Source organism: Paenibacillus sp. FSL W7-1088, from assembly GCF_037969855.1.
Classification (GTDB): Bacteria; Bacillota; Bacilli; order Paenibacillales; family Paenibacillaceae; genus Paenibacillus.
Genome location: NZ_CP150216.1, coordinates 980,412 through 1,038,082 on the forward strand (window position 1 = coordinate 980,412; position 57,671 = coordinate 1,038,082).

51 protein-coding genes, 3 rRNA genes and 2 riboswitches (2 of these 56 cut by a window edge) are annotated in these 57,671 nt (G+C 46.8%); of the genes, 28 read left to right on the forward strand and 26 right to left on the reverse strand.

What is annotated here, in order from left to right; genetic code table 11:
* Together MKY42_RS04480 and MKY42_RS04485 are read left to right on the forward strand one after the other, a co-directional pair.
* Window positions 1–472 carry the 3' portion of a SprT family zinc-dependent metalloprotease gene (locus MKY42_RS04480; protein ID WP_339848950.1) on the forward strand. It extends 191 nt beyond the left edge of the window, so only the last 472 of its 663 coding nucleotides appear in the window; its start codon lies beyond the left edge, outside the window; its stop codon occupies window positions 470–472.
* Window positions 473–515: 43 nt separating this feature from the next.
* Complete coding sequence (locus MKY42_RS04485; RefSeq protein WP_090904794.1) at window positions 516–902, forward strand: DUF1801 domain-containing protein; 387 nt, start codon at window positions 516–518, stop codon at window positions 900–902.
* 235 nt (window positions 903–1,137) lie between these two features.
* Here MKY42_RS04485 and MKY42_RS04490 read toward each other — a convergent pair whose 3' ends face one another.
* Window positions 1,138–1,407, reverse strand: a complete 270-nt coding sequence (locus tag MKY42_RS04490) for a hypothetical protein (RefSeq protein WP_339848953.1) — start codon at window positions 1,405–1,407, stop codon at window positions 1,138–1,140.
* A 194-nt stretch (window positions 1,408–1,601) separates the two neighbouring features.
* Here MKY42_RS04490 and MKY42_RS04495 point away from each other — a divergent pair, with 194 nt between their 5' ends.
* The gene (locus MKY42_RS04495) at window positions 1,602–3,248 is read left to right on the forward strand and encodes an RNA polymerase sigma factor (RefSeq protein ID WP_339848956.1); all 1,647 of its coding nucleotides are present in this window, start codon (window positions 1,602–1,604) and stop codon (window positions 3,246–3,248) included.
* A gap of 358 nt (window positions 3,249–3,606) precedes the next feature.
* Here the strand turns inward: MKY42_RS04495 and MKY42_RS04500 are convergent.
* Window positions 3,607–4,967, reverse strand: a protein-coding gene (locus MKY42_RS04500; RefSeq protein ID WP_339843497.1) for an IS3 family transposase whose coding sequence is annotated in 2 segments (ribosomal slippage) — window positions 3,607–4,511 and window positions 4,511–4,967 — 1,362 coding nt in all. Because the reading frame shifts where the segments join, the coding sequence is not laid out codon by codon here.
* Window positions 4,968–5,087: 120 nt separating this feature from the next.
* A complete protein-coding gene (locus MKY42_RS04505; RefSeq protein WP_339848959.1) occupies window positions 5,088–5,663 on the reverse strand; it encodes a dihydrofolate reductase family protein in 576 nt (191 codons plus the stop codon).
* Between the two features lie 246 nt (window positions 5,664–5,909).
* Here MKY42_RS04505 and MKY42_RS04510 point away from each other — a divergent pair, with 246 nt between their 5' ends.
* The 5 genes from MKY42_RS04510 to MKY42_RS04530 all read left to right on the forward strand — a co-directional run bounded on the left by MKY42_RS04510 (window position 5,910) and on the right by MKY42_RS04530 (window position 10,494).
* Window positions 5,910–7,493 carry a glycosyltransferase family 39 protein gene (locus MKY42_RS04510; RefSeq protein ID WP_339848962.1) on the forward strand — a complete coding sequence of 528 codons (1,584 nt, stop codon included), beginning with the start codon at window positions 5,910–5,912 and terminating at the stop codon, window positions 7,491–7,493.
* Window positions 7,494–7,498: 5 nt separating this feature from the next.
* The gene (locus MKY42_RS04515) at window positions 7,499–8,086 is read left to right on the forward strand and encodes a hypothetical protein (protein ID WP_179261543.1); all 588 of its coding nucleotides are present in this window, start codon (window positions 7,499–7,501) and stop codon (window positions 8,084–8,086) included.
* Window positions 8,087–8,474: 388 nt separating this feature from the next.
* Window positions 8,475–9,479 carry a phosphotransferase gene (locus tag MKY42_RS04520; protein ID WP_179261541.1) on the forward strand — a complete coding sequence of 335 codons (1,005 nt, stop codon included), beginning with the start codon at window positions 8,475–8,477 and terminating at the stop codon, window positions 9,477–9,479.
* Window positions 9,480–9,689: 210 nt separating this feature from the next.
* Complete coding sequence (locus MKY42_RS04525; protein WP_339848971.1) at window positions 9,690–10,220, forward strand: HAD family hydrolase; 531 nt, start codon at window positions 9,690–9,692, stop codon at window positions 10,218–10,220.
* 100 nt (window positions 10,221–10,320) lie between these two features.
* Window positions 10,321–10,494 (forward strand): hypothetical protein, encoded by a 174-nt coding sequence (locus MKY42_RS04530; protein WP_339848974.1) that lies wholly within the window; start codon window positions 10,321–10,323, stop codon window positions 10,492–10,494.
* 30 nt (window positions 10,495–10,524) lie between these two features.
* Here MKY42_RS04530 and MKY42_RS04535 read toward each other — a convergent pair whose 3' ends face one another.
* Both MKY42_RS04535 and MKY42_RS04540 read right to left on the reverse strand, forming a co-directional pair.
* The gene (locus MKY42_RS04535) at window positions 10,525–10,737 is read right to left on the reverse strand and encodes a DUF6366 family protein (protein ID WP_339848977.1); all 213 of its coding nucleotides are present in this window, start codon (window positions 10,735–10,737) and stop codon (window positions 10,525–10,527) included.
* 120 nt (window positions 10,738–10,857) lie between these two features.
* Window positions 10,858–11,427, reverse strand: coding sequence for a hypothetical protein (locus tag MKY42_RS04540; RefSeq protein ID WP_339848980.1), 570 nt, complete (start codon window positions 11,425–11,427; stop codon window positions 10,858–10,860).
* Between the two features lie 293 nt (window positions 11,428–11,720).
* Between MKY42_RS04540 and MKY42_RS04545 the strand changes: the two genes are divergently transcribed.
* The 3 genes from MKY42_RS04545 to MKY42_RS04555 all read left to right on the forward strand — a co-directional run bounded on the left by MKY42_RS04545 (window position 11,721) and on the right by MKY42_RS04555 (window position 13,432).
* Window positions 11,721–12,200: a GyrI-like domain-containing protein gene (locus MKY42_RS04545; RefSeq protein WP_339848983.1), complete on the forward strand. Its 480-nt coding sequence runs from the start codon at window positions 11,721–11,723 to the stop codon at window positions 12,198–12,200.
* Window positions 12,201–12,539: 339 nt separating this feature from the next.
* Window positions 12,540–12,989, forward strand: coding sequence for a hypothetical protein (locus MKY42_RS04550; RefSeq protein ID WP_090904784.1), 450 nt, complete (start codon window positions 12,540–12,542; stop codon window positions 12,987–12,989).
* Window positions 12,986–13,432, forward strand: coding sequence for a hypothetical protein (locus tag MKY42_RS04555; RefSeq protein ID WP_339848986.1), 447 nt, complete (start codon window positions 12,986–12,988; stop codon window positions 13,430–13,432). Before MKY42_RS04550 ends, MKY42_RS04555 begins: the two co-directional genes overlap by 4 nt.
* 254 nt (window positions 13,433–13,686) lie before the next feature.
* Here MKY42_RS04555 and MKY42_RS04560 read toward each other — a convergent pair whose 3' ends face one another.
* The 5 genes from MKY42_RS04560 to MKY42_RS04580 all read right to left on the reverse strand — a co-directional run bounded on the left by MKY42_RS04560 (window position 13,687) and on the right by MKY42_RS04580 (window position 20,718).
* On the reverse strand, window positions 13,687–14,898 hold the full coding sequence (locus MKY42_RS04560; protein WP_090904781.1) for a hypothetical protein: 1,212 nt from the start codon (window positions 14,896–14,898) through the stop codon (window positions 13,687–13,689).
* A gap of 39 nt (window positions 14,899–14,937) precedes the next feature.
* Complete coding sequence (locus MKY42_RS04565; protein WP_339848989.1) at window positions 14,938–16,359, reverse strand: MBOAT family protein; 1,422 nt, start codon at window positions 16,357–16,359, stop codon at window positions 14,938–14,940.
* A 117-nt stretch (window positions 16,360–16,476) separates the two neighbouring features.
* Window positions 16,477–17,628, reverse strand: a complete 1,152-nt coding sequence (locus MKY42_RS04570; RefSeq protein ID WP_339848991.1) for a hypothetical protein — start codon at window positions 17,626–17,628, stop codon at window positions 16,477–16,479.
* A gap of 17 nt (window positions 17,629–17,645) precedes the next feature.
* The gene (locus MKY42_RS04575) at window positions 17,646–19,925 is read right to left on the reverse strand and encodes a glycosyltransferase family 2 protein (protein ID WP_339848994.1); all 2,280 of its coding nucleotides are present in this window, start codon (window positions 19,923–19,925) and stop codon (window positions 17,646–17,648) included.
* Between the two features lie 388 nt (window positions 19,926–20,313).
* On the reverse strand, window positions 20,314–20,718 hold the full coding sequence (locus MKY42_RS04580) for a CBS domain-containing protein (RefSeq protein ID WP_024631266.1): 405 nt from the start codon (window positions 20,716–20,718) through the stop codon (window positions 20,314–20,316).
* A 147-nt stretch (window positions 20,719–20,865) separates the two neighbouring features.
* Between MKY42_RS04580 and MKY42_RS04585 the strand changes: the two genes are divergently transcribed.
* A complete protein-coding gene (locus tag MKY42_RS04585; protein ID WP_339848997.1) occupies window positions 20,866–22,950 on the forward strand; it encodes a penicillin-binding transpeptidase domain-containing protein in 2,085 nt (694 codons plus the stop codon).
* A 108-nt stretch (window positions 22,951–23,058) separates the two neighbouring features.
* On the opposite strand, the gene MKY42_RS04590 is transcribed toward MKY42_RS04585, so the two are convergent.
* Window positions 23,059–23,814, reverse strand: a complete 756-nt coding sequence (locus MKY42_RS04590; protein WP_090904775.1) for a class I SAM-dependent methyltransferase — start codon at window positions 23,812–23,814, stop codon at window positions 23,059–23,061.
* A 305-nt stretch (window positions 23,815–24,119) separates the two neighbouring features.
* On the opposite strand from MKY42_RS04590, the gene MKY42_RS04595 reads away from it, so the two are divergent.
* The 7 genes from MKY42_RS04595 to MKY42_RS04625 all read left to right on the forward strand — a co-directional run bounded on the left by MKY42_RS04595 (window position 24,120) and on the right by MKY42_RS04625 (window position 30,668).
* Complete coding sequence (locus MKY42_RS04595; protein ID WP_339849000.1) at window positions 24,120–25,364, forward strand: FxLYD domain-containing protein; 1,245 nt, start codon at window positions 24,120–24,122, stop codon at window positions 25,362–25,364.
* 14 nt (window positions 25,365–25,378) lie between these two features.
* Window positions 25,379–26,533 carry a trypsin-like peptidase domain-containing protein gene (locus tag MKY42_RS04600; RefSeq protein WP_339849003.1) on the forward strand — a complete coding sequence of 385 codons (1,155 nt, stop codon included), beginning with the start codon at window positions 25,379–25,381 and terminating at the stop codon, window positions 26,531–26,533.
* A gap of 120 nt (window positions 26,534–26,653) precedes the next feature.
* The gene (locus MKY42_RS04605) at window positions 26,654–27,253 is read left to right on the forward strand and encodes a TetR/AcrR family transcriptional regulator (protein ID WP_090904923.1); all 600 of its coding nucleotides are present in this window, start codon (window positions 26,654–26,656) and stop codon (window positions 27,251–27,253) included.
* Window positions 27,247–28,506 carry an MFS transporter gene (locus tag MKY42_RS04610; protein WP_339852717.1) on the forward strand — a complete coding sequence of 420 codons (1,260 nt, stop codon included), beginning with the start codon at window positions 27,247–27,249 and terminating at the stop codon, window positions 28,504–28,506. Before MKY42_RS04605 ends, MKY42_RS04610 begins: the two co-directional genes overlap by 7 nt.
* Window positions 28,507–28,649: 143 nt before the next feature.
* Window positions 28,650–28,817, forward strand: a complete 168-nt coding sequence (locus MKY42_RS04615; protein ID WP_090904771.1) for a DUF3934 family protein — start codon at window positions 28,650–28,652, stop codon at window positions 28,815–28,817.
* A 166-nt stretch (window positions 28,818–28,983) separates the two neighbouring features.
* Complete coding sequence (locus MKY42_RS04620) at window positions 28,984–29,415, forward strand: MarR family transcriptional regulator (RefSeq protein ID WP_177185918.1); 432 nt, start codon at window positions 28,984–28,986, stop codon at window positions 29,413–29,415.
* 80 nt (window positions 29,416–29,495) lie between these two features.
* Window positions 29,496–30,668 (forward strand): ABC transporter permease, encoded by a 1,173-nt coding sequence (locus MKY42_RS04625; protein ID WP_090904769.1) that lies wholly within the window; start codon window positions 29,496–29,498, stop codon window positions 30,666–30,668.
* A gap of 173 nt (window positions 30,669–30,841) precedes the next feature.
* Here the strand turns inward: MKY42_RS04625 and MKY42_RS04630 are convergent, their stop codons facing one another.
* Complete coding sequence (locus MKY42_RS04630; protein ID WP_090904768.1) at window positions 30,842–32,608, reverse strand: HAMP domain-containing methyl-accepting chemotaxis protein; 1,767 nt, start codon at window positions 32,606–32,608, stop codon at window positions 30,842–30,844.
* Window positions 32,609–33,636: 1,028 nt separating this feature from the next.
* Between MKY42_RS04630 and MKY42_RS04635 the strand changes: the two genes are divergently transcribed.
* The 5 genes from MKY42_RS04635 to MKY42_RS04655 all read left to right on the forward strand — a co-directional run bounded on the left by MKY42_RS04635 (window position 33,637) and on the right by MKY42_RS04655 (window position 40,107).
* Window positions 33,637–35,188: ribosomal RNA gene (locus MKY42_RS04635) — 16S ribosomal RNA — on the forward strand.
* Between the two features lie 309 nt (window positions 35,189–35,497).
* Window positions 35,498–38,422, forward strand: a 23S ribosomal RNA gene (locus MKY42_RS04640).
* Window positions 38,423–38,504: 82 nt separating this feature from the next.
* A 5S ribosomal RNA gene (gene rrf, locus MKY42_RS04645) occupies window positions 38,505–38,621 on the forward strand.
* The 16S, 23S and 5S rRNA genes sit together here, the layout of an rRNA operon.
* A 224-nt stretch (window positions 38,622–38,845) precedes the next feature.
* Entirely contained in the window at window positions 38,846–39,469 is a 624-nt protein-coding gene (locus tag MKY42_RS04650; protein ID WP_339849012.1) for a deoxynucleoside kinase, read from the forward strand.
* The gene (locus MKY42_RS04655) at window positions 39,466–40,107 is read left to right on the forward strand and encodes a deoxynucleoside kinase (protein WP_339849015.1); all 642 of its coding nucleotides are present in this window, start codon (window positions 39,466–39,468) and stop codon (window positions 40,105–40,107) included. Before MKY42_RS04650 ends, MKY42_RS04655 begins: the two co-directional genes overlap by 4 nt.
* 103 nt (window positions 40,108–40,210) lie before the next feature.
* Here the strand turns inward: MKY42_RS04655 and MKY42_RS04660 are convergent, their stop codons facing one another.
* The 13 genes from MKY42_RS04660 to MKY42_RS04720 form a co-directional block, all read right to left on the reverse strand.
* On the reverse strand, window positions 40,211–40,672 hold the full coding sequence (locus MKY42_RS04660; protein ID WP_179261525.1) for a ferritin-like domain-containing protein: 462 nt from the start codon (window positions 40,670–40,672) through the stop codon (window positions 40,211–40,213).
* A gap of 221 nt (window positions 40,673–40,893) precedes the next feature.
* Window positions 40,894–41,637 carry a MerR family transcriptional regulator gene (locus tag MKY42_RS04665; RefSeq protein WP_339849020.1) on the reverse strand — a complete coding sequence of 248 codons (744 nt, stop codon included), beginning with the start codon at window positions 41,635–41,637 and terminating at the stop codon, window positions 40,894–40,896.
* A gap of 157 nt (window positions 41,638–41,794) precedes the next feature.
* Window positions 41,795–42,460: a thiamine phosphate synthase gene (thiE, locus tag MKY42_RS04670; RefSeq protein ID WP_090893476.1), complete on the reverse strand. Its 666-nt coding sequence runs from the start codon at window positions 42,458–42,460 to the stop codon at window positions 41,795–41,797.
* Window positions 42,460–43,272: a bifunctional hydroxymethylpyrimidine kinase/phosphomethylpyrimidine kinase gene (gene thiD, locus MKY42_RS04675; protein ID WP_339849029.1), complete on the reverse strand. Its 813-nt coding sequence runs from the start codon at window positions 43,270–43,272 to the stop codon at window positions 42,460–42,462. Before thiD ends, thiE begins: the two co-directional genes overlap by 1 nt.
* Window positions 43,269–44,081 carry a hydroxyethylthiazole kinase gene (gene thiM / locus MKY42_RS04680; protein WP_339849033.1) on the reverse strand — a complete coding sequence of 271 codons (813 nt, stop codon included), beginning with the start codon at window positions 44,079–44,081 and terminating at the stop codon, window positions 43,269–43,271. Before thiM ends, thiD begins: the two co-directional genes overlap by 4 nt.
* 279 nt (window positions 44,082–44,360) lie before the next feature.
* Entirely contained in the window at window positions 44,361–45,428 is a 1,068-nt protein-coding gene (locus MKY42_RS04685; RefSeq protein ID WP_339849036.1) for an ABC transporter substrate-binding protein, read from the reverse strand.
* Between the two features lie 117 nt (window positions 45,429–45,545).
* On the reverse strand, window positions 45,546–46,391 hold the full coding sequence (locus tag MKY42_RS04690) for an ABC transporter permease (RefSeq protein ID WP_339849039.1): 846 nt from the start codon (window positions 46,389–46,391) through the stop codon (window positions 45,546–45,548).
* On the reverse strand, window positions 46,378–47,145 hold the full coding sequence (locus tag MKY42_RS04695; RefSeq protein ID WP_179261513.1) for an ABC transporter ATP-binding protein: 768 nt from the start codon (window positions 47,143–47,145) through the stop codon (window positions 46,378–46,380). The genes MKY42_RS04690 and MKY42_RS04695 overlap by 14 nt, the downstream gene beginning before the upstream one ends.
* A gap of 169 nt (window positions 47,146–47,314) precedes the next feature.
* A riboswitch (TPP riboswitch) is annotated at window positions 47,315–47,417 on the reverse strand.
* 105 nt (window positions 47,418–47,522) lie between these two features.
* On the reverse strand, window positions 47,523–48,644 hold the full coding sequence (hisC, locus tag MKY42_RS04700; RefSeq protein WP_179261511.1) for a histidinol-phosphate transaminase: 1,122 nt from the start codon (window positions 48,642–48,644) through the stop codon (window positions 47,523–47,525).
* Between the two features lie 24 nt (window positions 48,645–48,668).
* The gene (locus MKY42_RS04705; RefSeq protein ID WP_090893482.1) at window positions 48,669–49,445 is read right to left on the reverse strand and encodes an ATP-binding cassette domain-containing protein; all 777 of its coding nucleotides are present in this window, start codon (window positions 49,443–49,445) and stop codon (window positions 48,669–48,671) included.
* A 23-nt stretch (window positions 49,446–49,468) separates the two neighbouring features.
* Window positions 49,469–50,254: an ABC transporter permease subunit gene (locus tag MKY42_RS04710; RefSeq protein WP_339849043.1), complete on the reverse strand. Its 786-nt coding sequence runs from the start codon at window positions 50,252–50,254 to the stop codon at window positions 49,469–49,471.
* Window positions 50,255–50,281: 27 nt separating this feature from the next.
* Window positions 50,282–51,337, reverse strand: coding sequence for an ABC transporter substrate-binding protein (locus MKY42_RS04715; protein ID WP_339849045.1), 1,056 nt, complete (start codon window positions 51,335–51,337; stop codon window positions 50,282–50,284).
* Window positions 51,334–52,524 carry an iron-containing alcohol dehydrogenase family protein gene (locus tag MKY42_RS04720; RefSeq protein WP_339849048.1) on the reverse strand — a complete coding sequence of 397 codons (1,191 nt, stop codon included), beginning with the start codon at window positions 52,522–52,524 and terminating at the stop codon, window positions 51,334–51,336. Before MKY42_RS04720 ends, MKY42_RS04715 begins: the two co-directional genes overlap by 4 nt.
* 278 nt (window positions 52,525–52,802) lie before the next feature.
* Here MKY42_RS04720 and MKY42_RS04725 point away from each other — a divergent pair, with 278 nt between their 5' ends.
* The 3 genes from MKY42_RS04725 to MKY42_RS04735 all read left to right on the forward strand — a co-directional run bounded on the left by MKY42_RS04725 (window position 52,803) and on the right by MKY42_RS04735 (window position 55,543).
* On the forward strand, window positions 52,803–53,495 hold the full coding sequence (locus MKY42_RS04725) for an aspartate/glutamate racemase family protein (protein ID WP_339849051.1): 693 nt from the start codon (window positions 52,803–52,805) through the stop codon (window positions 53,493–53,495).
* A gap of 136 nt (window positions 53,496–53,631) precedes the next feature.
* Entirely contained in the window at window positions 53,632–54,507 is an 876-nt protein-coding gene (locus tag MKY42_RS04730; protein WP_064640556.1) for a radical SAM/SPASM domain-containing protein, read from the forward strand.
* 367 nt (window positions 54,508–54,874) lie between these two features.
* Entirely contained in the window at window positions 54,875–55,543 is a 669-nt protein-coding gene (locus MKY42_RS04735) for a pectate lyase (RefSeq protein ID WP_090893487.1), read from the forward strand.
* A gap of 172 nt (window positions 55,544–55,715) precedes the next feature.
* On the opposite strand, the gene MKY42_RS04740 is transcribed toward MKY42_RS04735, so the two are convergent.
* Entirely contained in the window at window positions 55,716–56,669 is a 954-nt protein-coding gene (locus MKY42_RS04740; RefSeq protein ID WP_339849057.1) for a copper amine oxidase N-terminal domain-containing protein, read from the reverse strand.
* A gap of 163 nt (window positions 56,670–56,832) precedes the next feature.
* Window positions 56,833–56,943: riboswitch (TPP riboswitch) on the forward strand.
* Window positions 56,944–57,181: 238 nt separating this feature from the next.
* Here MKY42_RS04740 and MKY42_RS04745 point away from each other — a divergent pair.
* A protein-coding gene (locus tag MKY42_RS04745) for an ECF transporter S component (RefSeq protein ID WP_053784146.1) crosses the window boundary here: on the forward strand, window positions 57,182–57,671 show its 5' portion. 104 nt of this gene lie beyond the right edge of the window; the window shows 490 of its 594 coding nt (coding positions 1–490); the start codon lies at window positions 57,182–57,184; the stop codon falls past the right edge of the window.

The following is a 57,671-nucleotide window of genomic DNA, read 5'->3' on the forward strand; positions in this document are numbered from 1 at the left end:
GCAGCAGGCGTTGGATGGTCCTCAAGCGAAAGAATATGAAGAGGAGGGCAAAGGGAAGTTTCTGCTCTTTGGCAAAGAACATGCGCTGCATGAGTTAATTGACGTAGAGGGACGTTCGGAAGAGGATTTGCGTGCGAATCTGAAGAAGTTTTATTTTGCGGAGTGTAAAAGAATGATCGGTGAGCGTATCGGCCGTTACCAGCAGGAGTTGAAGGTGAAGCCGAAGTCTGTGGATATCGTGGAATCGGCGACCAAGTGGGGAAGCTGTAGTTGGGATAAAAAGCTGACGTTTAACTACCGCTTGGCGATGGCTCCACTAGAGGTGATTGATTACGTGATCATTCATGAGTTATGCCATATCCATCATATGAATCATGATCGTTCGTTCTGGCGCCGTGTGGGCAGTATTATGCCTGATTACAAAGCCAAAGAGGATTATCTGATGCGAAATGGCCGAGCCATGACGTTGTGAAAAATGCTCATACCACGAATGGACGTGGTGGAAGGAGTTCAAGATGTCAGAGAGTACCTCTTTTGATGTGCTAGTAGATGAATATATCTCGCAATTTCCTTCGGATGTACAGGTCAAATTACAAGCATTAAGACAGATTATTCGCGATTCCGCTCCCAATGCCGTGGAGAAGATCAGTTACAAGATGCCAACATATGCAGAGCACGGAAACTTGGTTCATTTTGCAGCGTACTCTAAGCATATCGGATTTTACCCGGGTGCCAGTGGGATCGAAGCGTTTAAGGAAGAACTCTCACGGTATAAAGGAGCCAAAGGATCAGTGCAGTTTCCGTTGGATCAACCATTGCCAGAAGAATTGATCCGCCGGATCGTGGAATTTCGGGTGCAGGAAAATGTGAAGAAGGCTCAGGAAAAGAAGCAAAAGAAGTAGTTAATGGTACCGTAAATATATGCATGAATATAAGAGAATGTACGATGATTAACACGGTTTATATGTGACTTCAAAGATTTGAGTATGGTATAATTAGAGCAGATTAGACGTAAAATGCAAAGAGAGCCGTGCTGGTAACACGACTCTTTGAGCAATAGCCGCTTTTAAGGGCGGTGGGCTTCGCTTAGAAAGATGATCATAAATAGACCGCAACCTTTTGCGAGAGGGGGGCGGTCTATTTGCGTTTATCGGACAGAATAGCAACGATGAGCAATGCTGTTAAAGGTTTTTGTCCAGAATCATTTGGTATCCCTATAATTTCCACAGTTAGATTTATAGAGTCAGGCAGATTAACTTGATCTATATTCTCAAATCCGACAAAGTAATAATGCTGTTCGTCTAATTCTATTAAGCCTTCATCTGTCGAGCCAGAAGATGAAATTAAATTTCCGTCATTATAAAGCTTACAAGAAACATTATACTCTTTCAAACTGAATCCATTCACTTCATACCCGACCTTTATGTGTCCTTCCGTGTATTCAGCATTTCGTAAATTAATAGTGCCTCTGATGTTTGTAATTATACATGTATGAAGGAATCCGGTAGGACGCCCAAATTTTTTGAAATAATCCCAACCTTTATTTCGCCTGGCACACTATATAATTGTCAGGAATTACAGATGCAACTATGGAGGCAAAAATGGATCCAATTAGTAAAAACGGAAAAGAAGCGGCGGAAGCGATTCGGAGCTATGTCAAACCGATTTTCGGTTTTGCGTTAAACCGGGTCAAGCAGCGGGCCGAGGCGGAGGATCTGGCTCAGGAGATTATGCTGCAGTTGTTGAAATCCTTCTCCGGGGTGCGGGACATTAGAAGCCTTGACGCTTACGTCTGGACGGTTGCCCGATACACTTGGGTGAATTGGTTGAAAAAGAGGGCGCACGCTCCCCAAGCGATCGAAATCAACGGCATGTCCGAACTGTCTGCCGCCCCTTCCCGGGAGCCGCTTGACCGGCTGCTGGTAACCGAAGCTTACCGCGAGCTGCGCCGAGAAGTCGCGTTTCTGTCCGATATCCATCGCCGGATCGTGGTCATGCATTACTACGACGAGGTTAAAATCGGCGATATCGCGATTGCTCTGAACATTCCTGTCAACACGGTGAAGTGGCATTTGAGCGAGGCTAAAAAGAAGTTACGGAAAGGGATGAAACGTATGCGTGCAACAGGAACTTTAAGTGTCAATCCGGTCAGCATGGGGGAAATGGGCCATTCCGGTTCGGCCGGCAGACTGGGCGAAACCAACGATTTTCTTGGACGCGCCTTGGCGCAAAATATCGTTTACGCGGCTTATCACAAGGCGCGTACCGTACATCAAATCGCGGAGGAGCTCGGAATGCCGCCGTCTTTGCTGGAAGGTGAAGTCCGGCACCTGGCCGATTACAATTTTCTCATCCAAACCTCTCCCGGCAAATATCAAAGCAATACCATTGTCTGGGACCTCTTCGAGTTGGCCGTAGCCGGTCATCAATTCTGGCAAGATTGCGCCGCCGAAGTGGCCGATGTTCATTTTGACGCGTTAATGGAAGTTCGCCGGCAAGTTGAGGATAGCGGAGTGTTTGTTCCGGACGGCGACTATAACTTCCTGCTCTGGACCTTGCTGCCCAAGAACGTCGAAGAGCAATCTTGGCGGAGCATGCCTGCGGGCGAAAACTTCGATGCGGTCGCACCAATAAGAAAGGACGGAGGTCAGTATATTGCCTATGCGGCGTTAAACCGGAGCCACTATGCCGATCCGGGTTTTGATTTGAGTAGTTACGTCACCTTCGGTCCGTCGCTCCGCTACGTCGAAGACACTCCCTTATACTTGTGGCAATTCAATACGTACTGGAGCGACCGCCAGATGGATTGGCGTTTCCTGGAATACCGGAATGTCGAGATTTGTCATGCGTTCCAACAAGGGGAACTGCCCGACAACGAAGAAAACGCCGAGCAATATTCGTTCCTGCTGGAGAAGGGGTACATCCGCAAGACGAAGGAGGGGTACAAGTTCAATGCGGTTTGGATTGACTCTCCGCAAACGTTGGATCGGTTGAACAAAGCAATGCCGGATTTGTCCGCTCTTTATGCGCCTGCTGTCGGCAAGCTCTACGACAAAATGCTCAACCTGTTCCTGCAAAATCAGCCTAAGCATTTGGAGCCGCAGCTTGCTTACATGGTGAGAGGCAACACCGGAGGAGGTCGGCTGGTCGCTTATATTTTGAAGCATTTGATCGATAACGGGAAGTTGAAACCGCCGTTGCCGCACCAGCAGAAGACGATTTCGACCTGGATGGGGCCGGTAAAGTAAGGCGGTTCGGAAATGTATACGAAGAATAGTCGTTCCCTGGCGGTGGCCATTTTTACACAAAATTCTGTCTATCCAACGAAGTGATTAGGACATCTCTATTTCACAAGGCCCCCTCCTTAACGTATGGAAATGATTAAAAACTACCCATGACGCATGTGCGTCATGGGTAGTTTTTAATCGCAATCGTATCTGCCAGAGTTCTCCTTTAACCTTGCGATTTTTAATTTTTCTTGTCCGCAACCAACCGTGAGAGGCCAGATGCTCCACTACTCAGCAGATCTATTCAACTAACCTGCCCGTTAGTTGAATAAAAGCAGCCGATCAAATGAAGTGACCCCTTAAAGTTAGACAAATATTTTTATGCAATTTGTTGGGCATGAGCCCGGTATTGTACCGGACTCATGCCTTTTAATTTTGACTTGATGCGTTTGTGATTGTAGTAATCCATGTATCGTGCTAGCTCTTGTTTGAAGTGATCTACACTTTCAAATTCATGAAGATAAAAAAACTCTGACTTCATAATGCCAAAGAAGTTCTCCATTACTGCGTTATCATAACAATTCCCTTTGCGTGACATGCTCTGGGTAATCGCTTGTCCCTTTAAAGCCTGTCGATACTGTTTCATCTGGTAGTGCCAGCCTTGATCCGAATGCAGGAGGAGTTTATCCTCGTTGGACAAGCGTTTAAAGGCTTTATTTAGCATCTCGGAGACTAAGGAATACGTAGGGCGAGACCCTACTGTGTACGTAATAATCTCACCGTTATACAAGTCCAGAACAGGTGATAAATACATCTTTTCTCCAAACAACTTGAACTCTGTAATATCCGTAACCCATTTCTCATTTGGTTTTTTTGCTAGAAAATTACGATCCAGTACGTTGGGTGCAATTTTACCTACAGTTCCTTTATAGGAACGATATTTCTTCATACGCACCACTGATTTCAAGCCTAATTCTTTCATGATACGCAGTACTTTTTTATGGTTAACTCGATGTCCACGATTAACTAGTTCATCACAGATACGACGATATCCATAACGCCCGTGATGTTCCTCATAAATGGATTGAATAAGGAGTTTCAGGTCTGCGTCTAGATCGGGCTTGTCAAACTGCTTCACCCAGTAATAGAAGGTACTACGTGGGACTTCAGCGAACGCTAATAATGCAACCACCGGGAATTCAAGCCTTAATTCATAGACGACTTGCGCTTTGTCTTGTTTGGTGATTTTTCCTTGTTTTGAACTAAGGCATTCAACTTTTTTAAGTAGGCGTTTTCCATACGCAAACGTTCTAATTCAGCTTGTAGAGCTTCAGTCGATCCCTCAGCAGGTTCTTGCTTTTGAAGTCCTTTTTTATTCTTATCCGTCATACAATGACGCCCCTTTATCTTTGGTTTTAGGGCGTCGATCCCATTTTCATTGAACTGACTGCGCCACCTTCGAATAACCCCTGGAGAAGAGATATTGAAAATGACCGCAGCTTCATTTGGAGACGTCCCATTTTCGTTCATATAGTTGAGTACGTCTAGTTTATAGGTTAGAGAGTAAGCTGTATAGGTTTTTTCAAAAGCTTCTAAACCGTGATATTCGTATTGCTTGATCCACATACGCAGGATTTCATGATTAATTCCTAAGGATTTCGCAATGCTTTTAATCCCTTCATTTCCTGATAAATATTGATGAATAGCTTCTATTTTCAAGTCTAAATTAAATTTTGACAAAAAAACTGCACCTCCAATTGTTAGATGGTGTCTAACAATTGGGGTGCAGTTCACACGTTGATCAGCTGCTTTCTTGGTCTTATTGAGCTTTCTTTTAGCGTAATCACCTTAGTGACAAGGTCATCTTACCGTCTGGTAAACGAGGCCTATGACTCCAGAATCAAAGGTCTTGTTTTCGATTAGCTTAAGATTGATCTTCTCCTTGATGCCTTGGAATAGCGGCAATCCCTTACCGATCAGCACGGGAGAAACCGTAATTTTATACTCATCAATTAAATCAAGCTGCATAAGGTGGTGTGCGAACCTGGGACTGCCGAGGATGACCATATCGTTGCCTGGCTGCTGTTTGAGGTTATTGATCTCTTCCTCGATATTTTCTTTCACGAGTCTTGAATTATTCCATTCAACGGTATCCAGTGTCGTGGAAAAAACAATTTTGGCTGTTTTTTCGATCCACTCAGCATGATCCCGTTCATGTTGCGAAGCTGATGGGTTCGAAGGCACAGATGGCCAGTAACTGTGCATCATCTGATAAGTCCCACGCCCCCAAATGACAGTGTCGGCAGTACTCAGAATTTCTTTCGCATGTTTCTCCAAATCAGCATCGTAGGCAACCCAGCCAATGTCCATTGCACCTTCCGGCCCTTCTACAAAACCGTCAAGCGATGCGTGCAGAAATAGAACAAGTTTTCTCATTTTCAGTTCTCCTTTGTGCATAAGGGATATCTAACTTTACAGTTACTACATTTTGCCCTAATTCAACTTGAATTGATTCTTATGGATTGGCACGATCCGACCAACATATTTTTCTTATTCGATGAGGTATCCTCAGATTCCTTGTTGTCTTAATGAGCATTCTTAAGCACGAATCTGAATTCAGGCTTTTTTCAGGTAGAGGCATTATACTATTCCCGAATCCTGTACTGGAAAAGGAGTTTTGGCATGTCTAAGGTGATCCATAAGTCGCTTTATTTTATTCTGCTTATTTTTGTCGGCGTGTTTATCGTTTCGTCCCTGTTAATCCGGGCGCAGTACAACTACACCTTGTATGGGGATAATCCGATTCTGGCCATGCAGCAGTGGAGTATTTTTATCCCGGTGATTGCTTTGCTTCTAGGAGCGGGTATCGGATTGTACCGCCTTTGTCTGAAGCTGAACAAATACAGCCCAAAGGTTGTCATTCCGGTGGTGCTGCTATGCTCTCTGGCCATTCAAATTATCATTATCTTCGTGTTTCCACGAGTGCCTACGGATGATTCACAGACCGTGCTTTCACTCGCGATGAACATGCTCTACGATCAGGATTATTCTTCGTTCGAAACGGGCGGATATCTGCACATGTTCCCGTTTAACTTTTCCACCGTCTTGTATCTAAAAACATTGCTGTACCTGTTCCCGGATAATTATCTGGTGATTAAGCTGTTCAATATTTTGTTTGCAACGGTAACGACATTAATGATTTATCTCATTTATAAACAGTTAAATCATAAGTCCACGGAACGTGATTACGGAGTTCTGATCTTTGCAGCGACGTATCTGCCATCCCTGTTTCTGAACAACCTGATCTATAACGATGTCATTGCTACGGCATTTCTGACGTCTTGTTTATACTTCTTGATTCGGTTTATACGTGAAAAGTCTTGGCAGACGATCGTCACTGCCGCCATTTTGCTTGCGATTGGCAACTACTTCCGAAGCATTGGTGTGATTGTGCTGATTGCTGCTATATTAACCATCCTGCTAAATATGCGAAGTATTGGATTCAAGAAAATGATTGCCTCCATCTTCCTGCTGGCTATGTTGTTTAACGTCCCAGGGTGGACTCAGAATGCGGTCTTGAAATCTTCAGGTGCTGTAAGTGAACCTGTTGGGGAAAATTCGGCCCCGGTCTTTATGTGGCTGAACATGGGTATTAATCTGGAACGATTCGGCTTTTGGGACAACATGGAGAGCTACCAGATCTATCAAAGAGAAGCCAATTATAATAAAGCTGAAAGTACAGAACTGTACAAGCAGGAGATTGAACGCAAGCTATCGGAAGCCAGCTTAAGTGACTTGGCCCAGATGTATTACAAAAAGATCATTTGGACCTGGACCGAAGGTACCTACCAAATGGATCGATATGGCATTGGCAACGAAAGCTCCACGGGTATGGGAGGAGGAAGAGGTGGCGGAATTGCCGGCTCCTACAGTTATACCAATGCGGTAACAGACTTATTCAAGGGAGATTCCGTCTACCGGACGGGGGTGCTTTGGATCGTTTATGTGATGAATTTCATGATGTACTGTTTTATTTTCATTCGTTTGGTCGGTGGGATTCGTGGAAAGCGGTATGACGAAGCCTCTTTGATTCTGGTTATTCTCGGATTTATCGGGTTCTACATTCTGTGGGAGATTAAATCGAGGTATATTTACCCCGTATATCCGCTGCTGGTTGTATTGTCGTACATGGGATTCAAAGATGCGTATAACTTCATGTTTCATAGAAAACTCGGCTGGGAACGTTCTTCCCTGAGAAAAGGGTGATCTGTATGCGAAAAAATAGTTATCTCACAGCGGCTATACTCTCGTTGTTGACCTGCTCAGTTTTGCTCTCTGCTTGTGATGCTATTACTGCCCAGAACATTACGAATACCGGTTCTGCCCAAGGCATGAATGGTGGCGGAATGATGAATGGCGGTGGCCCGGGCATGAACGGAGGAACACAGAGGGGCGTAGGGCAAGGAATGAATGGCAGAACAGGCGGTCAGGACGATATGCGGGGGATGATGAATGCCGATCTTACAGGCAGAGTGATCTCTGCCACAGGAAGTAACGTCACGATCTCGTTGCTTGAGGTGCAGGACAACTCATCCACAGACTCCACGAATGGAAATGGAAGACAACCAGGTGCCTCTAGAGGCGGAAGCATGGATATGAAAGATACGGGCATCGAAATGAAATTGAACATCAGTGGGGATGTGGATATCACGGAAGGTATGGGCATGGGTGCCCCAGGTAACAACCAAAACGCTAATTCATCTATTCAGGTGTCTGATCTGAAAGAGGGAGATGTCGTTAGGGTTTGGTATAAGGAGAACACCGAGACCGTAGAACGAATGGTTGTTACACAGTCTTGATATTCGTTGCCGATAATCATCTAATGGAGTATTATGGAAATAACTTGTTTTTCGGAAGGAGTGAGCGTCATGAAACGACGGGCTAAGATGATGCAGAGTGTGACTACAACAATTAAGGTGATTACGAACTGAATAGATCCGGCAGAACAACGGACACATGGCGAAGCATTTGGTGTTTACTAATGTGACGATCTGAAGCCTGCCGACATATAGGGATATAACTGCTCATTTTTCCTGGGTTGCACGAGGTTTATTTGCTTATGCAAGTAAACCCGTGTATCTAGAATTTTTAAAGCCGCAGGCATAGCCTGCGGCTTTTTGCGCGCAAAAATAGGATTCGGAACGCTTAAAGCGTTCTATATTAAACGAACACTAAGGAGATATGCCCATGTTAAAACTTAAATATTTATTCCATAATAACGATCTCGCCGAGATGATTTTGCAAAACTGGAGTTATGATCCGGAGTCACTGGACATGTTCCGGTATTATCGTATTTCCTCCAATGCCGTGTATCCGTTCAGAGTTCAGGGAAAGGTTCACTTGCTTCGTTTTGCCCCTGTAGGAGAGAAAAATCAAACCAATCTTGCAGCGGAGCTGGAGTTCCTGACCTATCTTAAACTAAACCAATATGGTGCCATGGAAGCTGTACCTTCTCATGCGGGAAAAGAGCTGGTAGAGGCTCATACGCCTTGGGGAACGTATTATGCCTCCGTATTCAAACGAGTTCCTGGTAACCAGATGGGCAGTATCGATTTAAATGACCAGATCGTGTACAGCTTGGGTGAGGCATTGGGTAAGCTGCATCGTTTATCTCGTGAATACACACCCAAACAGGCAAAACGCTGGACGTATACCGATGTACTGGATTGGATGAAGGACGTTCTGGGGGAGTTCCCTGGCGAGAATGCGGCGCTCAATGAGGTGGAAGTTCTCCGGAATTATTTTGTAAATTGGCCCGTTACACAGCAGAACTTCGGGTTAATTCATTATGATTTTGAACTGGATAATGTCTTCTATGACGAGGAGAGTCATTCCTGTTACGCCATTGACTTCGATGACGCCATGTACCACTGGTACGCAATGGATGTGGAGCAGAGTCTGGATAGTTTACGGGATGAAATTCAGCCGGATGAATGGGAGCAGAAGAAGCGAATATTCTTGCAAGGGTATTGGAAGGAAGCAGGAGACGCCTATGATATGGAGTCGATGTTTCTGGCATGTCGTCGTTTTGCCAATCTGTACGGTTATGTACGTGTGCTTCGATCTGGGGAAGAACAATGGGCAAATGAGCCGGAGTGGATGAGTGGATTAAGAGCAAGGCTGGATAAAGCGATGACAGTGAAAGCAAAGCAGTTTGGTAAGCAGCAGCCCCTCCAACTACCGGCTAAATGATCCTCATTACTTTTTCAGTCAAGATGATTAAGCTTAAATCAGGCATCTGCATATGCACAACGAAATATTGATTGATTTTTTATTCGTCTCCATTGTAACATTAGATTAAGCGCTATACCTTTTATTAAAACATCAATGTTGGATTACATGGTCAAGTGGAAACCGGCAATTCGTTTCACCAATTGAATGAAGAGGATGGTCATAACGAACATGGACGACAAAAAGTTAATTATCTTTTTTGACAGCGGCGATACCATTGTTGATGAATCGACCGAGTTACGGGACGAAGAGGGAATTGTTCTGAGTGCGGATTTGATTCCGGGTGCGGATATCACGATTCAGAAGCTTCATGAAAGAGGGTACACGCTGGCCCTGGTTGCTGACGGCGATGCACAATCCTTCAAGAACGTATTTAAGCAGCATGGACTTCATGATTATTTTAGCGCAATGATTATTTCGGAAAATATTAAAGCCAGCAAGCCAAGCCCGCGGATGTTCAAGGCAGCAATTGGTGCTCTTGATTTGTCCGAAGGGGATTTTTCAAGAACAGTGATGATTGGCAATAACCTGAGTCGTGATATGAAGGGAGCCAACGCACTTGGCATCACCAGCATCTTTCAGAGCTGGACGCCACGTTATCCCCATGAGCCGGTGGATGAGACAGAACGTCCGACTCACACAGTCGGTGAACCGCTGGAGCTGCTTGAACTTATTGAACGGCTAAATGCCGAAGTCAAATAAATAAAATGTTTGCTTGTATGCCCGTGAGCAGAAGGATAGAATGTCATTCAACCTTCTGCTCACGGGTTATTTTTACTTTTTTACATGAGAAAATGATAGAATGATCGTAAAATCCGGAACTGGGGTAGGTGTTCTTATGGAGGAACCACATCGGGAACCGTTGTTGTACTTGCAAACTGCCGATTTGGTGATGGAAGAAATCCGTAACCGGAAATTGCGGCCACATGATCCCGTGCCATCGGATGGCGAGCTCGCCAAGGAGTTCTTCAAGTAGGGAAGAATGCTTATTTATCCCTATCCTTATTTAAAACACTAATTTATAAATTACATACCCTATTACCAATAATATAATGAGGATTCCAGTGCCTTTCCATCCCAAACTACCAACTAAATCTGCGAAGCTTCCAAATTGAGTACGATTTATGCCATCACCAAACGTACCCATGGGGTTTCCCTTTAATTCTTCTTGTCTCAGACGTTCTCTTTTTTCTTCAGGTGTTTCTTCTCGAAAATCCATGTAACCACCCCCTGAAATTTTATTTTTTGGAAACAGAACCTATATTCAAAAAGAGCACAGCTGATCCGAAGTAAGTCAGGGACGCTTTGTGCTCTTTGCTGTATCCAAATCATGTAGGAGTTATGATTCGATGTTTAGATCGAAATCAGGCTCACACATATAGTCGATCGGGTAGAGATCGTCTCTCGCCGAGATTAATGCACGAAGGTGAAGGTAGCGATGATGAGGCTGTTCCACAACACCACCGACAGAATAGGGGACAAGTTCAGCTACGACGAAAACATCCTCTGCATGGTTACATTTGAAGATCACGTTGTTCGGGTTACACACTTCTTCCATATAACTGTAGGTCATGACATGGAAGGAACGACCTTTCCAATTCGTCTTAATCACTTTATAGGACTGCGTCCGCACAAGATCTAGGTAACGCTCCAGTGAAAAGGTATGCTCGAACTGGGTGATGTACCCCTTTTTATCCACATCAATCGTAAATTCCACATCATAGCTTACGTGAAACTCTTCCTTGTACGTTCCCTTCATCATCTTCATCGCATCAAAGTATGATCCGAATTCGGGATCTTCCATATAGGGAATGGCAATGAGTTCAGCGTTAATGTGATGATTAATCTCATTGTTGCTGGAAACACCCGTGTTAAACTTGGTAGGTTGAAAATCAATTGACCCAATCATGCTCCCGGGGAAACCGGGACTGCAACTTATTCGCATAGTCATCTCCTTCGTTGTTAGTTAATCATTAGACGATAGAATGAAAGTAAAGTTGCATCAGAATAAGGAAATTGAGGCTGGATATGAATGAACCTATTTCCAATCGTCTTGCTCTTTTGATACAGTATCTATAGTAAAACCCGGGAGGATATATTGTATATGGAAAAATCACTTCAAGAACTGAAGCATAATGCGTGCGCGGAGGCACGTTTCGATCAGATACTAATAATTCGTTCATTCTGAAAGGAGCCCGTTCCATGAATGTGAAAGATAACTTGATTGAACAGCAGTCCTTAACTTTCGTAGGAATTAAAAGAACATTCTCTTGTGTGGATGGCGAGAATTTGAGAGAGATTCCAAAGATGTGGCAGGAAGCTTTGGCAGACGGAATAGAAGATCGTTTAAACGATTTTAATAACGGGGCCGTGTCCGGTTTGGTAGGCATTTGTATAGATCAGAGGGAATTACACAGCGATCAAATGGAATATTGGATTGCGACTTCACACTCCGGGGAAGTGCCTGAGGGTTTGTTTTCAATAGAGATTCCCGCGTCCCACTGGATGGTGTTTGAAGCCGATGAATTGGCTCCAGAAGAGATACAGCGGTTGTGGAAGTATATTATGAGCGAATGGTTCGGAGCCACCCCTTACAAGCATGCGGGAATTCCGGAACTTGAGGTATACAGAGGTCAAGGTCTTCCTCCTCAAGTATGGATACCTGTTAAACCTTTTTCGTGATTTAACGGATAACCGGCCAGGTTATATCGTTATATAGGTAAAGGTAAACGATATCAATTGAACTAAACTTTTACACGATAACGGAGAGGACAGAAATAACCTGAAGAGCGGAGCTAAAAGCTTTCTGAAAGAAAGCTGCATCGGAAGCATAGGCTTCGCCTTTATCCCCGGATTTTCCCCTTTAAAAAAGGGAATCCAAAAAATCTGGGGATAACAGCGATCGGAAGATTGTTCTGTCATCGGAGTGGCACGTGTAAATAATCTTTAGTTCGATTTATATTGTACCAGAGGGTTTACTCATCATGGCTGCATCATGTTCGATTCATTAGGAGGCTTAATATGTTATCCAATAAAGTGATTGATTATTGTCAAAATCAGGGCTGGTGGCATGAAGATGTGCCGGCAGAGTATGAAGAAGCTTTACGTAAACTGGGTATTGATCTTGCATCTGATTTTGCACATTTTTATTTGCATGCTGATGATGGTCCGACCTTTTACAGTAGACATCAGGAGATCTATCAGATCTGCTGGGTGATGGAAAACACCGTATATTTGGAGGACATGACGGTGGCTCAACTCACGTTAGGATTGCCAGAAGCCTACATCCCGCTGGACAGCTTTGAGGGCGAGGGCGGGTTCTTTTATAATCGCCAAACGGGAGACGTGGCTCTGGTGGAGCTTGGTGAATCAATTGAACGTTTCCTGAGCGGTGAAAGTACACCGCAATGGGCAAGCTTCAATAACTTTCTGGAATGGTATTTCGAACTGGAGGAGGAGGTTACGGAGTGAAAGATTTGACGCCGGAGCATCCCGAACTGGAGAGACAAATTATCGAAACGGTAGAAGCAGGCAATGTTCTGGATGAAACGCAGCAACATGAGCAAGCCCTGATCTATTATGATCAGGCTTGGGGGATGCTGCCCGAGCCGAAGACGGACTGGGAATTGGCAAGCTGGATCGCTTCCTGTCACGTGAATACACATATGGACCTAGAGCAGTACGCGCTGGCGAAGCCGTGGGCTGAAATAGCACTGCAAACGCGAGGTTCGGATATTAATACCGGCCCGTGGATTGAATTGGGTATAGTCTGCATGAGGCTAGAGCAGCATGATGAGGCTTTTGCTAATTTGGACCTGGCGTATTCATATGGCAAGGAAAGAGCGTTTCAAGGCAGCCCGCGTGACGTTTTGCAATATTATAAGGAACAAAAGGCGAAGCGTGAACGAAACTGATTCTATTTCTATTGGATTACAAAAAGAAAAGGATACCCTGTCTGCCAGATCATTGGCTGTGGGGTACCCTTTTCTTGTGTTTGACTACAAGATCATACCGGAACGGAGGGGGGCAGAAAGAATCTGGAGAAGCGAAGCGTTCACCTTTATCACCGGATTTCTCCCTAATAAAAAGGGATAAAAGAAATCTGGGGATAACAGTGATCGGAAGATTGTTCTGCCACTGTAGTGGTAAAGTATGATCCTTCACCGAGTTAATCTTTCGATCCGTAAGGGAAAAATTCATCCACGAGATCCTGCGGCGATATGGATACAAAGACGTGATCCAGGTCGGTTTTGCTGGCGAAATCCATGATGTCTCCCGTATAATACCGCGGATCAATCAGGTAAATCTCGGACACGACGGTCGACAGGAAGGAGATCATCGGCACTGCGAGAGAGTCCTTGATGAACAATACCTTGAGTCCATTCGAGTTGTCTTTGTTCACCACATGAACGATTCCCTGATTTCCGTACAGGTACGTAAAGTACTTGTCAGCGGTTAGATCATAGGTAGCTCCTTGCACATTCAGCGGATAGGTCGTGAGCAGAGCATCCTCAAAGCGGCCGTTCAATGTGGCTTCCGTCTCGCCGGTTTTGAAGTAGAAGGAATAGTCTGTTTTGAACTTCGGATAAATCAGGTCAAAGTCATCGTCACCCGCAAAGTATTTCCCGGCTTTTCGACCCTGTGATCCAATGAAAATATCCTGATACGGAACCACATTATAGTTATTTAAGTCCGTGAAATAATGATCCGGGTCCAGCGGTTTGTTGTACATGCCGTCCAGATGATTCACCAGCTGGCCAAAGGCCCAGAATGCAGTCTTGATTTTCCAGTGGTGATCCGTGGTGAAAAAGAGATCCTTTGCCGGAATACCGTTTTCCAATAGACCTTCGCGCAGATCCACCGTATCGATGCCATCCTGCTTGAGATTGGCCAGAAAGCCATCGGCTGTTTCGTTGTTATAATTGTAAGGAATGCCTTCCGGGAACTGTGTATACCCACGAACGTATTTGTCTGGTGTCATTACATAAGTCAGCTTTGTTTTGGGGTCCAAATGTGCTCCGAGCGCAGCAACCCGATTCGAAAGATCTTTCGTATCCGTCGGCCCTGTGGCGAAGTAGGTATAGTGCAGCTTGCCCTCCATGTCTTTTACGACTTCGAAGTTGTTCTCCTCGTTCTTCCACATGAGTGACTGCATATATCCATACGCTTCCACGAAGCCGAATTTATCGAAGACATGTTCATTAATGTCGTCGTCCAGTTCGTGAATCAGTTCTTTGGCTTCAGAATAATGGAAGTCCGCTGAGGCCAGTGTCTTTTGGATCGGCCCGAAGGACTGAATGATGTTCAGAACAGAGAATGTCACGAGCACGAGAATGAAGAGGAAAGCCGTGATTCTCTTTTTGGCAAAAAAGTTGTGCATGCTTGTGCCTTCTCTCAGAGAGTTAGTTTATAAATTGACTCAGAAATTGAAATAAATAAACGGGTTGTATGTACCTTTGACCAGATACGATACACACACCAGGAATAACACGATGATCGTAACTGGATATACCAGTTCCAGTGGTTTGCTGAAACGTGCGCCGTCGACCATCAGTTTGTTCATTCGCGTGGCAATCGGCATGCAGAACAGAATGCCCAGAATGAAGAAGAGCGCGTATTCCTTCAGGAACATCCAAGTCGTATCACTCCAGAACCCATTACCGTACAGTCCAAACATGTTGCCCAGATAGTTGCCAGCTTGTATTAGATCTGGTGAACGGAAGATCACCCACCCGATGACCACAATGAACATGGCATAGAGATGCCGCAGCGGGTTAAAGCGGGTTCCTTTATCAAAGTTAGAGATTTTCTCCAGCGCAATGAATGCGAAGTTAATCAATCCCCAGACTACAAATGTCCACTCCGCACCATGCCACACACCAGTCAGTCCCCAGACAATGAGCAGATTGCGAATCATTTTATCCTTGTTGGTGACACGTGATCCCCCGAGCGGGAAATAGACATATTCCTTAAACCAGGTACCGAGCGAGATATGCCAGCGGCGCCAAAATTCAGTGATGGACCGGGAGATATACGGATATCTGAAGTTCTCTTCGAACTTGAACCCGAACATGAGGGCGAGACCAATGGCCATATCGGAGTATCCTGAGAAATCAAAATAAATCTGCAACGTATAGGCGATGGCTCCAAGCCATGCCAGACTCGCCGGAATATCCGAGGTGCCACCCATGCTAAAGATGTGATCGGCGACAATTGCCATGCTGTTGGATAACAGCACCTTTTTACCCAGGCCCACAATGAAGCGGCAGCAGCCCAGTGCGAACTTGTCCCAACTTTCCTTACGGTTGACCATTTGATCTGCAATTGTGTTATAGCGCAGAATCGGTCCGGCAACGAGCTGAGGGAAGAAAGAGATATATAGCGCCACATAAAAGAGATTTTTTTGCACGGCACCATGTCCGCGATACACGTCGATGACGTAGGAAATTCCGTGGAAGGTGAAGAACGAGATGCCTAGCGGTAACGCAATATTCGGGATATTTAAGCCAAAGCCGGTATTTTCATTCACAATACGCAGTGCAAAAGCCATGTATTTAAAGACGAACAGCATACCCAGATTGACGATAAGCATCAACGTAATGATGGTGTACGCGGTATTCCTTCGTTCCCTGAACTTGTCCACAAGCAGGGCGAAAATATAGTTGAAACAGATGGAGGCCAGCATGACGAGGACAAACCACGGTTCACCCCATGCATAGAAGAACAGGCTGGCAACCAGCAGCAGCATGTTTTTGGCCGTAACCGAGAATCTCAGTATGTAATACAGCCCCAGCACAAGCGGCAGAAAATAAAATAGAAAGATTACACTGGAAAAGAGCACTGCCTTTCCTCCTTGAGCATCATATAAGGGTGCACGTTGTATCTATGGATGCAACATGCTCAAGCAAAACAGGCAGACACCCGCATCTAAGGAGGCGAGTTGGTCTGCAAGGGTCATTTACATACGAAAAGGACGCCGTGCTTGTCGATCTTCCCGGGAACGCCGTTTTATGGCGCCATGGGCAATCCGTTGTCTTCTCCACATCCAGTAGAGGACGAGTCCATGGATTCCGGCAGCGGTTAACAAGAGTCGAATAAACCATCCCACCGATGTTTTCATCAGTGGGTCCGCTGGGCTGAGTACCTTGGTAACTTCAGATGGGTCAGGAATAGAACGTGGCGTCCCGTCTTTCTCCTGAACATTCATGGCCGAAGAGCGATCCAGCATGACAGTCTTTGTTAGGTTCCATTTGTTATTCACAAGTGCACGTATGGTGGCCTGCTCAGCATCGACTTCGGTATGAAGCGTCAGCAGTCCATTCGGTGTAATGGATACTCCCTGTACGGGGGTGTCGAGCTGGAATTGTACATCGTGCTTTTCTTCTGAGGAGGATTCAACAGCGTATTGGGCAATGGATTCCCCGGCTACAGGCTTTACCACACGTTCGTCACCAGTCATATGCAAGGTGGTGAGCCCGTTCTCCACCACAGCTTGCTTTTTGGACAACGGCTTGATGTTGCCGATGCGGAAGCTCAGTTTGGCATTTTCGGGAGTTGTAGTTGTAATTCCCCAGCCAATGACTTTACCCAAGCTCACCCGACCTGCCGTGTTGGCCTTGTCCTGGACCATCAGGCTGGAAAAGGGGATGCGGATCTGTCCGACAAATCCCGGTTCCAAAGCAATCTGGCCGGAAACCGGGCGAATCAGTTCGGCATGTCCGGTTGATTTCTCGACTACGATGACGTTTCGATTATCAGACACAGTAAGGGAGGTTTTATCCGCTCGGGTCAGTACGATATTAAGAGGCAATTTTTGCTCCGATTCATTGCGGATGGAGAAGGTCAAAGCCCCATAGCCTGACCAGTCTCGATTCTGCAGCTCATAGACGTAGGCCGAATAGTATCCTTTTTGGAGCCCCTGCGTGGAGGTCTTAATCTGGATACTACCTTTGTTATCAACGCTGGCGTCTACCCTGGCTCCGTTGTTCCATTCATGGAGTTTATTCTCATTCACCTTAAGCTGCTCTGCCTGAACAGCCTGAATGGGATATACGTTCCATAACACAACAAGACTGGCGACAAGCGTCAGTTGTTTCCACTTCTTGATCATGCTTTCTTGCCTCCGCTCTATAGATAAGCCATCTCGTTCAGTTCGTCTGGAGAGATGTTGTTCTTGCCCTGGGATGCAGGGCCTGTTTTACCCAACTGAATATGTTCCTTATTCCACTGTTTCAGCAGAGCTTCCAAGGTTGGCATCTGATGGTTGCGAGCAATATCACGAATATTGGTCACATGGTACAAATTGCCTCGTTTGTTACGCAGGGACTGTACCCACACGCATTTCAGTGAGATGTCTTCGCTAAGCGGAAGTTGGATCTCATTGGCCAAATCATGAGGCTCCATCTCCACCAGGACGAATTCATAGTTGAAATCCAGCAATGTCACGGTTCCATGATCTGCCGTTGGCAATTCGCGATTTAGCGCAATTCGTGCCAGCTTCCGGTTGGACATGAACTCACTCTGACCCCGACGTACAAAATTCAGGCGAATATCTTCAAATGTACTGATATCCTTGTCCAGCTTCTGAGGCAGTGTAGGTTCGCGATCATAGATGATGTGCAGCAGCTGGCGCTGCTCTTGTTCCGTGATATCCTTAACCGTAAAAGCATATTTCCAACGGTTCCCGATCGAAGCGACATGTGCCACCTTGCCTGTAAACTCGCTTGAATATCGATCATTTACCAGTTTAATGCCAATCTCTGTATCACTTGGAATGTACTTCGGTGTATCAAGCATGACGGAAATACCGCCTTCCGAGAGATCGTGAGTGATGCAGGAGATCGTCTCCCCTTCCGTTGTGAGCGTGCAATCCACGGCAGCCATTGAGCGCTCATGATTGCGGAATACTTTGCGTCCAGCCAGGAAGAAGATCGACATCATGATGTTGTAGAAATTAATCAATAACCAGTACAGCACAACGAGGAAACCAATCGTTCCCTGACTGAATGTCCAGTGGATGCAATTCACGATTCCGATAATGGACAGAACCGCCAGAATCAGATGAGGAATCATCTGTTTAATCTGATAGTTCCGATCATCATTTTGCGCACCGTCTTTGCGAGTAACGACAAATTTGTTCATCGTGATGCCCAGTGTTTCCAGAATGACGGCTGGCAGAAGGGAAGGGAACAGAATAGTCTCATATACATTGGTCCATTTGGTGGTCCGAATATTGCCGGATAACATCCTCAGACAGGTGTTGGTCAACAGATACATCGGCAACCAGAACACGAGAATTTCCAGAATGGTACATTTCACAACCAGAACGCCGAACACGGCAAACAGTATGGGTGACATGATGTACAGCAGTCGTTTTAACCCGGAGTACCAGTAGGTAATGGAAGAAATGTAGTTTAGTTTTTGGGCAAAGCTAAGTCCTTTCTTGAAAAGAAGGTTCATCTTTTTGCCTGTCTGGATACAACCGCGCGCCCAGCGCTGACGTTGTTTGATCAGACTTTTCAGATCACCGGGAGCAAGTCCGGAGGCTAGTACTTTATTGGTGGCGAAGCAGCGATACCCTTTGCTCTGCATTTCAATACCCGTAGCAAAATCCTCTGTAATGGAACCGGTGTAGAAACCGCCGACGTCTTCCAGTGCCTGTCTGGAGAGTACCGTATTTGTTCCACCATAGATGACAGAGTTGGACTTGTTGCGTCCCACTTGTACGTCCCGATAGAAATAATCCTGTTCATTCGGTATCCGGTTCTCGGAGTACAGATTGTACTGGAACTGATCGGGATTATAGAAACTCTGTGGTGTCTGTACGAAACCAATTTTTTCTCCGGTCAGAAAGTAGGGAACGCACGACGTCAGAAAATCATGTTTTGGAATCATGTCTGCATCAAAGGTGACGATTAGCGGGGAGGACGTATGCTTCATGGCATTGTTCAGGTTACCCGCCTTGGCGTGTACATGCTCCGTTCGCGTAAGGTAGTTAATGCCCAGGTGTACAGCCAGTTCCCGCATCTCGGGACGATTGGAGTCATCACACAGATGGATATGTACTTTGGATCGATCAGGATAATCCATGTTCAGACAGCCATTAATCGTTTTGAACAGAAGTGAAGTGGGTTCATTATAAGTTGCGATAAATACATCCACATCCGGATATAGGGCTTCGTCAACAACGGGAAGTTCGGGATATTCGAGCCGGGTCATATTGTAAAAATGGACGGCCAGTTCGAACATACCTATTAGTTCGACAATGAGGAGGGCAAGACCTGCCGTCACGGCGAGAGGGCCATGTCCGAAAGGAATGGTGAAGAATGTACGCCAAATGACGTAAATACAAGACATAATCACTGTAGCCGTGACAAGTATCTTGTTGCGTGTACTTAAGTAGTTCAAGTGAATACCTCTTCCTGATTTTTCTGAGTAGTGCCGCCTATCGGAATAAAAAGAATGTGATCATTGTACTAAACGATTCTGAACAAATTCTGAAAAATGAGATAGGGCCTCGAAAAATATAGAGCCATCGGTTCCATTTTTGATGGTTAATTTTGTCGTATCGTAATAATTATTGTAGTTATATGTCGAAATTTGCGCAATATGTTTATTTATTTTTCCACATATTTGAAAGTGGGGCTTGGATGTTATCTGAAAACACAAAAATGACGAGTCCAAGGTTCTAATATCATTAAGTTAAATAACTTAATGACATTGCCCCAAGGACTCGTCATTTCTGTTTTAGCCTTTTGCCCATGTAATCAGCAAAAGGCATATATTCATTTCAAATTTAGTCGGAGATGTTGCGCGTATAATACTCAATAATATCCTTGCGACGGATAATCCCGAGGAAGACACGGTCCACATCCACCACAGGCACAAAGTTTTGATCTGCTGCCAACGTCAGCATATCCTCCATTTCTGCCTTAATAAAGACACATTCATTATATACACGGTTGTCGATCTCGTGCACCTGGACCTGATCCATCGTCTCAAATGTCAGTCCGGGGGTACTCCGCATTTTCCATAACAAATCGCCTTCGGACAGGGTGGCAACATATTTTCCATCCTGGTCAATCACGGGAATGGCGGTATAATGCTGCAATTCAAGCTGCTCGATCGCATCTTTCATGGAAGCGGAAGACTTGATATAGGCCACTTCGGCTTTGGGGAGTAAAAAATAGCTGATTTCCATCATCGGGCTCCTTTACTGTAATCTCGCTCTCCTTATTTAAACATATTATGTGAGCTTTCGGCTATTTTTAATGATAAATTCGTCAGATTTGTTCCATTGTTTAATTGAGGCTGGAAATCTATAGTGTATATTAGAGGTGATATGATTATGAAATCGAAACGTAAAATTATTTATGGACTGCTTCCCATCTTATTTGCCGGTGGAATCGGAATGTACTTATACATGCAGAATAGCAAAACAGAGGAAGTTAAGCCTGAGGTAACCGTTAATCAGTACATAGAGCATTTGCAAAAGAAAGAATTTGATCAACTGTACACCTTGATGACGCCTGCTTCATTGAAAGAGTCCGGCATGAACCGTGAGCAATTTGTGGAAAAATATAACGCGATCTATTCGGGCATGGAGGTTTCTGCAATTAAGGCAGAATTGAAACCGAAAGTAATCGAAGAGACAACGGATGGCACGGGTAATGACAATAAAAACCAAAACCCGGATGCCTATGAAGTGGACTACAGCCTGCAGTTAACGACCTTTCTGGGAGAAGTGGACGAGACACATACACTGAAACTGGTGCGTGAAGAGCTTGAGGAGGGTCGCAAAGTCTGGCGGATCAACTGGAAGCCATCCATGATTCTGACTGACATGGTCAAGGGAAGCAAAGTTCGGGTGAGAACCCTTTTCCCGGAACGTGGGGACATTGTTGATCGTGAAGGGCTGCCCCTTGCAACCAAGGGGAATATATACGAGTGGGGCATCATACCGGAGAAGCTGGGAGAAAATCCGGAGCCGATGATCGCCCGGATCGCGGAGCATTACAAAGTAACAGAAGCTATGATCAACACCGCGCTTGCACAGAAATGGGTGAAGCCGGAATATTTTGTCCCGATTGCTTCAACAGAGGACTCCCGGGTGCCTGCAGCACTGGCTGGTGTGCAGGTTCAATCCAAGGAAATACGATACTATCCTCTTGGTGAGGCTGCTGCTCATTTGATCGGTTATGTGCGCAAGGCCACCAAAGAAGATTTGGAGAAAGATACAGAAGGCTATTATCGTGCGGAAGATTGGATTGGCAAAGCTGGACTGGAGCAATCCCTGGAGAAGCAGCTTCGCGGCGAACGGGGTGGCCTGATCGAGATTACCGATGAATCGGGAAATACCCGTTCAGAGCTTATCCGCAAGGATGCAGTGGATGGCCAGAATATTCAACTGACGATCAGCTCCGAGCAACAGCGTAAACTGTATAAGACATTATCGAGTGGTGGTGACGCCGGAGCGATGGTGCTGATGAATCCGACGGACGGCAATCTGCTGGCTCTGGCAAGTGCGCCCGCCTATAATCCGAACAAGATGGTTACGGGACTGACACAGGCTGAGTGGGATGCCTATTCAGCAGATGAGAAGCTTCCTTTTATCAATAGGTTTACGAATCGTTATGCACCAGGGTCAACCTTCAAAGCCATTACGGCAGCGGCAGGTCTGATGGAGAAGGTTACCACAGCGGACAAATCGCATGATATCTCTGGTCTGCAATGGCGTAAGGATGAGAGCTGGGGCGGTTATTATGTGAAACGTGTGAAAAGTGTATCCCCGGTGAACATGGTTGATGCGCTGGTCTACTCGGACAATATTTATTTTTCGAAGGAAGCGGTTGAGATGGGCAGCGCCAAGTTCATAGAGGGCATCCAGAAGTTCGGTTTTGGAGACAACTTTGGACTGGATGAACTGTATTTGAAACCAAGTCAGTATGCAAACGAGGCTCATCTCGATCTTTCATCCGAGGTGCTGCTCGCTGACACGTCCTATGGACAGGGCGAAATGCTGATGTCGCCAATTCATCTGGCGTCCTCTTTCACTCCTTTTATTAATGAAGGGAAAATGGTGAAGCCCGTACTGATAGAGGAAAAGGAAACCGCCGAACCGGAGGTTGTAATTACACCTGAAGTTGCAAATACGGTGAAGGATGCCTTGGGCCAGGTGGTGACCCGATCGGGAGGAACGGCTCATTCCTTGAATTCACTCCCTGAAGGACTGGCAGCTAAGACAGGGACGGCCGAACTGAAGGCCAAGAAGGGGGAGAAAGGACAGGAGAACGGTTTTGTGGTGGTGTTTGATACCGAATCTCCGTCCTTCCTTATAGCCGCGGTCATTGAACAAGTGAATGGAAGAGGCGGCAGTCATTATGTTTTGGACAAATTAAAGCCTTTCCTGGAGAAAAAGGGAGTAACGCAGTAATTGGATGGATTGCGATTTACGATGTATCTTTAGTATTTGAAGAGCCCATCCACCATTCATGTTACCAGAATGGTGGATGGGCTTTATTTTGCCTTTATGTTATAAGATTTATTTCCGAGCAGTCAGCATAAAACGTGCCGAGTTCGTTCGAATCCCTTTATCGCAGCGATTTTGCTCAACAAACTGTTGGAAACGCTCTAAGTCGGATTCCTTCTCTCCAAAATCGGGAATGATCGGTGCATGGGTCAGCAGGAAAAGCAGATCATCAGGCGTGGCGTAATATTCTGTTGCGTTATATTCATACGCCTCAATGTCTTGAAAACCCGCTTCGCGAAGTTCGCGTTTGTATCGTTCCATTAATGTGCCAGGCTGAACGCCCAGTGACTGTCCACGGTCAAAAGCCTTTGAGAGATTATACTTATCATGTTCACTGACTTGTTGGGTAAGGAATACACCGCCATCGGCCAATACTCTGAATACTTCTGTAGCGCAGAAGTCGCAGTGTCTGGAGGACACGACATTAAAGAATTGATCTGGAAATGTCAGTTGCTCTGCATTCATATGCACAAAACGGACATTCGAACGGGAACCAGATGCCTTGAGATTACGCTGGGCAGTCTCAATCATTCCCCGGGAAAGGTCTATTCCAACCAATAATAGTGCAGCATCCGCGATGGAAAGAACAGCTTCTCCCCCACCTGTGCCAATATCAAGCAATAGATCTGACGGTTGGGTGCAGCGTGTAACTTCCTCGTAGAAGTTCCATCCAATGCCCTCTGAAGTCACTTTCAGGGAGCTGAAGTCCCAGCCATTCAATCGCCCAATACGTTCGTAAAAAGTAGTATAGTCCATCTTTTTCTTCATTATATGATTCCTCCAATGTGAGTTCTTGATTCTAAATAGATGTTGTGCAAAATCGTTATGATTAGATGCCGAACAGGCTCAAAAGGGCAGACGTATCCCATGTTAGCTGGTACGCGTTTTGACCCAGCCCGACGACTAATTACTTCGAACGATTGGGAACGACATCCGTGTCACCTCACAGTTTGGAATGCATCCATTATACACCATAAAGATATGGTGCAATTTACCTTTTTACTATATGATAAGTGTCGATTCATGTAAAAATAGCATAGGATACATACGTTCTTTTTGATGGAGGGATCAGGGTGTATTGTCACGTATGTGGGACCAAAAGCAGTCCAGGAGACAGCACATGTAGAAAGTGTAGAACGAAATTAAAAGATTCAAGCTCTACAGATGAACGGATTTGGGCAGAAACAGCGGTTGGCCTGGAGAGTGGAACGGGAAAAGCATTAGATCAGTTATCCAGACAGCATCAGTCTGCACCAAAGCAGAGCAACACGGCACAAGGCCGAGCATTTAGCTGGATTATTCCACTGCTTCTGGCAGCGGTGATGGGGGCCTTGTTGACGTATTATTACAAGCAGGAGATGGGCATCAATGCGGAGGTGAAATCACTGCATCAACAGGCAGAGCAGGCGGCCTTGGACGGAAAATATCAAGAGGCGCTTCAACTTCTGGATTCGGCTCTTGCGAAACGGCCAAACGTGGATGGGCTTGTGCAGGATCGGCAAATTACAGCCAAAGCCTTCAATCTGATGAATCAGCTGAACAAAGCTGCGACAAGTTTGAAAACGGGGAAACTTGCTGCCGGCGACAAGACGCTTCAGGCTGTAGCAAAAGTGTTGAAAGAGCGAGAAGAACCGGTTTTTGCCAAGGTGCGGACGACTCTAAATAACAACAAGGTGACACTGGCTGTTCTGAAGGTGAAGAGAGAAATCGATAGTTTGACCACCGTACAGGCACTGGCTGAGAAATTGGACACTGTATCGAAATTGAAAGGCAAGGAAGCAGAGGCGGTTCAGAAACAAATTATCGACAAGCTGGCTGGTCTTAGCTATAAGCAAGCTGAACAGCAAGTGAAGAAAAAGGATTTTACGGCTGCATTGCAAACCGTTGATCAGGGGTTGTCCTACGCTCCGGAGGATGAAAAACTGACAGCATATCGCGAACGAGTATTGAGTGAGAAGAAGGCTTTTGAAAAAGCAGAAGCCGAACGAATTCAACTTGCTGAGCAACAGGCAGCAGAAGAAGACCTGAAGAACCGCACAGCAGCGGTGAGCATTGTAGACGTAGAAGCGACGCTTGATATGTATGGCGATCTGTATATAAGCGGCTCAATCGTGAATAATGCCACTCGGCCTATCTCTTCCGTAACGGTTATGTTGGACATCTACAGCTCAGACGGGGCATACCTTGGTCAAACCTATGCGGATGTATATCCAAGCTGGCTTGAAGTAGGGGATCAGGGATTTTTTGAAACGTATTATTATGGTGTGTACGAGGAAGCGGAAGTTTCTGTAGTGAACGCAACGTGGTATCTGGAATAGGAGGACAGGTTGGAATGGCCAAACGAACATGGAGTACGATTATCTCCAGTGCAATCATTATTGGAGCGGGAGCAGGAGGTGTGTTCTGGATTCATCAGTATTCAGCAGATCAACTGCAGGATGGAGGACCAAGACTGGCTGTTGTCACTACGAAGGAAACGGCAACCACAACGTCTAAACCGTCCTCCCAGACAACCGTGAAGAAAACACGTAAACAGATTATTGAAGACAGTCAGAAGAAAGTGGTTACGATTGAGAGCAGCAGTGGACTGGGCTCCGGTTTTCTCTACAATGATCAGGGTGATGTGGTAACCAATGCTCACGTGGTGGAGGGCTCGAAAGAAGTAACGATTCGAACCCTCAATCATGAGGAGTATAAAGGAACCGTTATCGGGATTGGGGAAGAGACGGATGTTGCTGTCGTCAGGGTGCCTGATCTGAAAAAAGTTAAACCGCTGCCTATCGCCAAATCCAAAGCAGAGACGGGAGATGAGATTCTCGCTCTGGGCAGTCCGCTAGGTCTGGAGAACACCGTAACTACAGGCATTATCAGCGGTGTGGGCCGCAGCTTCGAAATTGCCCCATATATCTATAGTAATCTGTATCAAATCTCGGCGCCCATTACACACGGCAACAGCGGTGGCCCGCTGATCAGTGCAGAAACCGGTGAAGTACTGGGCATTAATTCAGCCGTTGTGGAGCAGGAAGGCGGAATCGGGTTCAGCATTCCCATCACCAGCGTGTTGAAGCAGGTCCAGGCCTGGTCTGAGAAACCGTCATCGTCTAAAACGGCCGTTCAGACGAGTGGCAATCAGGGAGCGGGATCAAATTCAGCTTCTTTGGAAGCAGAGGGCCTGGTGACCGAATTTTATATGAACCTGAATCTGAACGACTATGTTACCGCGTATGCCTTGCTTGGCAGTGAGTGGCAGAGCGGGATAAGTTATGCCAAGTTCCGTGAAGGTTACATCAACACCAGTTATGTGACCATTGCCGAAGTTTCGTCCTCAGATAAGACAAATGATGAAATAGAGGTCACTGCTGTTATTACAGCGGATGAACGAAAAGACGGTGAATTGGTCACCACGAAATATAAAGTTACGTATCAGGTCGGTTATGAAAATGGACAACTGAAAATACTTCATGGCCAAGGGGAAAAAGTGAAATAAAGTTGTGGAGGGAGAATGGGCGCCAAGCCGATTCTCCTTTTTGATTGCTTAAGTTTGATGGTTCTGTTAAAATACAGAACGAACGTTCAGTATGCAAGAGGTGGAGTGAAATGGATGAGTATGAATAAAAAGCAAATTCAAACCGAGCAGACCAAGAAGAAACTTGCGGATGCCTCAAGAGCTCTTTTTGTGCAAAAAGGGTATAAAGCTACTTCCATTGAAGATATTGTGGCTGCGACAGGCAGCAGTAAAGGCAATATCTATTACCATTTTAAAAGCAAGGAAGGCCTCTTTCTGTATCTGATTGATGAGTGGGATCGGGAATGGGAAGAGAATTGGGCGGCCAAGGAACATCTGTATCATACCTCTACCGAGAAGATCTACGGCTTGGCAGAACAATTAATCCTCGATGATATGAATCACCCGCTTACGAAGGCGGCAGATGAGTTCTTTACCGGAGAAAAGAAAGAAAATGATATTGAAGAACGCATAGCTTTGATGTTTGAGCGGCATATTCAATTTAACAAACAATTGGTGGAGCAGGGGATAGAGAGCGGAGAGTTCAAGGCGGACAACGCAGACAATCTTGCGCTCATTCTGGAAAGCACCATCATTGGACTTAGTCAGCTGTCGCGCGGAATGGAGCCAGAACAGGCTCTTGCCTTGTACCGCCAAGCGGCTAGCGTATTCTTGTATGGAATAGCAAAAGAAAAATCTTAAAGCAACATTTTGACAACACGGAGGATGGAATCATGGCATTACTTACACGGAACAGGGGCGCATTGCTGCTGTTAATGTTTAATATTTTTCTCGTTTTTACAGGTATAGGTCTTGTGGTACCTATTATGCCTGCGTATATGGATCTACTGCATATCACCGGGTTCACGGTTGGTTTGCTGGTAGCAGCATTCTCCTTCACGCAGTTTCTGTTTTCTCCAGTTGCGGGCCGTTGGTCTGACATCTTGGGGCGTAAAAAAATTATTGTTGGCGGCATGTTAATCTTTGCTGTATCGGAGTTCATGTTTGGTGCTGTGAATGCACCATCGCTGCTCTTCGCAGCCCGGATGCTTGGAGGAATCGGTGCAGCGATGATCTTCCCAGCAGTTATGGCCTATACCGCAGATATTACGACAGAAGAAGAACGCGGTAAAGGTATGGGATTAATTAATGCGGCAATTACTACAGGTTTTATCATTGGTCCGGGGATCGGCGGATATATCGCTGACTTTGGCATTCGGATTCCTTTCTATGCCGCAGGTATTGCAGGTTTGCTGGCATCCATCATTACCCTGATTATTTTGCCGGAATCGACCAGAATTACCGGAGAGCAAACCAAACCTGTTGAGGGTGCACCGAAGGTCAAAAGCCCGGGTATGGTTTCCCAGTTGCTGCATTCGTACCGGGAGCCTTACTTTTTCAGTTTAATTATCGTATTTGTCATGGCGTTTGGTCTGGCTAACTATGAGACGGTCTTTTCTCTGTTTGTGGATCACAAATTTGGCTTCACCACCAAGGATATTGCATTCATAATTACGTTTGGTTCCATTGCGGGAGCCGTGGTGCAGGTCTCACTGATTGGCTGGCTGTTAAACCGGTTTGGTGAGAAAAAAGTCATTTCGGTCTGCTTGCTTTTTGTGGCTGTATTTGTGCTATTGACCTTGTTTGTAAATACCTACTGGATGATTCTTGTCGTAACGTTTATCGTCTTCCTTGGTATGGATATATTGCGTCCGGCAATCAGTACGCAGATGTCCAAACTGGCGGAAGAACAACAAGGCTTTGTGGCCGGATTGAACTCAGCCTATACAAGTTTGGGGAATATCGCAGGTCCAATTGTAGCGGGAGCACTGTTTGATGTGAATATCAACTATCCTTACGTTTCAGCAGCTGTTGTTCTGGCAATCTGTTTCCTGTTATCTTTGCGGGTGTTAAGAGGAGTTAACTCCACAGGTAATGCTAAGGCTGAAATATAAGCCTGACTTCTGGAAATGAACGTAAAGACGTCAAACTTTGTTATAATAAGAAATGCTGGAAGTGAAGAAGATGGGCTGGGTTGCATAACAAGTTACCGAGGACGGTCATTTTTAAGCATATACAGGATTATTGGAGTGATAACATGAGCAAAGCAAAAGGAAAAGGTGGCACCGGCCGCGGTACCGGCAAAAAAGGCTGGAACCGTTGGCAAGCCGCCGCTAACCGGGCGAAAAGTGCCCCGAAGCCTTACAAAAGTAAAGGTACAAAGAAGAAGGACGATACCGAAACTTCAAGTGGCAAGCCCGAGTAAGTATGGCTTGACGATGCCAGAGGAGAGAGCTGCCTGACTAACGGGTGGGTCTCTTTTTGTTTAGAGATATAAAAAAATTAAATTGACAGTAGTGTAGATCTGGTAATAATATAGAGCTTACGCAAATTAGATGGTAGTGCTACTATATAGAGAAAGGAGCATCAGCATGCCTGTTAATATGGATGAAAATCCACTTGGACTTATTCTGTCACGTACTTATCTGGCATACAAAAAAACAACAACCAGAAATCTGAGCGAACAGGATATTACTCCCGAACAATTTGCAGTTCTGAATGAATTGAGCAAGGCTGGAAGCCATATATCACAGAAAAAACTGGCTGAATTAACAGTTCGGGACCAGACAACGGTAGGCAAAATTATAGACAAGTTGATTCGCAAAGGTCTGGTGACGAGAGAAGAAGATCCACAGGATCGCAGAGCGGTTTTACTTTGTTTGACGGCGGAAGGACTGGAAATGAATAACGTTCTGACACCAAAGGCAAAACAGCAAGAGCAAGAGGCACTTGCCGAATGTTCCCCTGAAGAGCTTGATGTATTCATGAATGTGATGAATCGCATCTATGAAAAGATGAAATAAATTTTTTTGACCAAATATGTGCATGTGCATATATATGCAGTGCAATTATTTTAATTTTAACTAATGGGAGTCGTGAACGAATGAAAAGCTTCAAAGATTTTCTTAAAGTGCCACAGACAAAAATAGGATTGGTTTTTGCATTGATTGTTCCGCTGTTATTTGTTGTGATCTGGATGACGGGTTATCATCAAGCCACGGAGAGAGTGGATCAACTTCAAGTTGCTCTGGTGAACGAAGATGGGACACAGGGAACAGAGGTGCAGAAGCAGATTGAAACGCTCGCTCCTTTCCATGTCAATGTACTGGGTTCTGCCGAGGAAGCTGAGCAACAGATGAATGCAGGTAACTATGCGATGGTTATTGTTATTCCGGAAGGATTCACTGACCGGATTGAAGGTGGTACAGAGGCGAATTTATCCTTTTATATCAATCAGGGAAATGCCGATGTAGCCAAATCCATTGTAGAACACGCGGCGACTGGAATGACTACACAAATAGGTCAAGGGATTTTGGAATCCAAGGTTCAAGTGACACTCAATAACGATAGTATAAACAGCGAAGATTTAAGTGCAGCCATTGGACAAGCGATGGCGAAGATGAATGAAGGGCCTGTGAAGGCTGAAATTAATAAAACGAACAGTGTAAGTGATTTTGCAACATCGATGCTGCCCATGATTCTGGGTTTTATCACCTATATTGCCACCATGACTATGAATATTCAGTTCAATATTACGTCGAACATCATGAAGCGTAACCATTCCAAATGGGAAATCTTCTGGGGACGGCAAGTGCTGCTGTTGTGTATAGCTGTAATCGTTCCCCTTATTGTGGATACGGTGGCTCTTCAGTTTACGGATGTGGCGAGTTCCTTCGGCGCTTTGTATCTCTATCATGTGCTCGTATGTCTGGCTTGTATCTGTTTTACACAAATGAGTTTTGCCCTGTTTGGCAATGCAGGCCCTCTATTTAATGTGGCGATGGTTCCACTCCAGTTGATGACAGCGGGAAGTATCATTCCAGCCGAGATGCTGGCGCCATTCTACCGTTATATAGGGAACTTTCTGCCCGCTTCCAATGGGGTACAGGGCTTTATGCGTTTGATCTATAGTGGAGAAGCTGTGGGTGGGTTCATGCTAAATCTTCTGTTGATCTCGGCTGTAACGTGGGGAATTACGCTGCTTCGTGTAGGTTTACAAAAAGAAGCAGCACAACAAGCTTCAGTGTCCCCTGCAGCAGTGCAGACTCAGCATTAAGGTTGTATTTTATAACAATGTAATGACCATATTAAAAAGCGATTCACGAAGATTTAAACCTTCGTGAATCGCTTTTTACATAAGAAAAGCCATACTCAAACGGCAGCATCCAAGATTTAAAATTGGAGCGCCGGCTGAATCTGGCTTGAAAGGTGATGAATAATAAAAGTGATTCAGTTTGCTCTTACTTTAAAGAAGGAGATCAGTTCTTGCAATTGGCCCGATACAGCCGAGAGTTCATCAGAGGCGGCCACAATGGAAGCCATGGATGATTCCTGTTCAGCAATGGATTGCTCAATCTGTTTGCTGCTATGTGCTGCTTTGCTGACGCTCGCAGACAACTCATCCGCAGTAGCGGACATTTCCTGTGTGCTGGCGGATATTTCTTCGGTAGAGCTGGAGATATCCTGAATTTGGTTAGCGACTTTGTTCGTAGCTGTCAAAATATCTTCAAAGAATTGACCCGTCTCCATGGTAACCTGAGAGCCCTTCTCCACTTCTTGAGAGCCAAGGTGCATAGCTTCGGCAGATTGAAGGATATCGCGTTGAATTCCGTCAATTAAGGTACGAATCTGTTTGGCAGAGTCCTGGGACTGTTCAGCGAGCTTGCGGACTTCTCCTGCGACAACCGCAAATCCTTTTCCTTCCTCACCAACACGAGCCGCCTCAATGGAAGCATTTAGTGCGAGCAAATTAGTCTGATCTGCAATTTGTGTAATCATATTGACGATGCTGCTAATTTCGTTCGAGCGGCTTTCCAAAGACTGTATCGATTCCGACGTGTGCTTCACTGCACCTGAGATCAGTCTCATCTGTTCAACCACTTGTTGCATAATCTCATGACCTGTATTAGAACGTTCTTCCATGCTTGATGCCTCATCCGCAACATCTGCAGAACTGCTGGCAATCGTCTGCACAACGGTAGACATTTCTGTCATTGCTCGGGCACTTTCCACGCTGGCCTGATCCTGGGAGCGAAGGCCGTGAGAGATGTCCCGGATATTGCTGCTGATCATCTGGATATTATCATTATTTTTCTCGGAAATATCTAATAATTTCTTGGATGAGTCAGAGAGGTGATAGGATGTCGTTTGCACTTTGAACATCGTGTCATTGAATCGCTGAATCATCGTATTGAATTTTTGATTAATAATTCCCAGATCATCCCGTCCGGTGTGAATGCTTACATCCAGATTGCCTGAGCTCGCAGCCTCAATACCTTTCATAAGGTCACGGATTGGCTTAAGTGTTTTCTTCAATAGAACATACTGAAGTACCATAAACACGATCAGGAAAACGATCAGAAAAATACTACTGTATGTAATCAGTTTATGAAGTCCTTTTGGAACTGCGCTTGCATCAACATCAAAGTATATTGCTGCATAGGTATTGCCCTCGGCATTCTTGATGGGATACATAATTGTTGTCCAAGTGCCATAATCGTCGGTATAAAAGCTACTGAATCCAGGCTCACTGTCTACTTTCATATCCTCAAGAGCTTCGACAATTTGTGAGGATAAGGGATACATAGTACCTGCTGCCATATTGCCTTCTTCGAAGGACTCAACGAGACTGGTTGGAATCGCGATAATGGAGGTCTCATTTCCCTTTTCCAACTCTGTTCCAAAAATATAGGCCTGGGCGATATTGGGATAGAGTTCATGGATGGAATCCAGATAATCTCGAATTACCTTTTGGGCAGTCCCGTCATAGTTTTTCTCATTCGCTGCTTCAAGAACCTTGCTTGTATCCAGATCATCAGACCATTTCTGCGTCGTTACCTCAGCCTGATCATATAACTGTTGAATCAAAATGCTTTTTTGGAACTGATATCCGGCTGTAATTAAAATAACGCCAATTAGCGTAATGCTGCCGAATGAAATAACGAGATTTTTAGCAAAGAAGGGAAGAGTACTCCACCGTATCTTATCTAACAACATAGTTCACTCCTTTTTCAAATTGTGAGTATCTGGATGCGCGTTCGCTCAACGCATGGTGCTTTGTATCCATGTGATATATCGTAATAGGGTTAGATTAATGTTAGTTTTTGAATGAAAATGATGCTTTAGTACCAAGGTTTTCAGAATTTTCCTCATTTCTTTCATTAATATGTTCATTATTAAAAAAATGCGCAAATCTATAACGGCAATTTCTTAGAAGATTGGGCAATTAAATGCCAAAAAGGAATAAGCTCCCTTCATTTCAAGAAGTGAATTTTGCTTAACATGTATATACATAAAGGGAAGAGAGATTTAGATTGAAATAAAGATATGCGCAACTATGAAATACATTAATACGCAAAATGACTCTAAACGAGACTTGGCGAATATAGAAAAGTTCCCTGTACGATATCCTAATACTGTAATGAAAGACAGCAGTACATAGATGAAGCTACTTAATAAGTAGTGACTTTAATGAAGAAAAGTTTTTACGGCCCTACGAGACAAACTGTTTATTAGAGCTTACGCGTTGGGTTTGCAGTCAATATAGGCTATCCTATAGAACGCATAGAGCGTATCGCGAGATTCCGTTAGCTTAACAACCGCTGGAGTATATGTATAACTAGGAGAGTAGATTAACTAAATGTAGTGAAATAAATTAATTTATATTATGGGTTGTAATTAGTATTAGAACATGATATATTATTAATCCGGCCAAGAAAACACGAGAAACATGGTGCGGCAAGCAAATGAAATAATCTTCGAAAGAAACTTAAAAAAATGCTTGCAAAGTTGGTTTGGACGTGATAATATATAAGAGTTGCTGAAGAGAAGAACGACGGCGACGCAAAGAAGTTTGATCTTTGAAAACTGAACAACGAGTGAGTAACGATCTTGGTTGCAAGATCGACGCTGAGAAATCGGTACAAGCCTTCGGGCTGTATGCTTTCAAAGCAAAATAAAAGCAAAATAAATGAGATTTTTAATCTCGTCAGTTTCAAAATGAGCTTATCGCTCTTTTCAATACTTTATTGGAGAGTTTGATCCTGGCTCAGGACGAACGCTGGCGGCATGCCTAATACATGCAAGTCGAGCGGACTTGATGAGAAGCTTGCTTCTCAGATAGTTAGCGGCGGACGGGTGAGTAACACGTAGGCAACCTGCCCTCAAGCTTGGGACAACTACCGGAAACGGTAGCTAATACCGAATAGTTGTTTTCTTCTCCTGAAGGAAACTGGAAAGACGGAGCAATCTGTCACTTGGGGATGGGCCTGCGGCGCATTAGCTAGTTGGTGGGGTAACGGCTCACCAAGGCGACGATGCGTAGCCGACCTGAGAGGGTGATCGGCCACACTGGGACTGAGACACGGCCCAGACTCCTACGGGAGGCAGCAGTAGGGAATCTTCCGCAATGGGCGAAAGCCTGACGGAGCAATGCCGCGTGAGTGATGAAGGTTTTCGGATCGTAAAGCTCTGTTGCCAGGGAAGAACGCTTGGGAGAGTAACTGCTCTCAAGGTGACGGTACCTGAGAAGAAAGCCCCGGCTAACTACGTGCCAGCAGCCGCGGTAATACGTAGGGGGCAAGCGTTGTCCGGAATTATTGGGCGTAAAGCGCGCGCAGGCGGTCATTTAAGTCTGGTGTTTAATCCCGGGGCTCAACCCCGGATCGCACTGGAAACTGGGTGACTTGAGTGCAGAAGAGGAGAGTGGAATTCCACGTGTAGCGGTGAAATGCGTAGATATGTGGAGGAACACCAGTGGCGAAGGCGACTCTCTGGGCTGTAACTGACGCTGAGGCGCGAAAGCGTGGGGAGCAAACAGGATTAGATACCCTGGTAGTCCACGCCGTAAACGATGAGTGCTAGGTGTTAGGGGTTTCGATACCCTTGGTGCCGAAGTTAACACATTAAGCACTCCGCCTGGGGAGTACGGTCGCAAGACTGAAACTCAAAGGAATTGACGGGGACCCGCACAAGCAGTGGAGTATGTGGTTTAATTCGAAGCAACGCGAAGAACCTTACCAGGTCTTGACATCCCTCTGACCGGTACAGAGATGTACCTTTCCTTCGGGACAGAGGAGACAGGTGGTGCATGGTTGTCGTCAGCTCGTGTCGTGAGATGTTGGGTTAAGTCCCGCAACGAGCGCAACCCTTGATCTTAGTTGCCAGCACTTCGGGTGGGCACTCTAAGGTGACTGCCGGTGACAAACCGGAGGAAGGTGGGGATGACGTCAAATCATCATGCCCCTTATGACCTGGGCTACACACGTACTACAATGGCCGGTACAACGGGCTGTGAAGCCGCGAGGTGGAACGAATCCTAAAAAGCCGGTCTCAGTTCGGATTGCAGGCTGCAACTCGCCTGCATGAAGTCGGAATTGCTAGTAATCGCGGATCAGCATGCCGCGGTGAATACGTTCCCGGGTCTTGTACACACCGCCCGTCACACCACGAGAGTTTATAACACCCGAAGTCGGTGGGGTAACCGCAAGGAGCCAGCCGCCGAAGGTGGGATAGATGATTGGGGTGAAGTCGTAACAAGGTAGCCGTATCGGAAGGTGCGGCTGGATCACCTCCTTTCTATGGAGAATCGTTTCCCGCGTGGAAACATTCAAATACGCAGCTTAGCTGCAAAAATTACTCACTCGTTGCTCAGTTTTGAGAGCTCAAACTCTCAAACAGCTTGCTTTTGCATGGAGCTTGTTCTTTGAAAACTAGATATCGAAACGAAATTTTGCGATTTAGAACATTCCTTTAAGCTGATCTTGTGTAAACAAGTGAAGTGTTTATAAGGTAGACTGCTATTGCGATGGTATCGAATGGGAAGCGACTTTTGGCTTTGGACGTAGTCCAAAACAAGCGGAGCGCGCCATCGAAACCGGAGCAACTGGTTAAGCTACTAAGAGCACACGGAGGATGCCTAGGCGCTAGGAGCCGATGAAGGACGTGGCGAACAACGAAACTGCCTCGGGGAGCTGTAAGCAAGCTTTGATCCGGGGGTGTCCGAATGGGGAAACCCAGCTGGGGTAATTTCCAGTTACTCATAACTGAATACATAGGTTATGTAGAGGCATACCAGGGGAACTGAAACATCTAAGTACCCTGAGGAAGAGAAAACAATAGTGATTCCGTCAGTAGCGGCGAGCGAACGCGGAGAAGCCCAAACCAGAGAGCTTGCTCTTTGGGGTTGTGGGACATCTCACATGGAGTTACAAAGGAGCCGGTTAAACGAAGAGGTCTGGAAAGGCCCGCCAAAGAAGGTAAAAGCCCTGTAGTTGAAAGCCTGCTCTCTCCGAGATGTATCCCGAGTAGTGCGGGGCACGTGAAACCCCGTATGAATCCGGCAGGACCATCTGCCAAGGCTAAATACTTCCTAGCGACCGATAGTGAAGCAGTACCGTGAGGGAAAGGTGAAAAGCACCCCGGAAGGGGAGTGAAATAGAACCTGAAACCGTGTGCTTACAAAAAGTCAGAGCCCGTTTTAGGGGTGATGGCGTGCCTTTTGTAGAATGAACCGGCGAGTTACGTTCCCGTGCAAGGTTAAGGTGAAGAGCCGGAGCCGCAGCGAAAGCGAGTCTGAATAGGGCGATGTAGTACGTGGACGTAGACCCGAAACCGGGTGATCTACCCCTGTCCAGGGTGAAGGTGCGGTAACACGCACTGGAGGCCCGAACCCACGCACGTTGAAAAGTGCGGGGATGAGGTGGGGGTAGCGGAGAAATTCCAATCGAACTCGGAGATAGCTGGTTCTCCCCGAAATAGCTTTAGGGCTAGCCTCGGAAAACAGAGTCGTGGAGGTAGAGCACTGATTGGGTGCGGGGCCCGCAAGGGTTACCAAGCTCAGTCAAACTCCGAATGCCATAGACTTACTTCCGGGAGTCAGACAGTGAGTGCTAAGATCCATTGTCAAAAGGGAAACAGCCCAGACCATCAGCTAAGGTCCCCAAGTGTGTGTTAAGTGGGAAAGGATGTGGAGTTGCACAGACAACCAGGATGTTGGCTTAGAAGCAGCCACCATTGAAAGAGTGCGTAATAGCTCACTGGTCGAGTGACTCTGCGCCGAAAATGTAACGGGGCTAAACACACCACCGAAGCTATGGCTTGATGCTTGCATCAGGGGTAGGGGAGCGTTGTATAAGGGTTGAAGGTGTACCGTAAGGAGCGCTGGACATTATACAAGTGAGAATGCCGGTATGAGTAACGAAAAGATCAGTGAGAATCTGATCCGCCGAAAGCCTAAGGGTTCCTGAGGAAGGCTCGTCCGCTCAGGGTAAGTCGGGACCTAAGGCGAGGCCGAAAGGCGTAGTCGAAGGACAACAGGTCGAAATTCCTGTACCACCGTAAGCCGTTATGAGCAATGGGGGGACGCAGCAGGGTAGTGACGCGGACTGATGGATGTCCGTCTAAGCAGTGAGGCTGATGTGTAGGCAAATCCGCACATCGTAAGGCTGGGCTGTGATGGGGAGCGAAAATTATAGTAGCGAAGGTCATGATCTCACACTGCCAAGAAAAGCCTCTAGCCAGGTGATGGTGCCCGTACCGCAAACCGACACAGGTAGGCGAGAAGAGAATTCTAAGGCGCGCGGAAGAACTCTCGTTAAGGAACTCGGCAAAATGACCCCGTAACTTCGGGAGAAGGGGTGCCCCGGTAGTGTGAATAGCACGAGGGGGCCGCAGTGAAAAGGCCCAAGCGACTGTTTAGCAAAAACACAGGTCTGTGCGAAGCCGTAAGGCGAAGTATACGGGCTGACGCCTGCCCGGTGCTGGAAGGTTAAGGGGAGCGGTTAGGAGCAATCCGAAGCTGTGAACCGAAGCCCCAGTAAACGGCGGCCGTAACTATAACGGTCCTAAGGTAGCGAAATTCCTTGTCAGGTAAATTCTGACCCGCACGAATGGCGTAACGACTTGGGCGCTGTCTCAACGAGAGATCCGGTGAAATTTTAATACCTGTGAAGATGCAGGTTACCCGCGACAAGACGGAAAGACCCCATGGAGCTTTACTGCAGCTTGATATTGAATTTGGGTACGATCTGTACAGGATAGGTGGGAGCCTTTGAAGCGTGAGCGCCAGCTTGCGTGGAGGCACCGTTGGGATACCACCCTGATCGTATCTAGGTTCTAACCTGGTACCGTAATCCGGTGCGGGGACAGTGTCAGGTGGGCAGTTTGACTGGGGCGGTCGCCTCCTAAAGAGTAACGGAGGCGCCCAAAGGTTCCCTCAGAATGGTTGGAAATCATTCGAAGAGTGCAAAGGCATAAGGGAGCTTGACTGCGAGACCTACAAGTCGAGCAGGGACGAAAGTCGGGCTTAGTGATCCGGTGGTACCGCATGGAAGGGCCATCGCTCAACGGATAAAAGCTACCCTGGGGATAACAGGCTTATCTCCCCCAAGAGTCCACATCGACGGGGAGGTTTGGCACCTCGATGTCGGCTCATCGCATCCTGGGGCTGAAGTAGGTCCCAAGGGTTGGGCTGTTCGCCCATTAAAGCGGTACGCGAGCTGGGTTCAGAACGTCGTGAGACAGTTCGGTCCCTATCTGTCGTGGGCGTAGGAAATTTGAGAGGAGCTGTCCTTAGTACGAGAGGACCGGGATGGACGTACCGCTGGTGTACCAGTTGTTCCGCCAGGAGCACCGCTGGGTAGCTATGTACGGAAGGGATAAGCGCTGAAAGCATCTAAGCGTGAAGCCCCCCTCAAGATGAGATTTCCCAGTATGTAAGACCCCTTGAAGACGACGAGGTAGATAGGCTGGGGGTGGAAGTGCAGCAATGCATGGAGCTGACCAGTACTAATCGGTCGAGGGCTTATCCAAGATATGCAGGTTATAACTCGCAAATTTCGTTTCGGATCTAGTTTTCAGAGAATACACTCTGAGATGTAAGCTAAGCTATGCGTTTGGTGGCGATGGCGGAGGGGTTCCACACGTACCCATCCCGAACACGACCGTTAAGCCCTCTAGCGCCGATGGTACTTGGACCGCAGGGTCCTGGGAGAGTAGGACGCCGCCAAGCAATCAAAAGACACGATCGCTTATCTGCGATCGTGTCTTTTTCTGTTATTATGATCATGGGAATGATTATAACTACTGTAGGCTGTTTTATATATCTTCATCTTAGAGATTAAACTCATTTTATACATAAAATACTGGCCTTCCCATCATCCAAGCTGTGATACAATAGGTGGGGTCTATATAGAAACGGAAACACGCATGAGTACGAGGAGGAACTGAATTACGATGAAATCAGCCCCGTTTATTGCCGTGGAGGGTCCGATTGGTGCGGGGAAAACAACGTTAGCAACGATGCTTTCTCAGGAATTGAACCTTCCGCTGGTCAAGGAGATTGTAGAAGAGAATCCCTTTTTGGCTTCCTTCTATCAGGATATAGATGAGTGGAGCTTCCAGCTTGAAATGTTTTTTCTGTGTAACCGGTTTAAGCAACTGGAAGACACAGGCGTGCACTATATTAAGAAGAATACCCCCGTCATTTCGGACTATCATATCTATAAAAATATGATTTTTGCCGAACGTACCTTAAAAGGAACGAAACGGGACAAATACCGTCAAATCTATCATCTCTTAACGGATGATTTGCCGAAACCCAATCTGGTGCTTTATATTGAGGCTGAACTCGATACATTGATGAAACGTATCAACAAACGCGGACGTTCTTTTGAGCAGGATATGGACCCCGCTTATATGGAGCAGTTAATTGCAGATTATAAAACAGGTATGGCCTACCTGGCTAGCAGCCTGAATCCGCCGATAATTATTAAGGTGAATGCGGAGCTTCTCGATTTTGTAGAACATCCCGAACATTTCAAACAGATTGTTAATCAGGTAAAGGAGTATATCACATGAACAACTATGGCATTCCGGCCAATGCGCTAATTACGGTAGCAGGTACCGTTGGAGTGGGCAAATCCACGCTAACAGCGGCACTGGCAGAGCGTTTGAGCTTCAAGACTTCACTTGAGCAAGTCGATCATAATCCTTATCTGGAGAAGTTCTATCATGATTTTGAACGTTGGAGCTTCCATTTGCAGATTTATTTCCTCGCAGAGCGTTTCAAGGAGCAGAAGAAAATCTTTGAACTGGGCGGCGGATTTGTACAGGATCGTTCTATCTATGAGGATACAGGTATCTTTGCACAAATGCATGCGGATCAGGGTACAATGTCGGCTACGGATTTTGAGACGTACAGCAGTTTGTTTGAAGCAATGGTGATGACACCGTATTTCCCTCATCCGGACGTGCTGATTTATCTGGAAGGCAGCCTGCCATCCATTCTGAATCGGATTACGGAACGCGGACGGGAGATGGAGATTCAGACGGACCGTTCTTACTGGGAGCATATGCATGAGCGCTATTCGGTATGGATTAATCAGTTTACGGCCTGTCCGGTACTGCGGTTGAACATTGATGAGTATGATGTGAATGACCCAGCATCGGTGGATGCCATTTTGGCGCAGATTGCTGCTGTCATTAATCCTTCCTAGAGAGCTTAAGTGTATATAATAACTGCCTTTTGACAAGAGATATTAAGAGTTATATCGTTTTCCCCTCTATGCCAGCGAAAGCTGCTAGAGGGGATTTTTTTCGTTATTTGGTAATAGGAGAATTCTCAAAAGATGTTTTTGACTTATGCTTTGTTAAGTAATACAGGAACCAGACGGCATGTCTCTGTTCATCCGTTGCTGCACGGCGAAACGTTTCCTTAATGTAAGGGTCATTTGCTTGATCTGCGACTTGTGAGTAAAACTCAACCGTATTTTGCTCATCATTAAAAGCATAATCTATTCCCGCAAAATACTCTGATGGACAATCCGGAGAGATTTGGACCGTAGGTTGCGTACCTGTTAACGAAACATAAATAGCGGTGAATTTTTGAAGATGCTCTAGTTCATCAAGACGTATCTCCAGAATACGGGCTTTTTCCACTTCTGAGGGTGCCAATTCTGCCAGTTTTGCGTAACAGGCAATTGCTGAGGATTCTCCATTAATAGCTTTGGAAATTTGCGCTAACAGCATGTTGTCATTCCGGAAATAGGGAACATAGTACATGGGGAGTACTCCTTCCAAACACGTTTTAACCAGAATATGCGGTTATTGGGCGGATGTTCCTATTTCTTAAAGAGCCCATCGTCATGCTTATGACTTATGGACACCCCCTTTTTAAATGCATATAGTAATAGGTAGCTTTGAGTGATATCCCAATTGTTTAAGAAAGTTAATGTTGGTTGACACCGGTTGATACAAAATCGTAACTAAAGCTTAACGCTTGATTAACTGTTTCGACCAGCAAACACATCCATGGCATCCCTCATAAATACAGCCAAGCCTTCGCCGAATTGATCAATATTACGTGTAAAACGTTCGTCGTCCACGTACATTTGGCCCAACCCTCTGAAGACTTCAGGAGGATAATTGCCCATGTTGTTCAGATAGCTGTACCATTCCGAGATTCCGGCTTGAGCTTCGGCAGAGTTTGGATCCGTGTGACGGATTGCTGCAAGACGGGTGTAGATTGAATTCATTTGATCGGATAGAGCTTTTTGCTCCTCAGGAGACTGCTTGTGTAACTTTTGATTAGCCTGATCCACCGCTTGGTCTCCCCAACGTTCCCTCGCTTCCTGTTCATACGGATTATGACTGAAATTAAACCCTTCAAATTGTTCTTTGGCTGTCATCTTAATTTCTCCTCTCACGTGTTGAACCGATTTATCAATGGTGGCGATCATTAGGTCCAATCGTTGGCGTTTCTCCAGCAAAATACGACGGTGCATATTCAGGGCTTCTTCTCGATCAAAAGATGGATTGTTTATAATCTCCTTGATATCTTTCAGAGAGAAATCGAGTTCTTTAAAAAATAAAATCTGCTGCAGCATTTCCAGATTGGCATCTGAATACAGTCGATATCCGGCAGAAGTCACTTCGTCCGGTGTTAACAACCCGATCTCATCATAGTGATGCAGTGTGCGCACACTAATCCCGACAAGTTCGGCCACTTCTTTTACTTTCATGGCCATGATGGAAACCTCCTTACACCATCGATTGTACAGCGTCACGTTACGTGAGAGTCAACAGGTGAAAATAAGATGCAGGCGTAGAAGCTGCATCTTGAGAATGAGTGTGCTGCACTCTATTTGGTGCAGCACACGGGCTGGCGGTGCAGGGAGCGCATGGCTACGCCTGCATCCCGCGCACCGCCGCAGCGAACTGCGCAGCCGCTGCGCGCACATCGGCCGCGCCCGCGATGGCGGAGATGACGGCTACGCCGTCGGCTCCTGCCGCCATCACGGCGGCCGTGGTATCGGGCGTAATGCCGCCGATACCCACCACCGGAACTGCGATGCCTGCGGCGCGCAGTTCGGCAACCCCGGCGGGGCCCAGCACAGCGTGGGCATCCGCTTTGGACCGCGTCGGGTACATGGGCCCGACGCCAAGATAGTCGGCGCCCGCCTGCACTGCACGGCGGGCTTCCAGCGCGGAGTGGGCGGATACGCCAAGCATCCGCCCTTCTCCGATGCGGGCGCGTACCAGCGCCGCGTCCGCATCGTCCTGGCCGACATGCATACCGTCGGCCTCCACCGCCACAGCCAGCTCCACATCATCGTTCACGATGAACGGTATCCCGTGCTGGCTGCACACCTCGCGAAGCCGCATCGCAAGCGTGATGCGTGCTTCGCCAACCAGAGCGCCAGTTCCTTTTTCCCGGAACTGGAACAGCGTAATGCCGCCAGCGATGGCTTGGCGCAGCACTTCCACCGGGTCACGCGTCGTATTCACGCTGCCCATGACCAAATACACCTGCATCGCACGTCTTACCGCTTCTGCATCCAGAGGGCGCATTATTGTTCACCCCGCAGTCTGCGCTGATACGCAAAATGATTCGTCGGCCCATGTCCGGACCCAATTCCCAGCTCATCTTCGATGGCTGCCTGAATGAATGCTCGCGCGGTGGTGACGGCAGCCAATACAGTTGAGCCCTTCGCCAATTCGGCAGTAATGGCTGCAGAATATGTACATCCCGTTCCATGGGTATGCCTTGTCACCACCCGAACGTTCTCCAGATAGTGAAAAGACTGCCCATCATAAAGCACATCGACAATCATGCCACTTCCCTCATCATGACCACCTTTCACCAATGCATACGTGGAGCCCATTTGCACGATTCGTCTTGCGGCTTCTTCGCGCTGACTCAAATTCATAATAGACATTCCAGTAAGAAGCTCGGCTTCCGGAATGTTCGGTGTCGTAATCAGTGCATGAGGCAGCAGCTCTGTAATTAGCGCCTGAACGGCCTCCTGTTGCAGCAGAGGGGCGCCGCCTTTGGCAACCATAACCGGATCGATGACCAGATTGGACCAGCCGTATTGCTGCCTTTTCTCGGCGACCAGTCGAATAATTTCGGCACTGTAGAGCATGCCCGTCTTCACGGCTGAAGGTTGAAAATCATCCCCGGTCGAATCCAATTGTTGAGCGATACCTTCATATGAAATAGGGAAGACGCCCTGCACACCTGTTGTATTTTGGGCAGCAATAGCCGTAATCACAGTCATGCCGTATACACCGAGCTCCTGAAAGGTCTTCAGATCAGCTTGAATTCCGGCGCCACCACCATTATCGGAACCAGCAATCGTCAAAGCCTGTGCGATACTCATTGCGCACCTCCATCAATCCGACGAACCTGTGCCCGCTGCGCAAGAACGTCAGGTGTCACTTGAGCCAGTTGATTCAGCAATTCGATCTGGAAGCTGCCCGGTCCCAGGTCAGCGGTACGTTCCGCCGCAATCTCTGCAGCAACGCCATAGAAAGCTAGAGCTTCCACAATACTTTCCAGCAGGTCGTCTCCCGGTTTCGCAATGGCTGCAAAAGCACCAATTACCGAGCTGAGCAAGCAGCCTGCACCTGTCACTTGGGTAAGCAAGGCATGTCCATTACTCGTCAGGAACGTCGTTTGTCCATCCGTAATGACATCCTCGCGTCCGGTAATGACGACCACACAGCCGAGTTTTTGTGCTGCCCGTTCCGCTATTCCAATTCGATCGCCCTCGCCTTGACCTGCATCCACACCTTTGATGCTCCAACGCTCACCGATGACATTGGCGACTTCCGCCACATTGCCCCGCAACACCGTGAGGCGAAGCTCACGAACGAGCATCTGAACGGTTTCCGTACGATAGGCGGTTGCGCCAGCTCCAACCGGATCGAGCACAACAGGCACGTTATTTGAATTGGCGGATTGACCAGCCAGGCGGATTGCCTCAACTACCTTTTCGTCCAAAGTGCCAATGTTCAGTACAACTGCTCCTGCCATCTTGGCAACATCAGCGACCTCTTCATGCGCATAGGCCATAAAGGGAGATGCACCTAGTGCGAGCAAACCGTTGGCTGTAAACGGAGCGACGACAATATTCGTAATGTTATGAACAAGCGGATTTTGTGTACGAACACGTTCCAGGTAAGTCATATGAGTTCCTCCTTATAAATAAGTAAATTAATCAATAAAAGTGGCAGGGCAGGATGGCCCTTATATATGTTGTTAATAGGGGTTATTAAATGATGGGAACAAAAAAGCTATTCACGGATAGCTACAAAGTGCATATAGAAAGCTTAATTAAAATTCCTATCCTCGATAAAGATTCTATTCGTAGAGTGATTGAATTCTGCAGCTACTCATGTGGGCGTCATCCGAAAATGAATATACAACTTTCAAAATCTCTTGATCTTCACCCAGCAGTCGAGTTTCCTACTCACCCTGCAAATTGATAAAAGCATCCTCAGCCTTTACGGAATCCGGAATCAGTTCACTTTGAACCAACCATGCCCGTACGTTTTCCCAAGAAGGGGCGTCCTGCCTGCCAAACGGCTGACCTTCTTCATTCATCAGCGGCAGTAAAATATTCAGACTTTTGGTTTCGATCTCCGGGTCAAGAGGAGACGTTTCGTTCTCATGTGCGAGCAGAATGTTCAGCGCATCCTCGGGGTGCTCTGTTACATATTTCTGTCCATCCTGTAACGCTTTGATGAAGCGGGTAAGCTGATCCTTTTTCGCTTCAATGCCCGCATCACTTGCAGTGAGGACCAGTTCATAATAATCAGGTACACCGTAATCGACGGGATTGATCGATTTCATGGCATGACCTTCCTTTTCCAGAATCAATTGTTCATGGTTAATAAAACCACCCATAATGGCATCTGCCTGCCCGGAAGCCAGGGAAGGGATCAGGTCAAATCCTACATCGACCAGATTCATCTTGTCGGGATTACCGCCATCCTGGCTGATCATGGTACGCACCATTGCTTCATACAGGGGGATTGAGGAATAGCCGACCGTCAGCCCTTCAAGATCTTTTGGCGATTTCACTTTACCGTTGGCTTCGGTTAACAGATGCACGAGCGGATGCCGAACGACGGCTGCAATCGAACGTACAGGAATGTTTTCCCCACGCGCGAGCAAGATTTGCGGCTGATAGCTCAGCGCCAGATCGATTTTCCCGGCAGCAACAAGCTTGAGTGAGTCATTGGTATCGGCAGGCATCTGAATATCAACATCCAGACCTTGATCCGCGAAGTAACCTTTTTCCTGTGCAGCATAGATGAAGGAATGCACTGCATTCGGATACCAATCGAGCATGATGGACAGCTTGTCATTGGATGCCGATGACCTCTCGGCCGCAGATGATTCTGTATCTTTTGCATTGGAAGTTGAATCTGTGGCAGGTGTGTTGATACCCGTATTTCCGCATCCGCTGATGGTAAGCAACAGGGTCATGAGCAGAGTGGGGAGCAGGGAGTAGATATGTTTTTTCTTCATAGCTTCAAATTCCTCATTTCCTTTTATCTGTTTATCATTCATAAGTTTTACATTCCTGAGATGGGATAACGCTGCGCTGTAATTTTTAGTCGATAGCAGGGGATTGGGCAAAGCACACTACGTCTGTTTTGGCAGGTCTGCCTCCGGAAATGATCCAGCTTTTCTTCTACCTGCATGACGTGGTGTACCGAATCTTCTCTCCATCCATGCAAGGAGTACAAACAGGGCGATACCGAGCAGGGATAACAGCACAATGGCGGCGAACATGGCGTCCGTGTTCATATTGCTCGACATTCTGCGGCTGAAGTAACCAAGGCCCTTGCTTCCACCGAGCCATTCCCCGATCGTTGCACCGACCACACAATAAACCACAGACATTTTCATTCCCGAAAAGAAGGAGGGAAGGGCAAGTGGAATCTGGAGTTTGCGGAAAATATCCCACTTGCTGGCCCCCATCGTCAGTAGCAGTTCACGCTGCTCCGGATCACCCTGGCGCAGGCCATCGTAGGTGCTCACCACAATTGGGAAAAATGCGATCAGGAATACCACCGCGACTTTACTCCACAGCGTGTAGCCAAACCACAGGATGAAGACGGGGGACAAGGCAATCAGCGGGATCGTCTGACTGATCACGATGAAGGGATATAACGCTTTTTCAATCGACTGATTCATATGCATTCCCGTTGCAAGTGCAATTCCGGCACCAATGGACAAGCCAAAACCAACGACAACCTCCATCAAGGTAGCGGGCAGATGTGTACCCAGCAGAAGGTGGCGATGCTCATACAGGGAACGGACAATCGCCGTCGGGGCTGGAATGATGAAGGAAGGCACCCATCCCATACGCACAATCCACTCCCAGAGAGCAAGCAGCAGGATCATGAGCAAAAGAAATAGACCATAACGGGCAAGCCAACCTCTCACGCTATACTTCGTGCTATCTCTCAAGTTACCGTCTCGCATGCAATTGTTCCTCCAGTCGTCGTCTCATCTGAACGAGAGCGGGTTCGTAGATCATGTCCGAATGTCTTGGACGCGGCAAAGGTACCGTCAGATCCAGCAGCTGTTGGCTATGGCCCACCGGAGTTAACAGGATAATCCGATCACTGAGCAGCAGGGCTTCTTCAATGTCATGCGTGATGAACAACACGGTTTTGCCCAAGCCTTCCCAGAGCTCCAGCAGCCAGCGATGCATCTCACGTTTGGTCAGGGCATCGAGTGCGCCGAATGGTTCATCCAGCAGCATGAGCTGGCCACCTGTCAGCAACGTACGAAGCAGCGCGACACGCTGGCGCATGCCACCTGACAGCTCGTCCGGGTAAGCATGCGCGTGGCCAGATAAGCCAAATCGGTCGAGACCGGCCAGAATGTCCGCTCGAATTCGTACCTTATCCTGCCGACCTGGAGCAAGTTCAGCGGGGAGCATGCAATTCTCCATGACGGTTCGCCAGGGTAACAGGAGGTCCTTTTGCGGCATGTAGGCCACCTGCCCCAGTCGCTTTCCTTCCTGAACCCAAGGAATATTAATGGTTCCGTGGGTTGGCTCAAGCAGGCCTGCCAGCAGCTTGAAGAGGGTGCTTTTACCGGAGCCGCTGGAACCGATGAGCGAGACGAATTCGCCTTTGGCTACACGCATCGACACATTGGAGAGCACGGGGGAATCCCTTTTTCCCGGGAAGGCGTAGCTCATGTTATGAATGGTTATGTCGTTATCCATCTCGATCCGTTCCCCTTTATTATTCAAACTTCAAACTGCGTGATCTTTAATTACACCTTCTGATCTGCCCGAAGAATGCGAAAAAGACCCACCCATTTCCGGAGAAATGAGTGGGTCTGTAAGTTCAATTCACATTAAATTTCATCATCAACATGAAAAAATCCGCTTACTGAGAGGCGCTCCACTTCCCTCCGCTGGTATGATCCAGATCAGGTTCAAAGGGTCCGAATCGTTCGATTCGTCTCAGCCGCAAGGCTCCCCTAGTGCAATGATTAAGATATGCAGTTGTGTGTTCAGCATATATCACATGCAAGCAGAATGTAAAGAGGGCGGCTTAAAAGAAGTGTGCGTAATGAGAGTTAGGAAAGTAACCTATTCTAATCGTTTGAATGTAACAGTGAATCAAGCTCACTGATCAGCCGGACAATCTGCTCAGGTGTGCCAATCGTAATCCGAAGCCAGGTAGGCATACCGAATTCGGCACCGCCGCGGACAGAGATACCTCTGTTCAACAATTCTTTGGTAATCGGGCCGCTATCCTGCAACAGATCCACCATGATGAAATTGGTTTCGGAAGGGATGTAGGGTAATTTCCACTGATCAAAGGATTGCATTAACGTTTCCCGTCCCTGACGATTGTATTGCAGACAATGAGAAACAAATTCATGATCATCCAGGCTGGCCGAAGCAGCGGCTTGGGATGTGGCTGTCAGACTGATGGGCAGCTTGACCCGGTTAATGCCTTCAATGATGCTTTCATTCGCGATGCCATATCCAATACGCAGTCCGGCCAGTCCATATATTTTGGAGAAGGTCCGCAAAATAATCAGATTATTATACTGCTCCAGCAGCTTAACCGTATCAGGGTAATCTTCACTTTCCGCGAATTCATAATACGCTTCATCCAGGACAACCACGACATGGGAGGGAACATGTTCGAGTAAATCAAGCAGGGCATTTGCCGTGAAAATGGTTCCGGTCGGATTATTCGGATTGCACAGCCAGATGATTCGGGTAGAAGTATTAATCCGCTGCCGGAATTGCTCCAGATCCAGTGAATGGTTGACCAAAGGCACTTCATGAATGACCCCGCCTGCCAGCAGCGTAGCGCCCTTATACCAGTTAAAGGAGGGCACCGGAATGAGTGATTCCTCCCCGGGATTAAGATAAGCTTGGGCGGTAAGGGTGAGGAGCTCGAAAGATCCACTTCCAAATACCAGTTGGGAAGTACGAACCCCCAGACGTTCCGCAAGTTTGTCACGCAGCAGTTGGCTGGAACCGTCGGGGTATTGAGCCAAAAGATCGGAACTCAGCGATCTGACCGCTTCTGCTGCCAGCGGAGAGGAACCAAACGGATTCTCGTTTGCTGCGAGTCGATCCACACTTTCCAGTCCCAACTCCCGCCGGATCTGTTCCATGGATTTAGCAGGCGTATAAGCCGGAATTTGATTTAACAGGTCTTTAACAGGAGGAGAGGGAACGGGTGAAAGGGATTGCATAATCATGCCTTCTTTCCAGTGGAATTAGATCGAGAATGATATCTGTTTCTGGGCAATCTGCTGTGGTGTCTCTTGTGGAGGAGTCAACAAGCGATTCAGAATCAGGTTTTCAAAATGAGCAAACCCGCTGTCCCGAACGCGTGGCCGCTCCAGCGTAATACGGGTATCCATCGTTATATGACCATCTTCGATTAGCAGCACCCTGTCTGCCAGCGCAACCGCCTCGCTGACATCATGCGTGACCAGAATGACGGTCAGATCTTCTTCTACCCACAAGCGTTCGATTAATTGCTGCATCTCAATTCGGGTTAATGCATCCAATGCACCCAGCGGTTCATCCAGCAGCAGTAGGCGCGGATGACTAGCGAGTGCCCGTGCCAAGGCGACACGTTGTTTTTGTCCGCCAGATAATACCCCCGGCCAGTCACCTTCACGCTCTCCGAGTCCCACATTGCGAAGCGACTGTCGTGCATCTTCCTTGTTCTTGTCGGGGATGCCCAGCCGTACATTGTCGAGCACGGATTTCCAAGGCAGCAGCCGGGCTTCCTGAAACAGAAACCGTGTCTCGGGTGCCGTACTGCCAAGCTTTCTGTTGCCCAGCGTAACGCTCCCGGAAGAGGGGGCCTCCAGCCCGGCGATCAGACGCAGCAACGTACTTTTGCCACAGCCGCTTCGTCCAACGATGGCTACAAATTCCCCTTGTCTTACATTGACGTTGATGTCGGACAGAATCGTCCGCTGATCATACGATTTCTGAACCCCATCTACTTGAAGAAAAGGACTGATCTGACTTGTGCTCATAGATGAATCACGCTCCTTTGGCTTTACTTGCGGGATAGGGCCGGGTTCCAGCGCAGCCAGCGCCGTTCCAGCCATTTGGCGATGGTATCGGACAACTTGCCCAGTAGAGCATATAGCAGAATGCTTAAGACGATGACGTCCATCTGCATGAATTCCCGCGCGTTCATTGCCATGTATCCAATCCCCGCATCCGCCGCAACCGTCTCGGCTACGATGAGGGTCAGCCACATAATGCCAAGTGCATATCGAATGCCCACCAGAATGGAAGGCAGTGCACCAGGCAGGATAATGTCCTTATAAAGGGACCAGCGGCTGAGTCCATATACTTTGCCCATTTCAATCAGACCGGGATCAACCGATCGAATACCGTGGAACGTATTCAGATATACCGGAAAGAATACACCCAGGGAAACGAGAAATAATTTGGCTTCTTCACCGATCCCGAACCACACAATAACGAGGGGGATCAAGGACAGATGCGGAATGTTGCGGATCATCTGCACCGAGGAGTCAGCGATCTTTTCCGCAAGGGAGGAGATGCCGTTCAGCACACCCAGAAGGAAACCGAGACCCCCACCAATGAGGAATCCTCCCAAAGCTCGCTTGGCGTTGATACTGATATTGTTCAGTAGTTCACCGTTACGAAGCAGACGAATGAAGGCCTCCAGTACCTGAGCGGGACGGGGCAAAATATTGGCTGCAACAACTCCGGATGCAGTCAGCCATTGCCACAGAGCCAGAATGAGTAGTGGTACAACAAAAGGAATAAATCGGTTAAACCATGCCCGGTTAAAGGTGTTGGACCGCACGTTATGCCTACCTCCTTGCTTCGTTCATTATTGGCTACCTGGAGCTGGAAGTTGATCTTGAAGAGCATCACTCCAGAATGTGCTCACATCAACTGCCTGGTCAAAAATTCCTGCTTGTTGAAACGTATCTGCTACGTCCTGTTCGGACTTGATGGCTTCGTCAGAAATGGCAACAATCCGCGATGGCCGTTGTGCCTCTCCATCCGTGTAGGTTTTAAGGGCTTGCTCCACGGGCTGGTGGGTGTTGTCTGCTGTAATTTGAGCCCACGCATCCTTATTGGCACGAGCCCAATCATTGAATTTGTTGATTCGCTCCAGATAATCGGCAAGGGCCTTTTTCTGTTCCTCATTCGCAATAGCCTGATCGGAGGCGGCCACAAGGAAGCTGCCTGACAGGATATCTTTGGCGCTGGCGAGCGTTGTTGCTTCATTCTGATGTGCGGAGATGATGGCATTGCCGTAACTGGCGAGAGCATCCACTTTCCCGCTAATTAGGGCACTGAGTCCGTCCGCTGTTGTAAGTTCGACCGGACTGATGTCACTCCAGGTTAATCCGGCTTCCTCCAGCATTTTGAGCAGGAAATAGTGGGCCGTTGTATTTTTTACGAAAGCCACTTTCTTGCCTTTCAGGTCAGCAACCGATTTGATCGAAGAACCTTTGGGGACAACGACCTCTTGATTCAAGGTGCTGCCTTGTTGTACCGCAATAATTTTGAAGCTTCCACCATTGGCAGCCTGAGATGCAAAAATGGGCGGAATTTCACTGGTTACACCAAAGTCCAGTTGGTTTGCAGCCATCGCTTCAAGGATCAGGTTACCTCCCTGAAATACGTTATAAGTGACTTTATAGGGGGTGTCATCGAGTCCGGCGGCTTTCAGTCCCAATTCGAGATTGCCCCATCCGGTCTGACCAACCCGAATGGTAACGTCTTTATTCGAAGCAGCTGATGCCGCTGTCGGTGTTGTACCTGTACCCGCGGCCTGATTGTCAGTTCCGGCAGAGCAGCCGGAAATTAGCAACAACAGAACCGCGCTCAGAAATGCAGTTAAGGCAAGAGTGTGCTGGCGGTTTGGACGGATCATAGGGAGGAAACCTCCTTGGTGTATGAGTTGTTCTCATTGGACTCAACGGACTCAGTGAATTTAGTGATAGATCCATTGGACTCAATAGAATTACTGGATTCAATAAATGCCTGGCCGATACGGTCTGCCTGAAGAATGGCTTCAGTTACCTGCGCTGTGCTAACTCCGAAGGAGAGATGTGCCGCACTGCCTTCCCGCAGCTGTAGTCCTGCTGCAATGCGCGCAGCAGCTTCCTGAGGCTGTTGTTGTATGCCAAGCTCAGCAAGAGTGATAGGCAGATTCAGCTTATGTAACAGCGTGGTCAGCTCATGAAGCTCATCCCCTGCTTTGCCTTCAAGAATCCACTGGGTGAAAAGTCCAAAGGCTACCTTTTCTCCATGTAGCGAAGCGTGTGTTTCGGGTAATTTGGTGAGGCTGTCATGCAGCCCGTGAGCAATCGCGGCATGAAGTGATCCATCACTAATGCTGCCTACAAGGCCGGCGAGCACAATAATGGCATCGGCAACATCACGGAATTGGGGTGTACTACCGGTTGTATCGGTAGATTCATAGACTTCGATGGCGTGCGCTTCAAGAATATCAAGTGCAAGCTTGGCAGTGCTGACACTGTTTCGAAGAGTGAGACTGGTGGCGTTGCCACTTAGATTAACGGCGAACTCATGCCATTTTACGAGTGTGTCACCGATCCCAGCGGCCAAATACCGTCTTGGTGCACTCGCCAGAATATGAGAATCAGCCAGAACGAGATTAGGCGAACGCCGCAGGGGACGATAGCCTGCAGATTGTCCCTGTTCATCATAGAGCACGGTTAAGGCGGACCAGGCGGCACAGGTTGCGGCAATCGTTGGGACTGTTACAATGGGCAATTGGGCTTGCTCGGCCACCGCTTTGGATAGATCGAGCACTTTACCACCACCGACACCGATAATTAGATCAACATCCAGATCGAAAGCTTGCTGCGTAAAAGTATCAATCTGGCCTGTTGTAACCTCACCATGAAACAACTGCACATGGAATTTGATATTATGCTCCTCCAGTGAAGGAAGAAGGTAAGGCTTCACGGCTTCTAATGCAGACTCACCGGCGATGATGAGAACATGCTGCCCAAGCTGTGCAATCCGCGAACCACTTTGCTCAAGAATGTTAGCCTCGTGTACATATACTGCGGGTGCCTTAACAGTAATCATGAATACACTCTCCTTATAACTTATTATTCTTACGTTTTAACTTGGTTTTAAATTGTTTAAATTCTAGCATCGCGTTGCAGCAACCACAATAACCCAGACAATCAATACATCCTATACTTCGATTGAAAGAATCTATAGGTGACTGTAGAACGGGGGGCAATCGACTCTTTACTTTGCTTACGGAGGCAGGTTTATTTAAGATGTAAGAATACGGTACAATGTCTATTAAATTTCTATAGGTTGCTTTCGGGATATGACCTAGGGAGAGGGGAGTGCTTATGAAAACTATTGGGCTTATTGGTGGAATGAGCTGGGAGTCATCGTTAGAATATTATCGAATTATTAACGAAGAAGTGAAAACTAAATTGGGAGGATTGCATTCAGCCAAGTGCATTTTATATAGCGTGGATTTCGAAGAAATCGAGCGCTATCAAGCTGAGGGAGAATGGGAAAGCGCTGGAAAATTATTAGGCAATGCTGCTCAGTCTTTGGAAAAGGCAGGAGCTGAAATGATTGTAATTTGTACAAATACGATGCATAAAGTGATTAATCATATTGAAGAAAAAGTTAGCTTACCCGTTGTACACATTGCTGATTCAACAGCCAACCAGATTCAAAAGTCCAAAATAAGTACAGTTGGTTTACTTGGCACCAAATATACGATGGAACAAGATTTTTATAAAACACGTATTGAGCATAACGGCATTAAGGTTTTGATACCGAATGAAGAGGATCGAAAAGTGATCAATGAAATAATATATGACGAATTATGCTTAGGTGAAATTAAACAAGAATCAAGGGATTATTATAAAGAGGTTATTAACAGATTAGTTGATGATGGAGTCGAGGGGATAATATTAGGTTGCACCGAAATTGGTTTATTAGTAAAACCGGAGGATTCAGAAGTGCCCTTATTTGATACAACACGGATACATGCCATTGAATCTGTTAATCTGGCATTAGCCAAATAAAATGGACCTAACGGGATAAACCGGTTCTCGGATTTACCTTGGCACCTGAACCCGATATAATAGTGGTGGCACATATGAGCCGGATCACAAATGAGGGTGGGACTGTTCTCCCTCTAAGCAGAATGGGGACCCCGAGTTGAAAACGTTCAAGAAAGTATATATTGAGATCACAAGTATATGTAATCTGGCATGCAGCTTCTGTCCGCAGACCAAACGTGCCAAAAATTTCATTGACCCTGAAGTCTTCAACAATATATTGGATCAGATCAAACCCCACACCAAACATATTTATTTACATGTCAAAGGTGAGCCGCTGCTTCATCCCAAAATTGATCTGTTATTGGATTCAGCGCATGAAAAGGGATTCAAGGTCAACATTACGACAAACGGTACGCTGCTGCCCAAAACCCAGCACAAACTGCTTGGCAAACCCGCGCTGCGTCAGATGAACTTCTCCCTGCACAGCTTTGATGGTCACGAGGGATCCACAGACCGTGAGGGCTATCTGGGTAATGTGTTGTCTTTTGTCCGGGAAGCAGTGAAGCATAATGTCATTATTTCATTCCGACTCTGGAATCTGACACAGGATAACTTCACGAATGCGCAGATGAACCGAAACCGGGAGACGCTGGAGGTTCTTGAACGGGAGTTCAATCTGGATTTCCGTATTGAGGAGAAAGTTGTGCCGGGGAGCGGTGTCAAAATTGCCCCGAATGTATATCTGAATCAGGATCATGAATTCCAGTGGCCGAGTCTGGATGCACCCGAAGATGATGGTAAAGGCTTCTGTCATGCGCTTCGCAGTCAGGCAGCCGTGCTTGTCGATGGAACTGTGGTTCCATGCTGTCTAGATGGTGAAGGTGTAATTAACTTGGGCAACGTTCACGAAAAATCGTTCTCGGAGATTGTGGATGGTGAACGAGCCAATAATCTGTTCTATGGTTTCTCCAAACGGGAAGCCGTGGAGGAATTATGTCGGAAGTGCGGATATCGTCAGCGGTTCGGAGCCTAAAGCGTAATTTAATAAATAAAATGAGATTCAAAATAATAGAGATCACGTTGTCTGAAAACAGATGAAGTGGTCTTTCGTTTTTTTTTTAGAACGATAAAGGAGCATATAGTCATAGATTATAAGTTGTAAAAGAAGCATACCCGAAGTTGAGATCGGCACATTACACAATGGAGTACGATGCAAAAAATGCCGAGAACACAGGTATAATGCTGTCGTTTCTATATCTAAGCTAATGATTATTATCGTAACATTCCTTTTTTGGTAGGATCAGGGTAGGTTCCAAGCCAGAGGTGCACCTCTGATCGGTTCCTTGAGGACAAGCTTATGCTTGTACGCCAATTCATCAGAATAAGGGAGGATTTAAGTGATGAAAAAAATGTTGACGTTGTTACTGTCCGCGGGTTTGGTCGCTTCATTATTCAGTGCAATTCCAGCTTTTGCCGCACCTACTGTGGTAAACTCAACGATTATTGTACCCAAGGGTGAAACGTTTGACGGCAAAGGCCAAACCTATGTAGCTAACCCCTCCACACTGGGAGATGGATCTCAAGCGGAAAATCAGAAGCCGGTATTTCGACTGGAGGCAGGCGCCACGCTCAAAAATGTAAATATCGGTTCACCCGCAGCTGACGGTGTTCATTGTTACGGTAACTGTACAATTTCAAATGTGGTGTGGGAGGATGTAGGCGAGGACGCTCTGACTCTGAAATCAGCCGGAACAGTCAACATTACTGGCGGGGCAGCTTACAAAGCCTACGATAAAGTATTTCAAATTAATGCAGCCGGAACGATTAACATTAAAAATTTCCGTGCAGACGATATTGGCAAGCTGGTGCGTCAAAATGGTGGAACCACCTTCACGGTGAACATGACGCTGGACAACTCAAATATTTCCAACGTCAAAGATTCGATCATGCGTACGGACAGCAGTACATCGCAAGGGAAAATTACAAATACCCGTTATTCTAAAGTCCCGACCTTATTTAAGGGATTTGCTTCGGGAAAAACCAGTCAGTCCGGAAATACGCAATATTAAGACAATGATATCCGTGAGCGAATAAATAAAGAATAATGCTAAAAAGGGATGTCCCCCGTTATGTTTATTCATCACGTAGGGGACATCCCTTTTGGTGTTGCATTCAGAAGAAGCATCATTTGCCCACCTGCGCCGATACAAAGGTCTCTAAAGCCTGGGCGGGCATTCCAATTTACTTTTCTTCCGGAACTTCAACGATCACTTTACCTTTCTCAGGGGCAATGGAGCCCGCATGGATGGAGCCGGACTTGTTCATGATCTCGTAGGAAGTCTCTTCAAGCATACGAGAATACTTAAATGATACGAGGGTTTGACCCTTGACGGAAGGGCGAGTCCCTGCTTCAGCAACGGGTTTGGTTTTGATAAAAAACAGGTCACCGATAGTTCCGGCATCTTTACCGATATTGGCCTGCCATTTCAGCAGGGCGTTTTCATTTTTAATCGTGTAATAGCTGATCAGATCGTTATCTTCAACAATGAAGAAACTTTCCTTTTTGCCTTGTTCAAAAATGTATTGAATGGATGAATCCACTGGACCCAGAGGGTTGCGAATCTCCAGGCGTGCTTGTCCCAGTTCAGAGAAGTGTGGCAAATGCAGCGCAGCTTCACGCGCCACAGTCAGATCAGCACTGCTGTAGTCTTTGACCACCGCAGCATCCGTGGTGTAGATGTAGGCCTCCTTGGCCGTCTGGTTCCAGCGAACCTGTGCGCCAAAGGCTTCGCCAATGGCACGGAGCGGAAGCATGGCTTTGCCATTCACCAGAATGGGAGCGGACGACAACGTCGCATTCTGACCGTTTTTCTTCATTGTTTTGCTGTTGGGTATAAGAACATATTTGTCGCTGTCTGTGCTGATGCTAATCTGTTTTGTTTTGTTATTGTAGCCAAACGTATAGTCCCCGAGGAATTGAAGTTCAGTCAATGCTACGTACGTTATACCCTGCTTTATAACCACATCATATTGAGCTTGTACATTGTTAATATACGCTGTCGGTTTGTGTGTTGTTGCTGCTTCCGCGACAGTGGATGACAGCAGTGCGGGTGCCGTACCCGCGGTGAGAATCGAAGCGGCAAGGATCATTTTCCACTTTTTTTGCTGCCAGGCAGTATTGGTTTGTTTCATCATTATCAATCTCCCTTCTTGTATACCAAACGGACTACTTGATCCAAATGTTGCATAGTATTGTAAAGTACACCACAGAATGTCTTCTCTGATTTACCCAAAATACAGCGTAATGATTTTTCCGGGATTGTCACAAATACCCATGTGTTGTACAGTAGAAGCAATGAAATAAGTGAACCGGGAGCTCAATGAAGTTGGGCTGAGAGAGCGGCCTTGTGCCGCTGACCGTAAATCTGATCTGGGTAATGCCAGCGTAGAGAACATGAATTTGCGATGTGCAATGGTAAGCGATAGGGATAGAACATAAATGTCAGCGTTTCTTGGGTGCAGCAGGATTTTTCTGATGTGACGGGAATGGTGTCGTTTGTTTTCTTCTTTCTCTATATCTGCCTAATGCGCAGCATCGTGAGATTGTAAACTGTGCGTATGGCCTGCCTGGAAACCGGGGAGGCTTTTTTGTTTGTTTTATTGTTTATTTTATAAATCCAGGGAAACAGAGGAAGGAAGTAGAGAACATGTCAACAGCAGTAGGCAGCAACAGATTGAAGTTAACCGATATTTTGGTAACGATTGTGATTGCGGTGGTCTTCGGGGTGATCTACAAAATATGGGGACCTACATATGATCTGATGAAGCCATTCGGCGTTCATGCGGAGCAGATGATTTATGGCATGTGGTTTATGGCGGGAACCTTTGCCTTTGTAATCATTCGTAAGCCGGGTGTAGCCATTCTGGCTGAAGTAGCGGCATCCACGGTGAGTGCTTTTCTCGGAAGTGAGTGGGGCATGTCGACACTGGTGTATGGACTGTTGCAAGGGCTGGGTGCAGAGATCTTCTTCGCCGCATTTCTGTATCGGAAAAGCAATCTGTTCGTCACCTGCCTTGCGGCTATTGGTGCAGCGGCAGCTTCACTTGTACTGGATTATCAGTACGGGTACATTGATTCCCTCTCGGCTTGGAACTATACACTGTTTATCGGGTTCCGCTTCATTGGCAGTATTCTGA

What these genes read in the sequence shown, in the direction of transcription:
- MKY42_RS04520 (WP_179261541.1), top strand. Translation starts at nt 8,475, where the DNA reads ATGTTAAAACTTAAATATTTATTCCATAATAACGATCTCGCCGAGATG.
- MKY42_RS04505 (WP_339848959.1), bottom strand. Translation starts at nt 5,663, where the DNA reads ATGAGAAAACTTGTTCTATTTCTGCACGCATCGCTTGACGGTTTTGTA.
- MKY42_RS04695 (WP_179261513.1), bottom strand. Translation starts at nt 47,145, where the DNA reads ATGGATAACGACATAACCATTCATAACATGAGCTACGCCTTCCCGGGA.
- MKY42_RS04660 (WP_179261525.1), bottom strand. Translation starts at nt 40,672, where the DNA reads ATGTACTATGTTCCCTATTTCCGGAATGACAACATGCTGTTAGCGCAA.
- MKY42_RS04485 (WP_090904794.1), top strand. Translation starts at nt 516, where the DNA reads ATGTCAGAGAGTACCTCTTTTGATGTGCTAGTAGATGAATATATCTCG.
- MKY42_RS04655 (WP_339849015.1), top strand. Translation starts at nt 39,466, where the DNA reads ATGAACAACTATGGCATTCCGGCCAATGCGCTAATTACGGTAGCAGGT.
- MKY42_RS04690 (WP_339849039.1), bottom strand. Translation starts at nt 46,391, where the DNA reads ATGCGAGACGGTAACTTGAGAGATAGCACGAAGTATAGCGTGAGAGGT.
- MKY42_RS04615 (WP_090904771.1), top strand. Translation starts at nt 28,650, where the DNA reads ATGAGCAAAGCAAAAGGAAAAGGTGGCACCGGCCGCGGTACCGGCAAA.
- thiD (WP_339849029.1), bottom strand. Translation starts at nt 43,272, where the DNA reads ATGAGTATCGCACAGGCTTTGACGATTGCTGGTTCCGATAATGGTGGT.
- MKY42_RS04720 (WP_339849048.1), bottom strand. Translation starts at nt 52,524, where the DNA reads ATGATTACTGTTAAGGCACCCGCAGTATATGTACACGAGGCTAACATT.
- thiM (WP_339849033.1), bottom strand. Translation starts at nt 44,081, where the DNA reads ATGACTTACCTGGAACGTGTTCGTACACAAAATCCGCTTGTTCATAAC.
- MKY42_RS04580 (WP_024631266.1), bottom strand. Translation starts at nt 20,718, where the DNA reads ATGGAAATCAGCTATTTTTTACTCCCCAAAGCCGAAGTGGCCTATATC.
- MKY42_RS04740 (WP_339849057.1), bottom strand. Translation starts at nt 56,669, where the DNA reads ATGATGAAACAAACCAATACTGCCTGGCAGCAAAAAAAGTGGAAAATG.
- MKY42_RS04620 (WP_177185918.1), top strand. Translation starts at nt 28,984, where the DNA reads ATGCCTGTTAATATGGATGAAAATCCACTTGGACTTATTCTGTCACGT.
- MKY42_RS04590 (WP_090904775.1), bottom strand. Translation starts at nt 23,814, where the DNA reads ATGAAGAAAAAGATGGACTATACTACTTTTTACGAACGTATTGGGCGA.
- MKY42_RS04735 (WP_090893487.1), top strand. Translation starts at nt 54,875, where the DNA reads ATGAAAAAAATGTTGACGTTGTTACTGTCCGCGGGTTTGGTCGCTTCA.
- MKY42_RS04625 (WP_090904769.1), top strand. Translation starts at nt 29,496, where the DNA reads ATGAAAAGCTTCAAAGATTTTCTTAAAGTGCCACAGACAAAAATAGGA.
- MKY42_RS04630 (WP_090904768.1), bottom strand. Translation starts at nt 32,608, where the DNA reads ATGTTGTTAGATAAGATACGGTGGAGTACTCTTCCCTTCTTTGCTAAA.
- MKY42_RS04570 (WP_339848991.1), bottom strand. Translation starts at nt 17,628, where the DNA reads ATGATCAAGAAGTGGAAACAACTGACGCTTGTCGCCAGTCTTGTTGTG.
- MKY42_RS04540 (WP_339848980.1), bottom strand. Translation starts at nt 11,427, where the DNA reads ATGATTGGGTCAATTGATTTTCAACCTACCAAGTTTAACACGGGTGTT.
- thiE (WP_090893476.1), bottom strand. Translation starts at nt 42,460, where the DNA reads ATGCGCCCTCTGGATGCAGAAGCGGTAAGACGTGCGATGCAGGTGTAT.
- MKY42_RS04585 (WP_339848997.1), top strand. Translation starts at nt 20,866, where the DNA reads ATGAAATCGAAACGTAAAATTATTTATGGACTGCTTCCCATCTTATTT.
- MKY42_RS04650 (WP_339849012.1), top strand. Translation starts at nt 38,846, where the DNA reads ATGAAATCAGCCCCGTTTATTGCCGTGGAGGGTCCGATTGGTGCGGGG.
- MKY42_RS04525 (WP_339848971.1), top strand. Translation starts at nt 9,690, where the DNA reads ATGGACGACAAAAAGTTAATTATCTTTTTTGACAGCGGCGATACCATT.
- MKY42_RS04665 (WP_339849020.1), bottom strand. Translation starts at nt 41,637, where the DNA reads ATGGCCATGAAAGTAAAAGAAGTGGCCGAACTTGTCGGGATTAGTGTG.
- MKY42_RS04560 (WP_090904781.1), bottom strand. Translation starts at nt 14,898, where the DNA reads ATGCACAACTTTTTTGCCAAAAAGAGAATCACGGCTTTCCTCTTCATT.
- MKY42_RS04715 (WP_339849045.1), bottom strand. Translation starts at nt 51,337, where the DNA reads ATGATCCGTCCAAACCGCCAGCACACTCTTGCCTTAACTGCATTTCTG.
- MKY42_RS04495 (WP_339848956.1), top strand. Translation starts at nt 1,602, where the DNA reads ATGGATCCAATTAGTAAAAACGGAAAAGAAGCGGCGGAAGCGATTCGG.
- MKY42_RS04545 (WP_339848983.1), top strand. Translation starts at nt 11,721, where the DNA reads ATGAATGTGAAAGATAACTTGATTGAACAGCAGTCCTTAACTTTCGTA.
- MKY42_RS04550 (WP_090904784.1), top strand. Translation starts at nt 12,540, where the DNA reads ATGTTATCCAATAAAGTGATTGATTATTGTCAAAATCAGGGCTGGTGG.
- MKY42_RS04685 (WP_339849036.1), bottom strand. Translation starts at nt 45,428, where the DNA reads ATGAAGAAAAAACATATCTACTCCCTGCTCCCCACTCTGCTCATGACC.
- MKY42_RS04725 (WP_339849051.1), top strand. Translation starts at nt 52,803, where the DNA reads ATGAAAACTATTGGGCTTATTGGTGGAATGAGCTGGGAGTCATCGTTA.
- MKY42_RS04510 (WP_339848962.1), top strand. Translation starts at nt 5,910, where the DNA reads ATGTCTAAGGTGATCCATAAGTCGCTTTATTTTATTCTGCTTATTTTT.
- MKY42_RS04535 (WP_339848977.1), bottom strand. Translation starts at nt 10,737, where the DNA reads ATGGATTTTCGAGAAGAAACACCTGAAGAAAAAAGAGAACGTCTGAGA.
- MKY42_RS04515 (WP_179261543.1), top strand. Translation starts at nt 7,499, where the DNA reads ATGCGAAAAAATAGTTATCTCACAGCGGCTATACTCTCGTTGTTGACC.
- hisC (WP_179261511.1), bottom strand. Translation starts at nt 48,644, where the DNA reads ATGCAATCCCTTTCACCCGTTCCCTCTCCTCCTGTTAAAGACCTGTTA.
- MKY42_RS04600 (WP_339849003.1), top strand. Translation starts at nt 25,379, where the DNA reads ATGGCCAAACGAACATGGAGTACGATTATCTCCAGTGCAATCATTATT.
- MKY42_RS04705 (WP_090893482.1), bottom strand. Translation starts at nt 49,445, where the DNA reads ATGAGCACAAGTCAGATCAGTCCTTTTCTTCAAGTAGATGGGGTTCAG.
- MKY42_RS04605 (WP_090904923.1), top strand. Translation starts at nt 26,654, where the DNA reads ATGAATAAAAAGCAAATTCAAACCGAGCAGACCAAGAAGAAACTTGCG.
- MKY42_RS04530 (WP_339848974.1), top strand. Translation starts at nt 10,321, where the DNA reads ATGATCGTAAAATCCGGAACTGGGGTAGGTGTTCTTATGGAGGAACCA.